Source organism: Microbacterium sp. LRZ72, from assembly GCF_033792225.1.
In the GTDB taxonomy this organism is placed as follows: Bacteria; Actinomycetota; Actinomycetes; order Actinomycetales; family Microbacteriaceae; genus Microbacterium.
Map to the genome: position 1 here is coordinate 115,344 of NZ_JANGEX010000007.1, position 57,554 is coordinate 172,897.

Here is a 57,554-nt window from a genome sequence, read left to right on the forward strand (position 1 = left end):
GGGGAGGCATCGGCCGCCACTCGCTCTCACGCGCGAGCGCGCGGCCGTCGCGCAGCCCCCGCCACAGGTTGCTGGTTCCGCGCACCGTGCGTTCGACGAAGAACAGCCGGATCAGCTCTTTCGCGAAGGTCAGGACCGTCCCGATCGCGAACCGCACGGGCCGGTACGCGCCGTGGGTGCGGAAGTAGTGCTTCATGTGCCCTCGGTTGCGCATGATGTAGTACCGGTAGGCATTGCTCGAGGCGTTCAGATGCCGCAGGCCGAAGTCCCACTGGCGGATCTCACGCGTGCGCTGCAGGACGAACTCGTCCACGATCACCGACGTTGTCTTGCGTGACGCCAGCCACCCGTAGACCGAGTCGTCCCAGTAGATGAAGAAGCGCGGATCGGGCAGGCCGATCTGCGCCACGACGTCGCGGTGGATGAACATGCCCTCGAAGCATCCGGAGTTCATCTCGCGATAGCCCGACGCGTCGAAACCGGCGGGGGCGAACGGGATCGGGATTCCGAGCGGGATCGAGAGGCGGTACTGCCAGTAGAACTCGCTGCCGTCGTAGTCGTAGCGCCGCCCCTGGATGCTCTTGAAGCGCGGCGCCCAGTCGCCCATCCGCGCCAGTCCGTCCGGAAGCACCTCGACGTCGTCGTCCATGAGCCACATCCACGTGGAGCCGAGGTCGTAGGCGACCCGCATGCCCTCGCTGAAGCCGCCGGATCCGCCCGTGTTGGTCTCGAGCCGCCGGTAGACCAGCTCGCTGCCGAGCCGCTCGCGGAACGACTCCGCCACCGCGGTCGTGTCGTCGGACGACGCGTTGTCGATCACGACCACATGACCGGGCTTGGGGTCCATCCTGGTGATCGACTCGAGCAGGCGCGAGAGCAGATTCGACCGGTTGTACGTGACGATCGCGATGGTGGCGGAGGCGGGGTCGAATCCGGTCGCGACCGCATCGTCGGTGCGAGCCTGAGTCATCCGGCATCCGAGAAACGACGGCGCCACGCCTCCGGCGAGACGAGATCGGGCAGGGCCTTGCGGTAGGAGCGAGCCAGGTCGTCCCACTCGCGCTGCAGGCGCCAGTGCAGACGGACCGAATCGGTGAGCATCCGGCGGAACTGGCGCCGGTCGCGCGTGTAGATGTTCTTGCCCGACCCGTCGGCGGCGTTGACGAGCGCGCTGTCGTAGAAGGGCATGCGCCACCAGTTGGCGTCGCCCTTGCCGAACTCGACCTCGGGTTTGGCGACGTTGTCGGGATCGGGCCGGTGGAACCAGTGTGCGATCAGCACGCGAGCCGTGAAGATTCGCAGGGCGAGGCCGGTCGGGCTGTCGAAGATGTTCGCCTTCATCCGCTTGAAGGTGAGGCGGCCCTTGCGGGAGCGCAGCGGTACACCGGTGTCCTTCTGGGTCTTCGTCTCGGGAAAATCGTTCGCGAGCCGGCGGGCCTCGGGCATCGCGGTGGCGAGGTTGTCCCACATGTGCTGCGGCCCTCGCAACGTGTCGCGCAGCGCGCGGTGCCGCAGCTCGACGGGGTAGTACTGCATCATCATCAGGTGCTTCAGATCGACGCGCCGGCTGTGTCGTGGCAGCGTTCCGCCACGGGCAGTGCGGGAGTGCAGGAGTCCCGCGACCGCCCGGTTGCGGATGTGGTAGTAGGCCTGCCAGTCGATCGAGTCGTCCTTGCCGACCCACGACACGTGCCAGAGCGCGACGCCGGGCACCGACACGGTGGGGTACCCCGCCTCGCGCGCACGCAGGCAGTATTCCGCATCGTCCCACTTGATGAAGGCGGGCAGGGACAGCCCGATCTCACGCAGGATCTCGGTGGGGATCAGGCACATCCACCAGCCGTTGTAGTCGGCGTCCAGCCTCATGTGCAGGATGGGGGACTGCCGCAGGTTCGCGTACGAGAAGTCGTGCGGCATCCGCTCCTGGAAGAGGTTGCGCCACATGAACGGCGCGTCCTCGACGACCTCGGCCCAGGCATGCAGCTTGGGGCGGTCCAGCAGATCGAACATGTGCGCGCCGACGATCGTGGGAATCGTGGCGTAGCGGCCGAAGATAATCGATCGTCGCACCGACTCGGGCTCGATCTTCACGTCGTCGTCGAGCAGCTGCACGAACTCGCTCTGCCCCGCGTCGAGGGTCTCGAGCATCGACCGGGCGAAACCGCCGGAACCGCCCAGGTTGGGCTGGCGGATCACGTTCAGGGTGTCGCCGAGCTGGGCGGCGACCTCGTCGAAGCCGTCCTGCTCCTCGACGAGCTTGGTGCCCTGGTCGATCAGGTAGATGCGGTCGACGAGCTCGAGCACGCCCGGCTCGGCGGCAAGGTCGCCCAGGGTCGAGACGCAGTAGTCGGGCTTGTTGAACGTCGTGATGCCCAGGGAGGCGTTGCCCGTGCGCTTGGGTTCCTGCTCCGTGGTCCATTCCGCTCCGCGGAAGATCACGGTCGACTCGTCGGCGACGATGTCGAACCAGATCCACCCTCCGTCGCTGTAGCGATCGAGCGTCAGGTCGAAGAACGTCTCGGCGTCGTCGGTGACCTCTTCGGTCTCGAGCCGCTGGTGCACCCCGCCGCCGTTCGAGCGGTAGACCAGCACCGTCGCGCGGCCGCTCGTGCGCACCTGCAGTCGCACCTTGCGCACCTCGGTCCAGTGCTGCCAGTACGACGCGGGGAAGGCATTGAAGTAGGTGCCGAACGACACCCGCCTGCCGGCGGGGATGCGAGCGCTGTTGCGATCCAGCACGTTGCCGAGGTGCGCCACGCTCGACACGCGTACGGGCTCTTCGTCGACGACCGACCACGTTTCGGGATCCGCGTACAGCGGCAGCAGATCCGGGTCTCGTTCGATCGGGAAGACGACGTTCTGGAGGACGTGGGTCACGATGGGGGGTCTCCGGTTGTTCGGCGGCGCGCGGCATCGAGCAGCATCGAGCCGAGACGTCAGCCTACCGGTCCGGCGTGGGCGGCCCCTGAGGAAGCGCCGGGGACGGAGCATCCGGCCCCGCCGCGTCCGCGGCGCGCATCCGCTCGCGCCACGACCGGCTCATGCCCGCACGCACGGCGCAGACGACCAGCAGCAGCCAGCCGAAGCCGCCGAGAGTGAAGCTCTCGAACATCGAATCCGCCAGCAGCGTCACGAGCACCAGCGGTGTCCAGGCGTACACGATGGAGCGGCGCGCGCTGGCGACCAGCCACGAGCGCACGAGCGCGATAGCCGACATCGCCGTGAACAGCAGCAGCCCCACCCAGCCGGCCTGCAGCAGCATGTCGAGGTAGGCGTTCAGGGCCGAGGCATGCGGGCCGTCGGTGATGAAGTTGATCGAGACGAACGGGAACTCCTGCTGCGGCCAGGGACCGACCCACCCCCAGCCCGGCACCGGACGCAGACGCACATAGATCAGCAACGTGTCCCACAGCTGCGCGCGCGTCGCGAAGTCGGAGCCGGCGTTGAGCACCGCGATGATCGGATGCCGCAGCAGATACGCCGCGATGGCTCCCACGACCACGATGCCCGCTATCGAGAACTGCAGGGCCCGCCTGCCCGCGGCGGGGGTACGCCGCACCAGCATGAGCGCGCCGGTCGCGCCCGCCACGGCGAGCGCGAGCACGAGCACCGTCGGCGATGCCGAGAACAGGGCCAGGATGCCGGCGAGCGCCACCGAGAACACGCCCGCTCCGCGTCGGATCGAGCTGGTGCGCCACTCGATCGCGAAGGTGATCAGCGCGATCACCGCGACGAAGCCCAGCATGTTGCGCGTGCCGAAGATCCCCTGCACGGGTCCGCCGGCGGCGATGTTGCCCTCGATCGAGAGGAAGCGGATCGGCACATCGAGCAGGATCCCCGAGAGGATCTCGAGTCCGAGCGACACCGAGAGCAGGACCCGCAGTACATCGCCCAGGGCCCGCGCGGTCTGCAGCGTGTCGCGGATGTGGCCGATCACGACCGCGATGAACGCCAGGGCGGCGACGCCGAGCCAGCCTGAGACGGTGTCGCCGGCGTCCACGCTCCAGACGAGGGTCGCAAGCAGCCAGGCCAGCAGCAGCACCAGAGTGGAGGGCACGAGACGCACCAGGTTCAGCTCGTGGCGGCGTCGCACGAGCACGGCCGCCCCGACCACGCACAGACCGCCGAGCACCGTCGCGTACGTGACGACGCCCGCCATCCGCACGATCGCGAACGCCGACAGCACGGCGCCGAAGGCCGTCACCGTGTAGGCGCGGGCGAAGGCCGCCGAATCCAGCGCGTCGCTGGCCCACACCGCCACCGGATGGCGGGGGACGCCGGCGGCATCCGTCATCCGCGGACCCGCCGCAGGCCCTCGCCGCGCTCGAGCGCGAGCGTGCGCTCGGCCGGCCCCTCGCCCACGAGCGGGGCCTGGCCCATCTTGTGCGTGAACAGCACGACCAGCAGCCATCCCCACTCCGACAGCGGGCGGGATTCGGCGAGCGACTGCACGAGCAGCACCGTCATCACGAGTGTCGGCAGCAGCGTCTCGGCCTGGAAGGGCCGGTCGGCCCGCAGATCCCACCGTGGGCGGTCGATGGCGAAGAACCAGCCGCGCCAGATGACGCCGAGATAGGTGGCGGCGAACAGCGCCGTGCCGATCACCCCGAGCTGGAAGAACACGTCGAGCCATGCGCTGTGGGCATGGAAGACCGTGAGGTCGTTGATGATGATCCAGCCGTCGAACTCGGGCACCCACGGCAGCCACGGGGTGGAGTACCCCCACCCGAGCACCGGATGCTCGGCGGCGCGTGCGGCGACGGCATCCCAGATGCCCACCCGGCCGGTGAGATCGCCGCTCTTTCCGAGGATGTCGAGCCAGATGTCGCGGCCGAACCAGGCCACGGCGAGGCCGGCCGCGCCGAGGCCGGCGTAGGCGACGTAGTACTTGGTGCGCTCGCCGGGACGCGACGTGGTGCGCATCAGCAGCGCGGTGCCCAGGACCGCCCCGGCGGCGAGGGCCGCCACCCACACGCTCGCGGACGTGGCCCGCCACATCAAGAAGGCGGCGACCACGATCCAGCCGATCTGCCACGCCCGTCCCGGGGCACCGGCTGCCAGGCGGATCGCGAACACGATGATCGCCAGCAGCGACACGATCGCGAGGAGGTGCGAGTTACCCACGATGCCCTGGATCTGCCCGCCGTCGAACAGGTTGTCGCGCGACCAGTACAGCTCGGTGACGACCGCGCCGTCCCAGAGCACGAAATTGGGCAGCACGGGACGGTGGAGGACGAGTGAGACCCATAGTTCGAACGCGACGGACAGACCCAGCACCCACATGAGCGCCGACGCCAGGGCGCGCACGATCTCGCGCCAGGTGAGGATGCTGCCGACGAAGATCGCCTGCGCGGTCGTCACGACCAGTGCGCTCCAGGTGATCAGCGTGGCCTGCGGCCAGGTGGACCACAGCACCGAGACGCCCGCCCACACCACGTACGCGAGCGGTATCCACGGCAGCTGCCGCAGCGCGACCGTCGGTCGCACGCGCACCCAGACCGCCGCACTCACGATCACCGAGGCGCCCAGCAGCAAGGCCAGGCCCACGGCACCCAGCAGGTTGAACCAGAACGTCGTGGCGAGCGCGCCGAACAGTACGAAACCCGCCCAGGCGCGCAGGAGAAGGTGACCCGTGGTCTCGCGGGCCGGGGCGCTCGGCGGGGCGCTGACGGGATGTCGCGTGTGGACGGCCATGGTGCCCTCAGGCTACCGGGTGAGCGGCTCGCCGACAGGAGCCGTGTGGGGGTCGTGACGGCTTCTAGACTGGCGGGGATGCTGCTGCCCTTGACCAACGCGCCGCGCGAGTACGCGTGGGGTTCCCTCGACGCGATCGCCCTGCTGCAGGGCCGCGACCCGTCGGGCCGACCCGAGGCCGAGGTCTGGTTCGGCGACCACGCCGGCGACCCCTCCGACGTGGAAGGCCAGAACGTCACGCTCGACCAGTGGCTGGCGCAGCACGGCGCCGCCCACGGCACGCCCGATCGGCTGCCCTTCCTGCTCAAGCTGCTCGCCGCGGCGTCGCCGCTGTCGATCCAGGCCCACCCGTCCCGAGCGCAGGCCGCGGCCGGCTTCGCGCGGGAGGATGCCGCCGGCATCCCGCGCGAGGCGGGGCACCGCACCTACCGGGACGACAACCACAAGCCCGAGGTCATCGTCGCGCTGAGCCCCGTCTTCGAGGCGCTCGCCGGATTCCGGCCGGTCGACGAGGTCTCGGCGCTGCTCGCCGCGATCGCGGGGGAGCGGAGCGCCGGGCTGCGGGCGCGGCTCGACGCCGAAGCGGCATCCGCCGTGCTGCGCGAGACCGTCCACGACGTGCTGACGGGGCGCGCGGACGCGCTCGTCGAGGCCGTGCGGGCGGGGCTCGACGACCACGCGCTCCCCGCCGCCGGCGCGAGCGGCGGGGATGTGGCAGCCGACCTCGCCGCGCTGCGCGCCATCCATGCTGCCTATCCCGGCGACCCGGGCGTGGTCGTCGCCCTGCTGCTGAACCGCGTGCGCCTGCGGCAGGGCGAGGCCCTCTTCGTGCCGGCCGGGATGCCGCACGCCTACCTCTCGGGTCTGGGCGTGGAGGTGATGGCCGCCAGCGACAACGTCGTGCGCGGCGGGCTGACGCCGAAGCACATCGACGTCGCCGAGCTGATGGACACGCTCGATGTCGAACCCGGAGCGCCGCCGCGACTCGCCCCGCGCGCCGGCGGGCCGGGGGTGGAGGTCTTCGCGCCGCCGATCGAGGACTTCTCGCTCGTGCGGGTGACCCGCGACTCGGTGCTCGCCCCCAGCGTCACGGCCCCCCTGGCCGGCGCGGCGATCGTGCTGGCCACCCGCGGCGCGCCGATCGTCGCCGACGGCGAGGGCGATGTAGTGCTGCCCCCGGGGCGCGCGGTGCTCGTGACCGCGGACCAGCCGAGCGTGCGCATCGGGGGGCGCGGCGAGGTGTTCGTGGCCCGGCGCGGCGGTCTGCCCGAATCGTGACCATCGCACCGGCGCGTCGCGAACGTTCATCCCGATATTGAGGGTTTACGATTCCGCACTTGACCTGAGGGGAATGACACCGGTGTAATTAAGGCACTGCGCGGCACGCGTGGGGGCTATAGGTGGGAGACGAAATGGCGGGCTCGGAATTCCGTTCCGGCGTACCCGACAATTGGTTCGTCGACCCGGTGAGTCTGGGGGTCCCGGGGGTTCGACGGCCGATTGACGGCGACGATCCTTTGTCATGGCAGACGGATGCGCTCTGTGCGCAGACGGATCCGGAAGCATTTTTTCCGGAGAAGGGCGGCTCGACACGCGATGCGAAACGCATCTGCACGTCGTGCGAGGTGCGGGGGAAGTGCCTCGATTACGCCCTGCAGAACGATGAGCGCTTCGGCATCTGGGGGGGAATGTCCGAGCGAGAGAGGCGCAAGCTGAAGCGTCGAGCGGTCTGAGGCTCGCGCGGCGCGTACGCCCGGGTTTGCGGGCGAGGCGGGCCTAGGCTGTCACAGTCATGCCAGCCCGAGTCCACGCCCTGCTCGTCGCGCGAGCCGACGGTGCGGGCGATCCCGATCTGGGGCACCTCGCACGCACCGTCGAGGCTCTGCGCGATCAGACCCGCGCCGTCGACGCGCTGACGATCGTCGTGGTCGGCGAGGCGACGCCCCGGCTGCACGAGCTGGCGGGGCGCGCGGCCGCGGAAGCGGTGATCGAGGCGCCGCGGGCCACCGGTCACGCCAACGCCCTTCGCATCGCCAGCGCCCGCCTCGGCGCCGCCGATGTCGTGTGGCTGCTCGCTCAGGACACCGCGCCCGACCCCGACGCGCTGCGGCTGCTCGCCGGCGCGCTCGAGACCCAGCCCTCCGTCTCTGTCGTCGGCCCGAAGGTGGTCGACTGGGACGACCCCGACCGCCTCGTCTCGCTGGGTGTCAGCATGACCCGGCTCGGCCGCACCGTCGGTCTGGTCGACGGTCAGCTCGACCAGGGCCAGCATGACCATCGACAGGATGCGCTGGCCGCCGACATCCGCGGGCTGCTCGTGCGGCGTGCCGTGTGGGACGCACTGCGCGGCGCCGACCCCGCCCTGCTCGGCGCCGACGAGGGTCTCGACATCGGTGTGCGTTCCCGCCTGAGCGGTGGGCGGGTCGTGCTCGTCCCGGGCGCCCGTGTGGCCGTGGCCGGCGACGGCGTCGCCGCACTGCCGGCGCCGATCGACGGCCGACGGCGACGGCGACGGCGCTTCGCCGCGCGCACCGCCCAGCTGCATCGCCGCCTCGCCTACGCCCCGCCCCTGGTGGCGCCGCTGGTCTGGCTCGCGCTGCTGCCGCTGGCACTGGCACGCACGGTCATGCATCTGGCGCGCAAGATGCCCTCGATGGTGCTGCCCGAGTGGGCCGCAACGCTCACGGTGGCCGCGCGGCTCGGGGCCATCGCCCGCTCGCGGCGGCGCATCCGCGAAGCCCCTCGGATGCTGGGAACCCGTGCCTCATGGTCGGCGCTCGCCCCGCTGCGCGTGCGGCGCGGGCAGCTCAAGAGGCGCTTCGACGAGACCGACGACGAGGGCGACGACATCGACCGGCGGGGCGAGCTGCACTTCTTCACGGGCGGTGGAGCGTGGGCGGTGCTGGGCTCGCTCGTGGTCGGCGCGGTCGCGTTCTTCTCACTGCTGGCCTGGCCCACCCTCGGCGGCGGCGGCCTGCTTCCCCTGCATGCCGCCCTCGGCGAGATCTGGAACGATGCCGCCTACGGTGCGCGCGCCCTCGGCCTGAACGACGTCGGCGCGGCCGACCCCTTCGCCGCCGTGGTCGCGGTCATCGGCTCGCTGACGTTCTGGCAGCCGTCGCAGGCGTTCGTGGTGCTCTGGGTGCTCGCCCTGCCCCTGGCCACCCTGGGCGGTTGGTTCGCCGCGGCACGGCTGACGCCGCGCGCGGGAGTGCGCATCGTCGGCGCCGTCGTCTGGACGCTCGCCCCGACCTTCCTCACGGCGCTCGCCGAGGGACGTTCCGCCGCTGTGCTCGTGCACCTGCTGCTGCCGTGGCTGTTCTTCGCGGGCAGCGTGGCCCGTCACTCGTGGGGTGCGGCCGGCGCGGCCTCGCTGCTGTTCGCGGCCGTCGCCGCGTGCGCGCCCTCCCTGATCCCCGCGCTGGTCGTCCTCTGGCTCGGCGTGTTCCTCGCCGCAGGGCGCGGCTCCGGCCGCGTCGCATGGCTGCCGGTCCCCGCGCTCGTGATGTTCGCCCCGCTCATCTGGGAGCGCGGCATCCGCGGCGGCGACTGGCTCGGCCTGTTCGCCGACCCGGGCGTCGTCTTCGCCTCGCCGCAGGCGGATGCGGACGCGGCGGGACGGATGCTGCTCGCGCTCGGATTCCCGACCCCCGACCTGGCCGGATGGGCCACCTTCGTCGAGGGCGCCGCGCTGTGGCCCGCGCTGCTCCTGGCGCCGCTCGGGGTGCTCGCCGCGGCGGCGCTCGCGACCGCGCGCTGGCGGGCGGCGGCGGTGCTCGTCGGCACCGCGCTGCTCGGCGTGGCGACCGCCTTCGTCGCCGTCGGCATCGAGGTGCAGTTCGCCGCCGACACGCCGGTTCCGCTCTGGCCCGGCGCCGCGCTCAGCCTGGCGTGGATCGGTCTCACCGGCGCGGCCGTGCTGACCCTGGACGCGCCGCTGCCGCGCACCCTGCGGGCCCTGCGGCCGTGGGCGGCAGGCATCGCCGTGACGGGGATCATCGTGCTGGCGATCCCCGGTCTGACGGCGATGCTGCGGGAGGAGGCGGTGCTGACCAACGGGCCCGACAGCACGCTGCCCGCCTATGTCGCCGCCGTGGGGCGCGAGGACCCGGATGTCGCGACCATCGTTCTCACACCCCTCGAGGACGGCGGGGTGCGGGCACGCGTCGTGTGGGGCACGGGGGAGACGCTGACCTCGCAGAGCACCGCCTTGACCACGCGTGCCGAGCCGACCGCCGAGGATCGCGACGTGGCCGCGCTGGCCGCCGACCTGGTCTCGCCGAGCGCGGCCGACATCGAGTCGGCCCTGTCGTCGGAGTCGATCGGGTTCGTGCTGCTCGCCGACGGCGCCGACACCGACGCTGCCGAGGCGCTCGCACTGCAGGCCGAAGCGTCGCTGGATGCCCGCGCCGGGCTCGAGGCGGTCGGAGACACCACGCGCGGAGAGCTGTGGCGCGTCGCCGGCGAACTCGACCCGCGGGACGAGCTGGCCCGCGACGAGCTTGCGATCCAGCGCACGATCACCCTGGTCCAGCTCGGGATCGTCGCCGTCGCGGTGCTGCTCGCCGTGCCCACCGTCGCCTCGCGGCGTGCAGCACGCACCCGGTCGCGGCTCGTGGGGGCGGCGCCGGCGGCCCGGCAGCGCCCCGGTGCCGCGGCGCGCGCGGACCGCCGCGAGATGCGTCGGCGGGCGGGTGCGGAGCGGTGGAGCCTGCTGCGGCGCACGCCGATCACGCCCGAGGCCGCGGCGACGGAGTCGGAGGCCGACCACGTGGCCGCCGACCGCGAGGCGGAGCTGGACGATCGCGACGTGGAGCCGGAGGACCGCGAGGTGGAGTCGGAGGGCCACGAGGTGGAGCCGGAAGACCACGGGGTGGAGCCGGAAGACCACGAGGCGGCGCCGGAAGATCACGGGGTGGAGCCGGACGACCGGGACGGCGACGAGCCCGCCGTCGGAGAGCCCGAGGCCGACGAGCCCGCCGCCGGAGAGCCCGAGGCCGACGAGCCCGCCGCCGGAGAGCCCGAGGCCGACGAGCCCGCCGCCGGAGAGAGCGCCGCTGCGGAGCCCGGCATCCACGACGAGGAGGGCCGGGACCGATGAGACGTGAGAATGTGCTGCGCGCGCTGACGACGAGCACCCGTGTCGTGCTCGCGGCCGTGGCCGTCGTCGTGATCGTCACGGCGGTGGTGATCGGCATCTCCGTTCCCTGGCCGAGCGTCGAGCGCGCGCCGCTCAGCCTGCAGCAGGCGCCGACGCCGTCCGAGACCGTCGCGGTCTGCCCGGGCGCGGTGCTCGCCGCCGGGCGCGTCGCCGGCGACGCGGGCGCGCTCAGCGTCGCGGCATCCGAACGCGTCGTCGCCGGAACCATCGACGCGGAGCACGACTCGGACACCCTCACCTCCGTCGCCGCGCCGGATGCCGACGGGCCGACCATACATCGGGTCACCCCGACCGACAGCGAGCCGGTCGCGCTGGCGGCCGCGCAGTCGGCACGGGTCACCGACGACGACCTCGCGGGCTTCGCCGCGGCGGCGTGCACGGCACCGCAGTTCGAATCCTGGCTCGTCGCGGGATCGACCTCGACCGGAGCGGCCGACATCATCCTCCTCGCCAATGCCGACGACGTCGCCGCCACGGTGGATGTGACCGTCTACACCCAGGACGGCGCGACCCTGCCGCCCGGCGGAGAAGACGTCGTCGTGCCCGCGCAGTCTCAGATCGCGCTGCCGCTGTCGGGAATCGCCCGCGGCGAGCTCGCTCCGGTGGTGCGGGTGCAGGCGGAGGGCGCCCCGATCGCCGCGTCGCTGCAGTCCACGCGCACCGTCACGCTCGAGGCGGTCGGCGTCGACGTGTCGGGCCCGAGCGAGCCGCCCGCGACCGAACAGGTGATCCCCGGGCTGCAGACGGTGGCGGATGCCGACCCCGACGTCGCCGGTTCCATCACCGCCCGTGCGCGGCTGCTCGCCCCGAGCGACGACACGACCGCGACGGTGACGGTGCGCGAGGTCGGACCCGACGGCGCCGAGGCCACGCCGCTGTCCGTGCCGCTCGAGGCCGGCATCCCCCTCGAACTCGATCTGCCGGGTTTGGCCGCAGGGCAGTACAGCATCCACGTCGAGGCATCGGCACCGGTGGTCTCCTCGGCCTGGGCGACGACCGCGGTGGCGGGGGAACGCGACTTCGCCTGGATGCCGTCCGCCCCACTCATCGACGACGACACCGTGCTCGCCGTCGCCCGGGCGTCGTCCGGCGTGGACGTGTCGATGCGCGTGGTCGCGGCCGATGCCGACGCCGAGGTCGTGCTCACGCCCACGGACGGAGGCTCGCCCGTCACCCTCGACGTCCCCGCCGGCGCGAGCGTCGCGGCCGACCTCCCGACCGGTGGCACGTGGACGTTCGAGACAACGGCGCCGGTGTATGCGGCCGTCTCGTACGCCTCCGACGAACAGCTCGGGGGCTACCCGGTGCAGCCGGGCCCGGTCGGCGCGAGCGCCGTGCGCGTCGTCCCCTGACGTGCGGGGTCAGAAGCGGAAGCGATCCGGCCCGAGGTCCCACGGGTCGCGGTCGAGGTATTCGGCGGCGGCGCGGAACACGATGCCCTCGACGATCATGCGGCGGTGCAGATCGTCCTCCTGATGGGGTCGACTGAGGCGCTCCACCGGCATCCGGTAGATGACGATGCGCTGCGCGGCGCGGTCCACGTGCCAGCGCGGGATGCCGTCGGGCCCTGCCTCCGCCGGCATCCCCGCGATCTCGAACCGCACGTCCTGAAGATCGGGCCAGGCCGAGCGCAGGAATTCCGAGGCCGCGCCGACGGCGATGTCGAACCGTTCGAACCGCGTGTCGACGGGCCCGATCGGCGGGCGGACGACGGAGCTGCGGCCCTGCCGGCCGTGCCGGCCGTGCCGGTCGGGTCGTGCGACGAGCGCGGAGCGGCGGGATGTCCTGCCGCGGCGTGAGACCATGCCTCGATCCTACCGACGGGGCGCGGTGCGGGTCCGCCGGGAGGGGCGGCGCGGCGCCGGGCGGTCGGCGACCCGGGGGATAGGCTGACGACGATGTACGGACGACTTTGCTCCAAGGTGGGTTGCGCCCGGGAGGCCGTGGCCACCCTCACCTACGACTACGGCGACCAGATGGCCGCGCTCGGCCCCCTCGGCGCCGCGGACGACCCTCACGCGCACGACCTGTGCGCCATCCACACCGACCGCATGTCGGTTCCCAAGGGGTGGGTCGTCGTCCGGCACGAGACCATGCGGGCCTGACGGGTCCGGCTGAGGCCGTCCGACCTGGCGGCCACCCCCGTGGGAGAATGGGCGGATGCCGCAGACCACCGCACCCGCCCCCGCCGATCGTCACACCACGGCCCCTGACTTCGACGTGCGCGTCCTGACGCTCGCCGCGGCCGGCCGGCACCAGATCCGTCTGGCCGAGAACGAGATGCCCGGTCTGATGGCGCTGCGGGAGGAGTTCGGCCCGTCGCAGCCGCTGCGCGGCGCCCGCATCGCAGGGTCGCTGCACATGACGGTGCAGACCGCCGTGCTGATCGAGACGCTGGTCGCGCTCGGGGCTCAGGTGCGCTGGGCCAGCTGCAACATCTACTCCACCCAGGACGAGGCCGCTGCGGCCGTCGTCGTCGGACCCGCCGGCACCCCCGACGACCCCCGGGGTGTGCCCGTGTTCGCCTGGAAGGGCGAGACGCTCGAGGAGTACTGGGCCTGCACCGACCGCATCTTCGACTGGTCGCGCGAGGGCTTCGAAGGACCGAACCTGATCCTCGACGACGGCGGCGACGCCACCCTGCTCGTGCACAAGGGCGTGGAGTTCGAGAAGGCCGGGCGCGTGCCCGAGGCCGCGGCATCCGACCCGCACGAGTACGCCGTCATCCTCGACACGCTGCGCGCGAGCATCGCCGCCGATCCGCAGCGGTGGACGCGCCTGGCGCAGGGCCTGCTCGGCGTGACCGAGGAGACGACCACCGGGGTGCACCGGCTGTACGAGCTGGCGGCATCCGGCGAGCTGCTCTTTGCCGCGATCAACGTCAACGACTCGGTCACCAAGAGCAAGTTCGACAACAAGTACGGCATCCGGCACTCGCTTCCGGACGGGCTGAACCGCGCCACCGATGTGCTGATGGGCGGCAAGACGGCCTTCGTCGTCGGCTACGGCGACGTCGGCAAGGGCGCCGCCGAAGCGCTGCGCGGCCAGGGCGCCCGCGTGATCGTGGGCGAGATCGACCCGATCTGCGCGCTGCAGGCGGCGATGGACGGGTTCCAGGTGGCGCGACTCGAGGCCGTCGCCGACACCGTCGACATCGTCGTGTCGGGCACCGGGAACGCGAACGTCGTGCGCACCGAGCACCTGCTGGCTCTGAAGCACCTGGCGATCGTCGCCAACGTCGGGCATTTCGACAACGAGATCGACATGGCCGGACTCGCCGCCATCGACGGGGTCGAGAAGGTCGAGATCAAGCCCCAGGTGCACGAATGGCGCCTGCCGAATGGACGCAGTGTTCTCGTGCTCAGCGAGGGACGCCTCATGAACCTGGGCAACGCCACGGGTCATCCCTCGTTCGTGATGAGCGCGTCGTTCACCAACCAGGTGCTCGCCCAGCTCGAGCTGTACATGCGCCGCGAGGAGTACCCGATCGGCGTGTACACCCTGCCGAAGGTGCTCGACGAGAAGGTCGCGCGCCTGCACCTGGCGGCGCTCGGGGTCGAGCTCACCGAGCTGACGCCGGCCCAGGCGGCCTACATCGGCGTGCCGGTCGAGGGTCCGTACAAGCTCGACCACTACCGGTACTGAGACGCCGCGCCGCCGGCTGTCGCTAGAGCGGCGGCTGCTCGGCTCGGGCGGCCGGGGCGAGGGCCTCGACCCGCGCCTGCCGGTTCTGCAGCGCACGGTACTCACGGTCGCGCCGCACGGCCGCCACGGCGAAGAGCGCGGTCACGGCATCCGCGGGCGGCGGGGGAGAGACGTACCCGGATGCCTCGGCCACCAGCTCGTGCGCGATGCGCTCACGGGCCGCGGGAGCCAGACGATCGCTCTGCCGCAGGAACTGCGCGACGCGCCGGGCCAGGCGGTCGGGCAGCCGGGCGACGTCGGCCGTCGCCGCCCACTGCTCCAGTTGCGGCGGCACCGGCGGAAGCGGCGCGGGCAGGGGCGGCACGCGCGTGCGCTGCGCGTAGGTGCCCGCGAGCAGATCGCCCAGGCGCTGGGCGCGCGGGGTGAAGGCCGCCGTGATGACGGCGACGACGCCGAGGGTGAAGTAGATCTCGAACACCCCGACCAGTGCCCGGATGAACGCCTGCCGGAATCCCGAGGCGCCCCCGTCCATCCGCACGATGCGCGAGCCGACGGCCAGCCGGCCCAGGCTGCGCCCGCGGCTGGCGGTCTCGACCGCCGTGGGCAGCACGACCGTGACGCCCACGAGCGCGACGATCGTCGCGATCCCCATCACCGAGGCCGGCAGCACGGCCGACAGCGGCCCGGCGCCGATGACGAAGACGAGCAGCAGCAGCGCGGCGGCGATCAGCAGGTCGATCACCGCGCCGAGCGCGCGCAGAAAGAGCCCCACGGGCTGCACGTCGAGGGCCACCGCCTCGCCCGTCAGCACCTCGTCCTGATGCACGTGGGTCAGCTCGGGGATGCCGGCGCCGCTCATGCGGGTAGTTTAGGCGGCGTGGACCTCGATGCACTCACCGCCGCCCGCTCCGCGGAGTGGGAGCGGCTCGCGCAGCTCGAGCGTCTGCGCCGGCCCTCCGGCGAAGACGTGGACGAGCTCGTCGAGCGTTACCAGTCGGCATCCGCGGATCTGGCCGATCTGAAGACGTCGGCCGGCCGCACGCCCCAGGCCGACGTCGTCTCGACCCTCATCGCGGGCGCACGGCTTCGGCTGACGGGGTCGGGGGAGAACCCCCTGCGTGCCCTGCCGCGCTTCTTCGCGCTGCAGCTGCCCGCCGCTCTCTACCGGCTGCGCTGGACCACGCTGGTGATCGCCGCGGCTTTCGTCGCCATCGTGGCCGTGATCGCGGTGTGGATCTCGCGCGACCCCGCGCTCGTGGCGGCGCTGGGAGAGGAAGCCGATCTGGCGTACTACGCCGAGCGCGAGTTCGTCGACTACTACACCGAGAACCCCGCGGCGGCGTTCGCGGGAACGGTCTGGACCAACAACGCGTGGATCGCCGCGCAGTGCGTGATGTTCGGCATCACCGGCTTCTGGCCCGTCATGGTGCTGATGCAGAACGCGGTGGGCGTGGGCACGGCCGCGGCCGTCATGTTCGCGTTCGACGCGGGCGACGTGTTCGTGCTGTACATCCTGCCGCATGGCCTGCTCGAGCTCACCAGCATCTTCGTGGCCGGGGCGGCGGGACTGCACATCTTCTGGTCGTGGATCGCGCCCGGTCCGCGGTCGCGGGGCCAGGCGCTGGCTGCCGCGGGACGTTCGCTGGGGACCGTGACCATCGGTCTGGTGCTGGCGCTGCTGCTCTCGGGGCTCGTCGAGGGCTTCGTCACCGGCCAGACCTGGCCGTGGCCCGTCAAGATCGGCATCGGCGCCGCGGCGCTCGGTGTGTTCCTGTTCTACATGCTGTGGGTCGGCGGCCGCGCTACTCGCGCAGGGGAGACGGGGGACCTGACGGAGGCGGAACGGGGAACGCCCACGCTGGTGGCGGGCTGAGCGCCCTCACGCCTCGGGCGCGGCCCTCTCGCCGAACAGGGAACGGTGGGCCCAGCCCGCGGCGACCGCACCGACGATCGGGAACACGATGAACACCCACAGCTGCACGAGCGCCTCGGGGCCGCCGTAGAGGGCGGTGGCGAACGAGCGGGCGGGATTCGCCGCCCCGTTGTCGACCGGGATGCTGACGAGGTAGATCAGACCGAACATCAGGCCCACGCCGATGCCGCTGACGCGCGGCGCGGTGCCCGTGCTCGGGCGTGAGGTCGAGAGAACGACGAGCATCAGCAGGAACACGAGGATGACCTCGATGATGATCGCCGCAGCGATCCCGAAGCCGCCAGGCGAGAGGGCGCCCCATCCGCTGCTGGCGAAGCCGCCGTCCTGTGCCGCCGTGAGCCACCCCTCGGGGCCGAACAGGCCCACGAGCACGATCGCCGTCGTGGCGGCGGCCCCACCGACCATCTGCGCCGCGATGTAGCCGCCGACCTCGCGCCAGGCGAAGCGTCCGGCCGCAGCGAGTCCGAGGGTGAGGGCCGGATTGAAGTGTCCGCCCGAGAGGGGACCGAAGGCGTAGGCGGCGACGGCGGCGGCCAGACCGACGGCCGCGGATGCCGCGAGCGAGACCACACCGACCGCAGACACATCGCCCGCGCCGGCCAGGGAAGAGCCGAAGAGCACCGCGCCGACCAGGCCGAAGACGATCAGGAACGTGCCGAACCCCTCGGCGGCGAGTCGTGCACCCGTCGACGGCGGCGTGCCGCGCGGCACGGGGCCGGGTCGTTCGGTGCTGCTCGGTTCGGTCATCGGGTGCTCCCTCGGGCGGGCGGCTCCGTGGCGGGTGCGGCGCGGCGGAGGATGGATGCGGGGCCCGCGACACGGCGGGGCCCCATCCAGCATGATGGCACCGGCATCCGCCCGCCCACCGGGGGCACGCCGATCCGGCGGTGAACGTGCCACCTCGCCCGCAACGCCGCGAGGGGCGGACGGGATGACCCCGTCCGCCCCTCGCGGGAACGGCGTTCGCGCTCGCCTCAGACCGTGACGGGCTCCTGCTCCGGCTCGCCGCTGTAGGGCGCGCCCGGGGAGTCGGCTCCGGCATCCACACCCACGCGGGCGCGGATCTTGTCGGCCGTGGTCTGGTCCACCTGCGTCCAGTACCACAGGAACCGCTCCTTGACCTCGGGGCGCGTGAGCGACTCGTACTGTCCGACGAGGGTGTCGACGAAGCGGGCCCGCTGCTCGTCGTCGAAGACCTCGCGCACGAGCGTGCCGGCCTGACCGAAGTCGTCGTCCTCGGCGCGCGGGATGTAGGCCGAGCGGACGAACTCGCCGTCGGCCTGCCAGCCGCCGCCTTCGGCCGCGGCGGCCGGGTCGGCCTGCGGCCCGCCGAGGGAGTTCGGCGCGTAGACCGGACGCTCGCCGCCGCTGTAGAAGTGGCGCATCGATCCCTCCTTGCCGTAGGAGTTCACCTGCGTCAGCGGACGGTTCACCGGCAGCTCGTTGTAGTTGGTGCCGATGCGGTAGCGGTGGGCGTCGGCGTAGGAGAAGATGCGCGCGAGGAGCATCTTGTCGGGGCTCGCGTCGATGCCGGGCACGAAGTTCGACGGCTCGAAGGCGGCCTGCTCGATCTCGGCGAAGTAGTTGACCGGGTTGCGGTTGAGCTCGAACTCGCCGATCGTGATCAGCGGGTAGTCCTCGTGCGGCCAGATCTTCGTCAGGTCGAACGGGTTGAACCGATACGTCTTGGCGTCCTCGTACGGCATGACCTGCACCTTGACCGTCCACTTCGGGTGGTCGCCGCGCTCGATCGCGTCGTACAGGTCACGCAGGTAGTAGTCGGTGTCCTCGCCGACGATCTGCTGCGCCTGCTCGCCGGTGATGTTCTCGGTGCCGTTCACCGCGTGGAAGTGGTACTTCACCCAGAACCGCTCGCCGTCGGCGTTGGTCCACTGGTACGTGTGCGAACCGTAGCCGTTGACCGTGCGCCAGGATGCCGGCAGGCCCCGGTCGCCCATGAGGTAGGTGACCTGGTGCGCCGACTCGGGAGAGAGGGTCCAGAAGTCCCACTGCATGTCGGCGTCGCGCAGGTGGGTGTGGGGGAGGCGCTTCTGCGAGCGGATGAAGTCGGGGAACTTGATGCCGTCGCGGATGAAGAAGACCGGCGTGTTGTTGCCGACGATGTCGTAGTTGCCCTCGGTCGTGTAGAACTTCAGCGCGAAGCCGCGCACGTCGCGCCACGTGTCGGGCGAGCCGAGCTCACCGGCGACGGAGGAGAAGCGCAGCAGCAGGGGCGTCTCGGCGCCCTTCTGGAACAGCGCGGCGCGCGTGTACTGCGACACGTCCTCCGTGATGGTCATCGTGCCGAAGGCGCCGCCGCCCTTGGCGTGCACGACGCGCTCGGGCACGCGCTCGCGGTTGAACTGCGCGAGCTTCTCGACCAGGTAGTGGTCGTGCAGAACCGGGGGGCCGTCGGGCCCGACCGTGCGCGAGAACTCGTCGGACGCGACGGGTGCCCCGTTGTCCTTCGTGGTGTGGTTCGGTTCGGTCATCTCTGATTCCTTTCGCATTCGGCGCAGATGGCCCGGAAGGTCACGTTCGCCTCGAGGACGCGCATGCCGTGGTCATGGGAGGGGTGCAGGCACGGTGCCTCGCCGACGGCGCAGTCGACGTCTTCGACGCGGGCGCACACGACGCACTGCACGTGGTGGTGGTTGTCGTCCGCGCGGTGCAGCTCGTACAGGGCGCTCGGCGCGGCCGGCAGGCTCACGCGGCGCACCAGGCCGGCATCCGTCAGATCGTTCACCACTCCGTGGACGGTCTGCAGGGCGATGCCCGGCAGGCGATCGCGCACCGCGTGGTGAAGAGCGTCGACGGGGGCGTGCGGCGCCTCGGCGAGCGCCGTCAGCACCGCGGTGCGCTGTGCCGTGACGCGCATGCCGGCGTGGCGCAGAAGCGCGGAGGCATCGGACGCGGTGCTCTCGTGCCTGGCGGCGTTCTCGGGCTGCGTCTCGGTCATCGACCTCAGCCTAGCCAATCCTGAATCATTCGCAAACACGAACCGGTCGCGTCTTGTCGGGGTGTCCGGTCGGGACCCGAGCGCAGGCGTGAACTCGAGCAGAACTGCGGGGGTGCGCGCCGACACGCCGGATGCCGGGGCTGGATGGCGGCGTGCCGCCCGGGCGAACCGCAGTTGTGCACGCACGGTCGTGCGTCGGCGCGGACCGGCGGCAGGGACCGCCGGCAGGGACCGGCTCCGGCGGGCACCGGGTCAGAGCCCGCCGCGGGCCTTCAGCTCGAGGTAGCGGTCCGCGACGAGAGGGGGTAGACGCTCGGGCGTCGCCGTCAGCGCGTCGGCACCGAGCCGCACGAACATCCGGGCCAGTCCCCGCGCGTCGGCGAGCGTGCGCTCGGCCGCGGCCGCGAGCCAGATGTCCTCGCTCGTATGACGCTCCTGCGCCGCGACCTCGATCTCGTCGTCGGTGGCGGCGGCCACCAGCACGCGGGCCTTCGCGGTCCATGCGGGCAGCGCGCCGAGCAGCGACCTGCTGGCGGCGGCGGCATCGGCGGCGGTGAGCGCCACGATCAGGGAGGGCCGCGTGGTGAACCGGGCTGCCTCGCGCGTGGCGGTCTCCCAGTCGGTGTCGATCAGCTGCGGTTCGACGCCGGCGAGCGCGTCGACGAGCGCGGGCAGCAGCGCCGCGCCCCGCGCGCCGGTGACGCGGGCGCGCACGACCCGGTCGACGCACAGCACGTGCACGTGGTCGCCGGCCCGATCGGCCAGGGCGGCCAGCAGCAGGGTCGCCTCGATGTCGGCGTCCAGCCGGGTGCCGTCACCGACCCGCGCCGCCGAGGTGCGCCCGGTGTCGACCACGATCACGACGTGGCGGTCGCGCTCGGGACGCCACGTGCGCAGCATGGTCGTGCGCGAGCGCGCCGTGGCCCGCCAGTCGATCGAGCGCACATCGTCGCCGCGCACGTACTCGCGCAGCGAGTCGAACTCGGTGCCCCGCCCGCGCACGAGCACACTGGTGCTGCCATCGAGTTCCCGCAGGCGCTGCAGCCGGGAGGGCAGGTGCCGTCGCGAGGCGAACGGGGGCAGCACGCGCACGGATGCGGGCTGCGCGAGCACGGCCTGGCGCCCGGCCAGACCGAGCGGGCCCCGGGAGCGCACCGCGACGAACGCGGCTCGTCGCTCGCCCCGGCGCCGCGGCCGCAGCCCGATCGTCACGTCGCGCGCCTCGCCCGCGGGCACGTCGAGCGCGGCGCGGTCGGGCTCGGCTCCGGCCGTGGGCTCCCACCCGTCGCGCAGCATGCCTGCCAGCCGGCGGCGGCCCGTGTTGACGACGCGCACCCGCACCGCCACGGGCTCGCCGAGCCGCACGCGCGCGGGAAGCTCGCGGTCGACGCGCACCCGGCGGGGGTCGGCGGCCAGCAGCGCGTCGACGACGGCCGCACCTTCGGCCCCGACCAGCCAGGCGAGTGCGACGGCCCACGCGATCGGAGCGGAACCGCCGCCGGCCGCCGAGAGCAACGCGACGGGCACCACACCGATCCCGATCAGCAGCGCGAGTCGACCCGTGACGAACATGCGGACCGCCTAGATGGGAACGCGGGTCTGCTGCTGCACCGAGCGCAGCACGGCGTCGGGGGAGACCCCCTCGATCTCGGCCTCGGGCCGCAGCCGCAGCCGGTGCCGCCACACGGGCACGAGCATCGTCTGCACGTGATCCGGCGTGATGGCCGGGTATCCGCCGAGCCAGGCCCATGCCTTCGCGGCGGCCAGCAGCGCCGTGGTGGCGCGCGGGCTGACGCCGAGGAGCACGGACGGGGCTGAGCGCGTGGCCCGTGCAAGGTCGACGACGTACGCCAGCACGTCGTCATCCACCGTCACCGCTGCGGCGGCACTCTGGGCGGCGTGCACGTCTTCGATGGCGACCGCGGTCTGCACACCGGCGGCATCCAGGTCGCGGGGCGAGAATCCGTCGGCGTGCCGGCGCAGCAGCATCACCTCGGCGTCCCGGTCGGGCACGTCGACGACGAGCTTCAGCAGAAAGCGGTCGAGCTGGGCCTCGGGGAGCGAATAGGTGCCCTCGTGCTCGATCGGGTTCTGCGTCGCGGCCACGAGGAACGGGTCGGGCAGGGGACGGGTGACGCCGTCGGCCGAGACCTGCCGCTCCTCCATCGCCTCGAGCAGCGCGGCCTGCGTCTTGGGCGGGGTGCGGTTGATCTCGTCGGCGAGCAGAACGTGGGTGAACACGGGTCCCTCACGGAACTCGAACTCGCCCGACCGGGCGTCGTACACGAGCGAGCCCGATACGTCGCCGGGCATCAGGTCGGGGGTGAATTGGATGCGGGTCGTCGACAGGTCGAGTGCGCGGCTGAACGCGCGCACGAGGAGCGTCTTGGCCACACCGGGAACGCCCTCGAGCAGCACATGCCCGCGCGCGAGCAGGGCGACCAGCATCCCCGTCACGGCGCGATCCTGCCCCACCACGGCCTTGCCGACCTCGGTGCGCACGCGGCTCATCGCCTCGCGCAGCGCGTCGTCTGTCATCCGGTTCTCCCTTCGCCATTGACGGCGGCGTGCACCGCCGTCTCGATCTCGCGCAACCCGTCGCTGAGCGCGAGCAGGTCGCGGTCGGTGCGGGGGACGTCGTCGACCAGGATGCCGCGCACGGCCTCACGGGGGCGGTCGAGCAGCGCCGCGGCGCTGTCGGCGACATCCTCGTCGGACGCCGCTGCGCCCACCCCGACCAGTCCCGCGATGCGGCCGAGCGTGCCGACGCGCAGCGCGCGAGCGGCATGCGCGTGGTCGCGTCCACGGGCATACAGCCGTGCCCGGCCCTGCATCGTCTCGGACGCGCGCACCGTCACGGGCAGTCGCTCGTGCACGAGCGGTCCGAACCGCCGGCCGCGCCACATCGCGGCGGCTGCGGCAGCCCCCGCGAGCAGGACGATCGCGGGCGTGACCCATCCCGGCGTGAGCTCGCCCAGCGTCGGGGGCGCGGTGAACTCCGCGTCGTCGACCGAGGGCACGTACCAGACCAGATGCTCGCGGCGGCCCATCAGCCCGAGTGCGAGGGCAGCGTTGCCCTCATCCGCCAACCGGTCGTTCGCGACCACCTCGTGCCCGTCCACGACGACGGCGCGGCCGCCGTCATGGGGCGCCACGAGCAGACCGAAGCCGTCGGCGGCCGGATAGCAGGCGCTCACGTCGGTCGCGTCGTCGGGGACGAACACCCGGCCGGGGACGATGGTGCCGGCGCGGGCGGCATCCGGCTGATCGCAGTGCGGTGCGACGGCGGTGGCGGGAGCGACGGTGCCCGCCGTGGCGCCGGGGATCAGCGCCGCCACGCCGCGGGCGCGGGGATCGATGAGCACGACGTCGGTTGCCGCGGCGAAGAGCCCGCGCAGGGATTCATCGCTCAACAGGGGCGAGTCGACCGTGACCAGGGTGGCATCGGGCTGGCGCGCCAGGGCGTCGAGGGCATCATCGCGGTCGCGCGCGACCTCGACGTCGACGCCGCCCGAACGCAGCAGTTCGGCGACGGCTCGGGCGCCGTCCGGTCCCGCGCTCTCGGGATCGAGCGCGCCGCGGTCCGACCATTCGCCGATGCCCGACAGCGCCGCCGCCGCGGAACCGACGACGACCAGGAACGCGGCGATCGCGACCCACGACCAGGCCGCGCGGCGCCGGCCGGGGCGCGTGGGCGGTGCGGACGGGGCGCGCTCGTCGCGAGCTGCGGGAGAGACCGCAGTCACCGCGCCACCGCTTCCGTCGCGGGCCGTTCGCGCAGCAGCGCCTCGTCGAGACGGGCGAGCAGAGCGTAGGAATCGGGTGTGGCGGGGCGGCGCAGGTACCGCACGTCGTCGAAGATGTCGGCCGCGGCATCCACGTCCGCGGCGTGGGCGGGGAACACCGCGCCCGCACGTCGGGCGAACGCCTGCACGGTGGCGCCGGGGCCCAGATCGACGGCGCCACGTTCGAGCGCGCTGCGGGCGAGCGCCCGGAAGCGCAGGGCGATGGCCTCGTCCCACGCGCCCGCCGTCGCGGCGCGCTCCGCATCCGTGCGCAGCGCCGCCGCGTCGCGTTCGTCTCGGTCGCCGAACAGCAGTGCGGGCGCCGCCTGCGAGCGGGCGACGGCGCGGGGCCGCCCCCAGATCACGAACGCGATGACGATGAGCCCGACGATCGCGAGCACCGCCGCCACGAGCAGCACCGCGCCCAGCCCCGAGGGGGCCTGCACGCCGAACAGCGCGTCGATCGCATCACCGATCGCCTGCGCCAGAAGGTCGATCGGCGTCGGCTGGGCGATGTCGTACTCGGCGCGCTGCAGTTCCTGCTCCGCGAGCCGCCGCGCCTCGTCCCGGTCGGGTTCCAGCGGTGGCGGAGGGAGGGGATCGAGCCGGCTCAGCCCCATCCGCTCACGCCCCTCGGCTCGGCGGGGGCGGTGCGTCGTCGTCACCGGGTGCCGCCCACTCCGTCGAAGCGGGGCGGCCCCCTTGCGGCGGCTGTGGCGGTGACGTGGCGTCCCGGGGCGCGTCGACGTCGCGGTCCGGAGCGACGGCCGCACCGCCGCCCGCGGCATCCGCTTCACCATCGCCGGGCAGACGGCGTGCGGGGGTCGCCGGCGATCCGGGAGCCGGGGCGCCGGGCACAGGCGCGGGCGGCGACGCCGGGTGCGTGGCCGGCGCCGCGCGCCCGATGCCCATCGTCCACGGGTCCGCGAGATCGGGGACGCCGGCGTCCCGCCGCTCGACGTACGAGAGCAGATCGATGTCGAGTCCCTCGTGCCGCATGCGGCAGTCCACGTAGATGAGCGTGGACGCCGTCGCCTGGACGACGATCGCGACGGCCTGCACGAGCAGGGTGATGATGTAGGTCAGCCCCAGGGTCACGATCAGCGCGATGACGGCACCGGAGGTCGGCTCACCGGTGGGGGAGAAGATCGTGGTCAGCCCGCTGCCCGCGAACGACAGCGGCAGGCTGACGAACTGCGACACCGTGCCGAACAGCAGCGAGATGAGCACGATGACGCCGAGCGCGGGCCAGAAGCGGCCGCGGATGAGCCGCCACGAGCGGCCGATGGCCGCGAAGAGGCCTGCCCGCTCGAGGATGAGCGCACCCGGCACGAGCAGCAGCTTGGTCGACAGCCAGAGATAGAGAGGGATCGCCCCGAGGACCGCGAGCACCGAGAACGGGATCGCCAGCAGCGGCGACGTGGTGACCGCGATGAGCACCACCACCCCGACGACGACCGCGACGAACACCGCGATCGCCACGAAGACGAGCAGGCTGTAGCCGAGCAGCCGCCAGATGGCCGGCCTGACGCGGCGCCACAGGGCGCCGACCGTCAGCTTCTCTGCGACGGCGGCGTGGGCGACCTCGCCGACGACGACGGCCTGCACGATGATCTGCATCGCCATCGCGAGCAGGCCGAGCACGAACGCGGTGAGCCCGGTGATCAGTGTGGAACCCGCGGTGATCGCGTCCCAGTCGTCGGTTCCGGGTGTGACGGTGTCGAGCCGCGAGTACGACAGCCACGCGACGCCGCCGATGCCGGCGATCAGCAGCAGATAGACCAGCCCGATGGTGCCGAGGGCGAAGCCGAGCAGCACCCGGGGGTTGTGCCGCAGGGCCGAGAATGAGCGGCCGAGGATCATTCCGAACGTCAGCGGATGCAGCGGGATGATGCCCGGGCGCGGGGCCGGGGTCCAGGCGGGGTAGGCGGTCATGTGCTCTCCAGCGGCGGGCGGGCGACGGATGCCGGCTGCGAGGTCAACGCGCCTCGCGACCATCGTGGCACCGTGACCATCGTGGCACCCCGACCATCGTGTCACAGGGGCGCGACACTCCCGGCCCCGGCGGTGCACGGCGAGTACCCGACCGGTGTCGACTACTGTGTGGGTATCGGCGCGGGGGCGCCGCGCCCCGGAACCTGGTCGCAGAAGGACGAAACGCCGTTCCATGACATCACGCATCCTGGTGGTCGACGACGACACCGCGCTCGCCGAGATGATCGGCATCGTGCTGCGCGCCGAGGGTTTCGAGCCCCTCTTCTGCGTCGACGGGGCGGCCGCCGTCGAGGCGTTCCGCGCGGAGCAGCCCGACCTGATCCTGCTCGATCTGATGCTGCCCGGCATGGACGGCATCGAGGTCTGCACGCGCGTGCGCGCCGAGTCCGGCGTGCCCATCATCATGCTCACCGCGCGCACCGACACGGCCGACGTCGTGAAGGGCCTCGAATCCGGTGCCGACGACTACATCGTCAAGCCGTTCAACCCCAAAGAACTCGTCGCCCGCATCCGCACCCGGCTGCGCCCGGCCCCCGAGGCGTCGCAGACGGTGCTGCACATCGGCGATCTCAGCGTCGACGTCGACGCGCACGAAGTGCGCCGCGACGATGAGCCCATCGCGCTGACGCCGCTCGAGTTCGAACTGCTCGTCGCTCTCGCCGAGAAACCGCAGCAGGTCTTCTCGCGCGAGATGCTGCTGGAACAGGTATGGGGCTACCACTACAAGGCCGACACCCGCCTGGTCAACGTGCACGTGCAGCGCCTGCGCGCCAAGGTCGAGCTCGACCCCGACAACCCCAAGATCGTCACGACGGTGCGCGGCGTGGGTTATCGCGCCGGCGCCGCGGTCTGAGCCGATGTCGCGGCGAGCGGCCGACAGCGGGGGCCAGCCCGTCGCCCCGACCACCCGCACGTCGGTCACGTTCGACTGGCGGCATCCGGCCACGTGGCCCGAGGGATCGTCGGCGCTGTGGCGCACCTCGCTGCGCTTTCGCACCCTGCTGATCACGCTCGCCTGCACGGCGCTGGCGATCGCCATCGCGTGCGTGTGGATGGCGCTGGCCATCCAGAACGACCTCTTCCAGTCGCGCCTCGAGCAGGTGCAGGGTGACTCGAGCCGCGCGGCGGTGGCCGCGCAGCGCACGCTGGACTCGGCCGAACCGCAGGGCGACCGAGTGCGCCTGCAGAACCTCATGGCCGCCGTGAGTATCGAGATCGCCCGCCAGTCCGCCACCGACCGCATCGCGCTGTTCCGGGTGGACACCGAGCCGTCGTCGATCGCGCCGCCGAACATCGGAGCCGGCGGGCTGACGGAGGATCTGATCTCGGACGGGCTCCGCGAACGCGTGCAGACGCAGCCGTCGACGCAGTGGTGGCAGTCCATCGCGCTGACGGATGCCGGAGGCGCCGAGATCCCCGGCATCGTCGTCGGCCAGCAGCTCGCCGTCCCCGACGTGGGGGCGTACGAGCTGTACCTCGCGTACGACCTCGAGGCGGCGTCGCAGACCCTCGGGTTCGTGCAGGTGACCCTGTGGATCGTCGGCGTGGCCCTGCTCGTGCTGATCGGCGCGATCTCGTGGTTCGTGCTGCGCTCCGTCGCCACGCCGATCTCCGAGGCCGCCGACACCAGCGCACAGCTCGCGTCCGGCCACCTCGAGGTGCGCCTGCCGGTGCGCGGCGAGGACGAGCTCGCCACGCTCGGCCGTTCCTTCAACGCCATGGCCGACAGCATCCAGACGCAGATCAAGGAGCTGGCGGAGCTCTCCCTCGTGCAGCAGAGGTTCGTCTCGGACGTCTCGCACGAACTGCGCACCCCGCTGACGACGATCCGCCTCGCCGCCGACATGATCAACGACCAGCGTGAGAGCTTCGATCCTGCGACGGCCCGCGCCGCCGAGCTGCTCTACGCCCAGGTCGAACGGTTCGAGATCCTGCTGACCGACCTGCTCGAGATCAGCAGGTACGATGCCGGATCCGTGCTGCTGGAGCTCGAGCCGACGAGCCTGGCGCACCTGGCCGAGGACGTGATCGAATCGATGGACCAGCTCGCCCAGCAGCACGGCAGCGACGTGCGCCTCGTCGCCCCCGGCGGATATTCTCCCGTCGACATGGATGCCCGACGCGTGCGGCGCATCGTGCGCAATCTGCTGGGCAATGCGATCGAGCACGGAGAGGGGCGACCCATCGTGGTGACTGTCGACAGCAATGCCTCCGCCGTCGCGATCGGTGTGCGCGACTACGGTCTCGGCATGCGGCCCGGCGACGCGGAGCGCGTCTTCGACAGGTTCTGGCGTGCCGACCCCTCCCGCAAGCGTTCCATCGGCGGCTCGGGGCTGGGGCTGTCCATCGCGCTCGGCGACGCACGTCTGCACGGCGGATCGCTGGCGGTCTGGAGCGAAGCCGGACGCGGGTCGAACTTCGTGCTCACGCTGCCTCGCCAGCCCGGTGTGCCGATCGACGCCTCGCCCCTGCGGCTCGAGGCCGACAACGACGACCACGCCCCGCTCGAGGACCTGGGCGTGCTGCAGCCCGAGCCGGACGGCGCGGGTGACGACGGCGGCATCCCGCGCGGGCGGGGGAGCAGCTCGTGAGGGCTCGGACGGTCGCCGCACTCACGGCACTGGTGCTCGTACTGGCGGGCTGCGCGGGCCTTCCGCGCAGCGGACCGGTCAACCCAGGCCCGGAGCTGGGGTCGGAACCCGTCGTGCCCGATTTCTCGTTCTTCCCGGACGGCCCCCAACCGGGCGCCACCCCGCGCCAGATCGTGGAGGGGTTCGTCTCGGCCGCGACGAACCCCGAGGACGGGTGGGCGACCGCGCGACTGTTCCTGGCACCGGACGTGCGCGAGGAGTGGGACCCGCTGAGCGGCGTGACGATCGACGAGCTCGGGGAGCGCGAGATCGCCGAGCTCGATGACGACACGGTCGAGATCGAGGCCGAGCCCATCGCGGACCTCGACGCCGCCGGCGCATACAGCGCCGTCGCGGACGGTGGCGCGAGCTTCACGTACGAGCTCGCCGAGCAGGAGGACGGGGAGTGGCGCATCAGCGTCGCACCGACCGGGCTGCTCCTGGATGCCGAGTCCTTCGACACCGTGTTCCGCTCTGCGTCGATCATGTACTTCGATCCCGCATGGCGGTTCCTCGTTCCGGACGTGCGCTGGTATCCGGAGCGCACGAACCTTGCCACCCACATCGCTCAGGCGATCGTCGAGGGCGTCCCGAGTCCCTGGCTGGCGGAGTCCGTCGTCTCGGCGGTGCCCGAGGATGTCGCGCTCTCACAGCAGGCCGTCACCGTCGAGGCGGGCGTCGCGCAGGTCGAGTTGAGCTCGTCCGCGCTCGAAGCCGATCCCGTCGCGCTCGGACGGATGCTGCGGCAGCTGCAGGGGAGCCTCGGCGGCACCGGCATCACGGGAGTGGAACTGCTCGTCGACGGGGCCGCGCTGTCGGTTCAGCCGGCGCGCGTGGAAAGCACCTCGATCGATGCGCAGCCGCTCGTGCTCGCCGCCGACGGCTTCGGCTACCTGTCGGGAGACGAGGTCACCCCGATCGAGGGGCTGAGCGAGGCCGTGGAGGGCCTCGGCATCGTCTCGGCCGCGCTCGGGCGTGGAGCAGAGGCGGTGGCCGTGCGCACCGAGGGGGGAGCGTTCCGGGTCGACGCCGAGAGCGGAGTCACGCCCGTCGACGCCCGCGCCGGGATGATCGATCCCGCGATCGACCCGGACGGTGCCATCTGGAGCGTGCCGGCCGGTTCCCCCGGTCGGCTGCAGGCCACGACCGCGGACGGGGAGCCGATCGCGATCGAGGGGGCCTGGTCGGGTTTCGACGGCATCGAGGCGATGCAGGTCTCGCGGGACGGGACAAGGATGGCCGCGATCGTCCGGTCGGGCGCGACCTCGTGGCTCACCGTCTCCGGCATCATCCGCGATGCGGACCTGCGCCCGGTGGGGCTGGGAGAGCCCGTGCGCCTGAACGCCCTCGCGGGCGAGTCGGGCGATGTCGCGTGGCTCGACGACCAGACGCTCGCCGCCGTCGTCGAGGGGACCGACGCCGCTCTCGTACGGGAGCAGACGGTCGGCGGGCTCTCGGTGCAGGAAGACGCACCGGGGCCGGAGATCGCGGCGCTGGCGGCAGGAGCGACATCCGCCTCCGTGCGGGCGCTCGTCCCCGAGGGTGATCTGTACCAGCGCCGCGGGATCGCCTGGACGCTCGCGGCCGAGGGCGTCGCCGTTCTCGGCTCGCAGCTCGGCTCCGGCTGACGCGGCCGCCGCGCGCGCCACCCGCCCTCCCCGCGACACGCCGGGCGGCGTTCTCCCCGACGGGCGTCTCCCGCCGCCTCGCCGCGCGCCGGGCGGCGCACGCTCGTGAGGTGGCCGATCCGAGACGCGCAGCCGCCGCGCTCGCCCGTGCGATACGCGAGGCCGGCGACCTCGTCATCCCGGTCGACTGCGTCGTGTGCCGGCGTGCGCCCGGGCCCGTCTGTGCGCGGTGCGCGCGCGATCTCGTGCCGGCTCCGGCATCCATCGCGCGTCTTGCCGGAGGCGCCCCCATCGTGGTCGGAGCGATGCACACCGGGGCCGTGGCCGCCGTGCTGCGGGCGATCAAGGACGAGGCGCGGCCGGGGCTGGTGCGTCATCTGGGCCCGCTGCTCGCCGCGGCGCTGGCCACCCTCGCGCGCGACGTGGATGCCGCGGCATCCACCCTCACCCCGGTGACGGTTCCCGGCACGCGCAGGTCCGATCGCGCCCGCGGTTTCCGCGTGACCGACAGGTGCTGCCGTGTCATCGGGGTGGCGCCCCACCGGGCGCTGGCCCTCGTGCGGCAGCCGGGTGATCAGCGGGGTCTCGACCGCGACGAACGGGTGGCGAATGTCGCAGCCAGCATGCGGGCGAGGGACGTGGCGGGACGACGGATCGTGATCGTCGACGACGTCGTCACGACCGGGGCGACCCTCGCCGAGGCCGCTCGGGCCGTGACCGCGGCGGGTGGCCTCGTGGTCGGCGCCGCCGCCGTCTCGGCGACCCCGCGCCACGGCGGACCCCGTGGCGGGCACGGGGGACGCGGGTGAGATCCATGCGTGACACCTTCGGGGGCGGGGGCTACGGTGGAGGGCACAAAGGCGACCGCGGTCCGCCCTTGTGGGGGCGGACCGTCCCGAACAAGGAGGTCACAGATGGAAACCAGCATCGTCGGCGTGGGCGTGAGCGTCACCGACAGGTTCCGTTCGGTTGTCGAGGAGAAGGTGGTGCGCATCGAGCAACTCGCTTCGCGCGCGCAACGCATCGATATCAAGGTCACCCATCGGGCCTACCGCAACGGACGCGTGCCGGATGACATCGTCGAGCTGACGCTGGTGGGCAAGGGTCCACTCGTTCGGGCGGAAGCCACGGACGGCGACAAGTTCGCCGCGCTCGACTTCGCGGTCGACAAGATGTGCGAGCAGCTGCGGCGGCTGAAGGGCAAGCGAGTCGATGCCCGCAACCACCCGCGCGGCGCCCACTTCGAGAAGGGCAGCGGGGAGCTCGAGGGCATCGACGTCGAACCCGCGTCGATCGAGACGATCCGGGCCGTCGAGAACGGCGAGACGCCCCCCTCTCAGAAGGAGGAAGAGGAGTACACGCCCGTCGTCATCCGGGTCAAGAGCTTCGACGCGGAGTGGATGACGGCGGAGGAGGCCGTCGACCGCATGGAGCTGGTTGGGCACGACTTCTTCCTGTTCGTCGATGCGCGCACCGACCACCCCAGTGTGGTGTATCGCCGCAAGGGCTGGGACTACGGCGTGATCTCGCTCGAGACGCAGGCGCCGCCCGAGGCGGCCCTCGCCTCATAGCGCGATCAGGCAAGGAGGGGTGCGACCGACCGGTCGCGCCCCTCCTCGCCTGTCTGGGGCCTCCGGCGCCGGTTGGCACGCTGCCCCTGGCCTTGCGGCTGCACTTTTCGGCCGCGGCGCCAGCGATCGCCGGCGCCGGCGCCGAAAAGTGCAGCCGCAATGGGGGTGAGGGCCGCGAGCGGTCGCGTGCGATCAGGGCGCGGACTACGGGGCCGGCGTGCGTGTGGATGCCGCGTGCGTGTGGATGCCGCGTGTGTTTGGATGCCGCGTGCGTGTGGATGCCGGTGCGTCCGGATGCCGCGGCCGGCCTCAATCGAAGATGTCGCCGAGCAGGCCGCCGATGACCATGCTGCCGAGCAGGCCGCCCATTCCACCCATGCCGCCGCCCCCGCGACCGCCCCAGCCGCCACCGCCGCCACCGCCGCCCCAGCCCTCGTCGGGACGGGACGAGTCGATGTCGCGCTGCGCCAGGTGAAGAGCCTCGCTGGCCAGAGCGCCCGAGCGGCGGGCCAGCTGCAGCGCCTGCTCCCGGGACTCATCGGCGTCGGGCAGCCGCTCGATGTCGGTGCGCGCCCGCTCGGCCTCGGCGAGCCGGGTGCGGGCATCGGCGCCGATCCAGCCGCGGTGGCCCGCGATCACGCTGCGCGCCATGTGCAGCTGCCGCTCGGCGTCGTCGATCGCGTGGCGAACGTGCGCGATGTCGGGCAGCGGTCTGGCTGCGCGCTCGCGCGCCTTGTCGATCGCGGCATCCAAGGCGCCGTTCGCCTCCCGCAGGCGGGAGAGATCCTCGAACGGATCGGAGCGCGCGCCCGGCGACGGCAGCGCGCCGAGTGCCCGCTCGAGTGCGGTGACGGCGGCGACGACCTCGGGCGTCTGCGGCTCATCGCGCACGGCGACGAGATCGCCGCGCGAATCCTCGACGACATCGGCGAGCGTCGTCTCGGCGCGCAGCGCCTCGATCTCCCAGCCGTCCACGGCATCGAGCAGCGTCACGGCTCGCCGCACCGCCTCGGTGGCCGCCTCGAGCGCCACGTGCGCCTGTTCGCGCTGGCCCGCCTCGCGCCGCCGGGTCGAGACATCGGCGCTGTGATCGGCGAAGGCCAGAAGCTGCTCGGCCTCGTCGGGGTTGGCGGCGATCTGGTGCAGGGCGGCGTCGCTGTAGCGGGCCGACAGGCGCGCGACCACCTCGTGGGCGGGGTCGATCCGGGCTCGCAGGCGCTGGGCGTCCGCGCGCACGCGGGCCAGGATCTCGGGTGCGCGCCGCACGCGTTCGATCGCCTCTTCGAGCGCCGCGGTGCGCTCCTCCAGCAGATCTTCCGCCCAGCCGCCCAGCTGGATGATGCGGGCATTCCGGGTGCGCAGCTCGTCGGGGGTGTCGGGGATCTCGTCGTGGTTCAGCTGGTGCAGGTGGAACGCCTCGCCCATGTGGGCGCGAACGGCTTCGAGCGCTTCCCGCAGGTCCTTCGTGGGAGCGGTGCCCAGCTCGGCCTCGGCGAAGTCGAGCTCGTCGACCGTCAGACGCATGCGCTCGTCGGCCGCGACCAGCGCGGCTCCCGCGCGGCGGGCGAGGTCTGCGTCCTGCGCATCCTGCTCCGCCTGTTTTTCGCGCTTGCGCTTGCCCCAGAACCCGGCCATGCCTTCGATCCTAGATCGGCGCGGCGCGCACTCCGCACCGGCGCACCGCCACTGATTCGGTGGTGCGCGCACACACAGCCGTGCGTCAGGCCGGATGCGGGGGAATGGCCTGCAGGTCGGTCAGGTCGATCGGCTGGGTCGGGGGCAGGGCCGAATCGTTCGTCGTCGAGGGCGGTCCGGATGCCGGAACGTGCGCAATCATGTGATGCCTTTCGCTCGTGGCTCCATCATGCGCCGGACGCCCCGTTCGGCCGGAAGCGGGCCCGCGTGTCCGCGGAATGGCCGGCGGGGCCGCGGGCGCTCAGCCGCGCAGCGCTTCTCGCGCAGCGTTCTTCGGCGGGCGCCCCCGCCGCGGCGTCCGCGCCTCGATCTCGAGCCCCGTCGTCGGGGCGCCCGCCAGCTGCGCATCGACGTCATCGAGCCAGTCGAGCTCGGCCTGGGTGCGCCGCAGGAGCGCCGAGACGACGATGCGCGCGGCCAGGCCCGCGGCTGCGGAGCCCGTCGCGCTCCGCTCGGCGGCGCGTACCCGCAGCTCTCGCAGGGCGGCGGCCGATGCCGCCCTCTGCCGGCGCACGACCGCCCTCGCATCGATGCCGGGCAAGGTCGAGGCGAGCGCGAGCTTGGCGGGCAGGTCGTCGCCACCGGGTGGCAGGGGAGTGTCGAACCAGGTGCGCGCCTCGTCGCGGCCGGCGTCCGTGACCTCGTAGAAGACGTGGCCGCGCTCGTCGGAGGCGCCCCGTGCGACGAGCCCGTCGCGTTCGAGACGGTCGAGGGTGTTGTACACCTGGCCGACGTTGAGCGTGCGCGCATCACCCGTGCGGCGCGCGAACTCCCCGCGCAGCTGATAGCCGTAGCACGACCCCTGCGCGAGGATCGCGAGCAGGCTCTGGCGCACGGACATGCGGTCCTCTCGAGTTCGTGGTGCATACCGAGTATATGCATTCCGGGAAAAATGCACGGACCCGGAAATCCCGGCAGCGTTCACGTGTTGTTCTCCGGTTGGACGAAACACGCCGGTAACATGCGGGGTATGGCGAGGGCGGACACACCGACGCGATTCTCCGAGTACGGGCGCCCCAGCCACCACCTGGTGCACCTGAGCGACACGCATCTGCGGGCGGGCGGTGACCGTCTCTATGGCGTCATCGACGCGGCCGAGCGGCTGGAGCGTGGGCTGGCGCAGCTGGAGGCGTCCGGGGCGCGGCCCGACGCGCTCGTGTTCACCGGCGACCTCGCCGACCACGGCGAGGCCGGCGCCTACGCACAGCTGCGCGACCTGGTCGAGCCCGTGGCGCAGCGCATGTCGGCCCGCGTCATCTGGGTCATGGGCAATCATGACGACCGCGGGGCCTACACCGCCGGGCTCTTCGACGACGACGACGGCGGCGGCGTGGTGCGCGCCACCCAGGCTCCGCTCGCTCCGCGGGATGCGGTCCACGACATCGACGGGCTGCGTGTGATCAGCCTCGACACCTCCGTGCCCGGTCACCATCACGGCGAGGTGACCCCGGCGCAGCTCGACGCGCTCGCCCTCGAACTCGCAACGCCCGCTCCCTACGGCACGATCCTCGCGATGCACCACCCGCCGGTGCCGAGCGTGCTCGACCTGGCCGCGACCGTCGAACTGCGCGACCAGCGCGCTCTGGCCGCCGTGCTGCGCGGAACCGACGTGCGCGCGATCCTCGCGGGCCACCTGCACTACTCCACCTCGGCCACATTCGCCGGCATCCCCGTCTCTGTCGCGTCGGCCACCTGCTACACCCAGGATCTCGGGGTGCCCGTCGGCGGGACGCGGCCGCAGGATGCCGCCCAGGGGTACAACCTCGTGCACGTCTACGACGAGACGATCGTGCACTCCGTGGTCGCGGTCGGGGACGCCGCCCCGCTCGAGCACGTCGACGCGGACGAGTCGCGGCGACGGCTGGCCGAGCAGGGCGTCGTCATCACCGCGGCCGGTGCAGCGGCCTGGGAGGATGCCGCGGCTACGACGCGTCTGCCGATGACAGCGGGTGCCGCCATCCGGGCCTGACCTCTCGGTCGTCGGTCTCCCAGGGGGAGCGGACGGGGAAGTAGGCGTCGAGCGTCGCGCGCAGCACACGCGAACGGACCTCCTCGGGCACCTCCGGCCGGCTGCCGTCGTTGAGGCAGAACATATCGGCGTCACGGCGCGCGAGCAGACGCTCCATCGCCGGCAGCGACGGACGCAGCGTCGTCTGGATGTAACGCGTCTGCGGCTCTGTGGTGGCGATGGCGCGTCCCGTCATCAGCGCGTAGTAGTGATAGAGCGAGTTGGTCACCGAGATGTCGCTCGCCGAGCGGAAGGTCGCGGCGGCCGTGCGGGCGAACTCCTCCGGGAACGCCGCCTCGAGCTCGTAGGCGACGCTGCGGCGAAGCGGCGCCGCGCAGTGCTCCAGGTCCCGCGTGATGACGCGGCCGAAGCGCTGCTCGAGCAGGTCCCGGTTGACGCGTGCCGCATTGTCGTGACCGGAGCGGTGCGGCGCGGTGCCTCCCGTGCCGATCCGCACCTTCGACTCGACGAAGCGCGAGATCCCGCCGGGGGTGAAGAACAGCTCCGGACGCACCGGACGGCCGAAGAACATGTCGTCGTTGGCGTACAGGAAGTGCTCGGCGAGCCCGTCGATGCGGTGCAGCTGCGCCTCGACCGCGTGCGAGTTGTGCGTGGGCAGTGCGGCCGCTTCGGCGAAGAACTCCTCGCTGCGCACGATCGTCACCTTCGGATGCCGCAGCAGCCACCACGGCGCGGGGGAGTCGGTCGCGATGAAGATCCGCCGGATCCACGGCGCGAACATGTGCACGCTGCGCAGGGCGTAGCGGATCTCGTCCAGGTGCCGGTAGCGCGCCGCGTGCTCGTCGCCGTCCCCGACGACGTAGCGCCGCATCCGCCGCGCCCGCTCGCGCTGGAAGTCGTCGCCCGAGCCGTCCACCCAGGAGAAGACGATGTCGACGTCGTCGGTGAACTCTGCGGGTCCGGGCACGAACATGCGCTCCAGTGTGCGCCAGCTGCGCCCGTACCGCTCCACCCGCGCGATGCGCAGGTCGTCGACGGCGATGATCCGCCGCGTGAGGGCGTTCTGGTGCGGCGCGCGCACCACGGTCCCGTCGCCGTGCCAGAACTCGAGCCGGATGCCGCGCTCGACGCCCAGGTGCAGGCTTCCCCCCGGGTGCACGCGCGGGCGGAACAGGGTGGCGGCATCCGCCTTGCCGAACGCGCGTCGCCCCTCGACGGCGAGCACGCGGGCGCGACCCCCACGCCGCTGGATGATCCACGGCTCCGCGGCGGCGTCCTCCGTGAGGGCGGCGAGAGCCGCGCCACGCGCCTCGGATCGCACCGCCAGTGCCGGGCGGCCGCTCGCGCGCCGGATCAGGAGGGGTTCGATGCCGGCGCGCTCGAGTGTGTCGGCGATCCGCAGCAGGTCGTCCCGCTCGGCCTCGGCCGGGGTGGCTTCGGCCACCAGATGCGGCAGCCCCCCGTCGACCACCACATCCTGTCTGCGCAGCAGTCGCGCCCAGCCGGGTTCGTTCTCGGCGGACACGGCACCCCATGGCGTCATCGATCACCTCTCTCGCTCGCGCGACCGGAGAGGCCGCGATCGAGTCTAAGGCGCGGGGCGGGTCCGCGCGCCCAGGGAATGAAGGTGTGCGGATCGGTAACATGAGGGGACGTGCCTGTCGCGCGCGCGTTTCGCCGTGCGATGACCCAACGGATGGAGATCGTCCCGTGGCAAACCCTCTCGAGAGAATCCTTCGCGTCGGCGAGGGCCGCGTGCTCAAGCGGCTGCACCAGGCGGTGAAGGCCGTCGGCGCGCTCGAGGAGGACTACGCGCAGCTCACCGACGACGAGCTGCGGGGGGAGACCGCCGAGCTGCGCACACGCCACGCGGCGGGGGAGAGCCTCGACCAGCTGCTGCCCGAGGCGTTCGCGGCCGTGCGCGAGGCCGCCAAGCGCACGCTCGGGATGCGCCCCTACGACGTCCAGGTCATGGGCGGCGCCGCCCTGCACATGGGCAACATCGCCGAGATGAAGACCGGTGAGGGCAAGACCCTGGTGGCGACGCTGCCGGCCTACCTCAACGCGATCGCCGGCAAGGGCGTGCACGTGATCACGGTGAACGACTTCCTCGCCGGCTATCAGTCCGAGCTCATGGGCCGTGTGTTCCGCGCCCTCGGAATGACGACGGGAGTCATCGTGTCGGGGCAGACGCCGGCGCAGCGCCGTGAGCAGTACGCGACCGACATCACGTACGGAACCAACAACGAGTTCGGCTTCGACTACCTGCGCGACAACATGGCGTGGCGCAAGGAGGACCTCGTGCAGCGCGGTCACTTCTTCGCGATCGTCGACGAGGTCGACTCGATCCTCATCGACGAGGCGCGCACGCCGCTGATCATCTCGGGGCCGGCCTCAGGCGAGGCCAACCGCTGGTTCACCGAGTTCGCGAAGATCGCCCGCACCCTCGAGGTCGAGGTGGACTTCGAGGTCGATGAGAAGAAGCGCACGATCGGCGTGCTCGAGCCGGGCATCGAGAAGGTCGAGGACTACCTCGGCATCGACAACCTCTACGAGTCCGCCAACACTCCGCTCATCTCGTTCCTCAACAACTCGATCAAGGCGCGGGCGCTGTTCAAACGCGACACGGACTACGTCGTGATCAACGACGAGGTGATGATCGTCGACGAGCACACCGGCCGCATCCTCGCGGGACGGCGTTACAACGAGGGCATCCATCAGGCGATCGAGGCGAAGGAGGGCGTCCCGGTCAAGGCCGAGAACCAGACGCTCGCCACCGTCACGCTGCAGAACTACTTCCGCCTCTACGAGAAGCTGTCGGGGATGACGGGAACGGCTGAGACCGAGGCCGCCGAATTCATGTCGACGTACAAGCTCGGCGTGGTGCCCATCCCCACCAACAAGCCGATGATCCGCAAGGACCAGCCGGACCTCGTCTACAAGAACGAGCAGGCGAAGTTCGCGCAGGTCGTCGAGGACATCGTGCGCCGCAACGCGGAGGGTCAGCCCGTCCTCGTCGGCACCGTCAGCGTCGAGAAGAGCGAGTACCTCTCGCGCCTGCTGTCCAAGAAGGGCATCAAGCACGAGGTGCTCAACGCCAAGAACCATGCGCGTGAGGCCGAGATCGTCGCACGCGCCGGGCGACTCGGCTCGGTGACCGTTGCGACCAACATGGCCGGTCGCGGGACGGACGTGATGCTCGGCGGCAACGCGGAGTTCCTGGCCGTGCAGGAGATGAAGGCGAAGGGCCTCGACCCCGTCGAGACGCCGGAGGAGTACGAGACCGCGTGGGAAGAGGTCTTCGAAGCCACCCGTGCGACCGTCGCCGAAGAGGCCGAGAAGGTCGTCGCCGTAGGCGGGCTGTACGTGCTCGGCACGGAGCGCCACGAGTCGCGACGCATCGACAACCAGCTGCGCGGCCGCTCAGGCCGTCAGGGCGACCCGGGCGAGAGCCGCTTCTACCTCTCGCTCACCGACGACCTCATGCGCCTGTTCCAGTCCGGTGCCGCCGAGGCGATCCTCTCGCGCGCGAACTTCCCCGACGACGTCGCCATCGAATCGTCCATGGTCTCGCGGGCCATCAAGAGCGCCCAGTCTCAGGTCGAATCGCGCAACGCCGAGACCCGCAAGAACGTGCTGAAGTACGACGATGTGCTCAACCGTCAACGCGAGGCGATCTACTCCGACCGCCGTCACATCCTCCAGGGCGACGACCTCGGCGATCGTGTGCAGCACTTCATCGAGGATGCGGTGTCGGATGTCGTGACCGAGCACACCGGTTCGGGGCACAGCGAGGGATGGGACTTCGACGCCCTCTGGACCGAGCTGAAGACGATGTACCCCGTCTCGGTCACGATCGACGAGGTGGTCGCCGAAGCCGGCACCAAGGGACGCGTGACGGCCGAGGGCCTCAAGCGCGAACTGGTCTCGGACGCGAAGATCGCCTACCGCAATCGCGAGGAGACGCTCGGCGCCGAGGCGATGCGCGAACTCGAACGCCGCGTCGTGCTGCAGGTGCTCGACCGCCGCTGGCGCGAGCACCTGTACGAGATGGACTATCTCAAGGACGGCATCGGGCTGCGCGCCATGGCGCAGCGCGATCCGCTGATCGAATACCAGCGCGAGGGCTTCCAGATGTTCCAGGCCATGATGGGCCAGATCAAGGAGGAGTCCGTCGGCTACCTGTTCAACCTCGAGGTCGAGGTGCGGCGCGGCCAGGGTGACGACGCGCATGCCGAGGTCGAGGCGAAGGGCCTGACAGAGGGACCGGCCGAGCAGAAGCTCGAATTCTCCGCCGCGAACGACGCGGGGGAGGTCGAGGTGCGCAACGAGCGCGGCCAGGTGCAGCAGGCGGCGACCGCCAAGCTGCAGCGGGCGGCGGCACGCGCGGCGGCGCAGCCGGCGACGGACGGCGAGCCGCCGGCGGCGCGGGGCGCATTCGGACAGCCCACCGAGGACGTCGGCGACGAGGCTGCGGGCAACCGCGCCCAGCGCCGTGCGGCCGCCAAGAAGAAGTAGGCGGGAGCGGCTCGGGCGCGGCTCGGGGATATCCTGAGCCGATGAGCACTCTCCGCCCCCTCGACCAGTCATCGAAGCTGAAGAACGTCCTCTACGAGATCCGTGGCAGCGCGCTCGTCGAGGCGGCTCGGCTCGAGGCCGAGGGGCACACGGTGCTCAAGCTCAACACGGGCAACCCCGCCACGTTCGGCTTCGAGGCGCCGTATCAGATCGTCCGCGACATGATCGCGGCCGTGCCCACCGCTCACGGCTACAGCGAGAGTCGCGGCATCCTCTCGGCGCGACGCGCCGTGGTCTATCGGTACGAGGAGATCGAAGGCTTCCCCCGCATCGACCCGGACGACGTCTTTCTCGGCAACGGCGTGTCCGAGCTGATCACGATGACGATGCAGGCGCTGCTGGACGAGGGCGACGAGGTGCTGATCCCCGCCCCCGACTACCCGCTCTGGACGGCGATGACGAGCCTTTCGGGCGGCACGCCCGTGCACTACGTGTGCGATGAGGAGAACGGCTGGCAGCCCGACCTCGAGGACATCCGCTCCAAGGTCTCGCCGCGCACCAAGGCGATCGTCGTCATCAACCCCAACAACCCGACGGGCGCCGTCTACTCTCGCGAGGTCCTCGAGGGACTCGCCGACATCGCGCGGGAGCATTCGCTCCTGCTGCTGGCCGACGAGATCTACGACCGCATCCTCTTCGACGACGCCGTGCACATCCCGATGGCGAGCATCGCACCCGACCTGCTGTGCCTGACATTCAACGGGCTGTCCAAGACCTACCGCGTCGCGGGATACCGCTCGGGCTGGCTGGTGATCACGGGACCGACCCGCCACGCGGCGGGCTTTCTCGAGGGGATCAACCTGCTCGCCTCCACGCGGCTGTGTCCCAACGTCCCCGCACAGCACGCCGTGCAGGCGGCCCTGAGCGGCGTGCAGTCGATCGATGCGCTGATCGCCCCGGCCGGGCGACTGCACGAGCAGCGCGACGTCGCCTGGGAGGGGCTCGAAGCGATCCCCGGGGTGTCCTGCGTCAAACCCCGAGGCGCGTTGTACGCGTTCCCCCGGCTCGACCCGGAGGTGTACGAGATCCCCGACGATGCCAAGTTCGTCTACGACTTCCTCGTCGCAGAGAGGGTGCTGCTGGTGCAGGGGACCGGCTTCAACTGGCCGACGCCGGATCATCTGCGCATCGTGACGCTGCCAGAGGCTCGCGTACTCGCGGATGCCGTCGAGCGCCTCGGGAACTTCCTGTCGTCCTACCGCCCCTGAGCGCCGGCGCGGGCGCATCCGGGGCGGGCCCGTTCAGAGCAGGGCGAGGGAGGTGGCGCGCCAGCGCCCGTCGGTGCCCTCGAGGCGCATCGCGATGGCTCGGGTTCGGTGCGGACCGGCGACGACCACCACCGACTCGACGACGCCGTCGGCCGGACTCATGTGCCGAGAGGAGAGCACGCGGTGGTGCGGCCTCGTCGCGGGTACGCCGCGGGCGCTGCGGGCGCGCGCCGCGAGGTTGCTGCGGATGACGAGCTTGCGGTAGGCGTCCTCGGCGAGCCAGCGTGCCAGCTGGTCCACCTCGCGCACGCCCGAGAGGACTTCCATCACGCCGCGTGCGAGATTCGCCACGAGCGGTTCGGGGTCCGGCAGCTGAGTGGTCGGGGTGCGCTGGCGCGAGAAGTACTCGTCGGTCACCTCGGCGGCGGACCCCGCGCGGCTGGGGGAGGCGCGGGCGCCTCGTCTCTCGGCGGATGCGACCATGGCGACCTTCTTTCGAGCGGCTGTGCTGCGAGCGGCGGTGCGTCTCACCGCCGTGCTTTCGAACGGACCAGGGTGAGATCGAGTAGACCATACGGCTCGCGCCGGCGCCGTTCGTATGCGCGGGCTGTGGATAACCCGGGTGCCGGCCGGGAGGATGCCCTATCGTCGGGCCGTGCGCTGGGAACGGCTGTTCGAGGATCTCGAGGATCAACTCGCGTGCGAGTGGGAGGCCGAGCGCGCGGGGCTCGCCGAGGAGACGGAGCGCCTTCGCCTGGCACGCCTCCCGCTGCGCGAGCGTCTGAGCGCGCTGTCATCCAGCGAGGGCGACGCGGCCGTGAGCATGCTGCTGCCGGGCGGGGCGGCGGTGCGCGGAACGGTGACGGGAGTGGGCGCGGATGTCGTCGTGATGGATGCCGAGGGCCTCAGCGACGCGGCGATCGTGCGCTTGGAGGCCATCATCGGCGTGGTTGCGGACCCGGCGGCGCTGGCCGCGAGCTCGCGCGGGGCAGACATCGTCCCCGACCCGCTCGCGGGGCGGTTGACCTTCGGGTTCGTCCTGCGGGATGCCGCCCGCCGCCGACGGGGGGTGCGGGTGCTGACGACGTGCGGGGAGTGTCTGACCGGCACCGTCGACCGCGTGGGTGCCGACCACCTGGACCTGGCCCTGCACGAGTGGGGCGCGGTGCGTCGGGCCACGGCGGTCACCGGCGTGCGACTCGTGCCCTTCGTCGCCATCACCGCGGTGATGTGGGCCGCACCGGCATCCGCGCAATGGCGCTGATCGAGCTATTCCGGGCGGCCGGGGGCGCCGCGGTTCCACACCTCGGGAAAGCTCGCCGCCTGCGACTGCTCCCACAAATGCATCTGGCGCGCCTCTTCGACCTGGTCCGCGATGTAGCCGCGCAGGCTCTCCTCTTCGATGCGCCACTTGGCCGGCGAGCCCAGGCGCGCACCGCGCAGGCGGCCGTCGTGCACCAGCTCCATCACCTCGTCCACGGAGACGCTGAGCAGCTCCGCGACCTGGGATGGGGCAAGGTAGCGCACGCCGAAGGGGGGACTTTCGGACATGTGAACATTATGGACCCGGGAACCGACGTCGGCGCGCGAGATGCTGTGGATAACGAACGCCACGTTGTCGCCGCATCCGACACGATGGTCGGCGAGGGCGCGACCGCGCCGCATTCTGGGGGATGCAATGACGACGACCGAACCCGCCGCCCGCGCGCGCCGCTTCTGGACCGATGCGCGCTTCGTCATCGGGATCGTGCTGGTGGCCGCCTCGATCGGCGGTGTATGGGCGACCGTAGCTGCCGTGACGACGACCGTCCCGGCGCTCGCGGCGACGCGCACGCTCGTGCCCGGCGAGATCGTCGCCTCCGCCGATGTGCGGGCCGTGGACGTCTCCCTGGGTGCGGCGCAGGGCAACTACCTCGCTCCCGGCGAGCTCGAGGAGGGTGCGGTCATCGAGCGCACGGTCGGCGCGGGAGAGCTCCTGCCCGCCGCGGCCCTGGCCGACGGGGACTCGCCCCACGTCACGACCGTCGTGGTCACGACTGCTTCCGCCGTCCCGGCGCGCGTGGTCGAGGGCAGCGTCGTGGAGCTGTGGGAAGCGCCCGTGGGCGAGGACGGTGGCTATCAGACGCCCGCGATCGTCGTGGCGGATGCCGTGGTGGCCTCGGTCGGCTCACAGGACGGGCTGCTGGCCGCCGAGACCGCGACGGTCGAGCTGATCATCCCGCGCGCCGACGTCGCCGCCGTGCTGGCCGGGGTGGCGGCGGGCTCCGCGCTGTCGGTCGTGCCGGCGGACGCCGGCCGATGAGCGGTGTCGCGATCGCCCTCGGCGCCTCGGACTCGGCCGCACTCGCGGCGGAGCTCGCCCGTCGAGGGGTCGAGGTCTGCGCCCTCGTCGACTCCGGTTCCCTCGCGGCCACGGCACGCGGGCCGAAGCAGGCAGATCCGCTCTGGAATGGACTTGCCGGGGCTGACGTGCTGCTGGTGCCCCCTGAGCGGTGGGTGCTGTGCGAGGCGGTGGTGCACGAGTGCGATCGGCGCGGCATCCGCATCGTCGTCTGCGGGGGCGGCGGCGACGGCGGGGCGACGCGGCTCGCCGCCGCCTTCGGACTGATGCACGTGCCCGGAACCGACCCGGACGCGGTGGCCGCGGCTGTGCGCGGAGCGGCGGTGTGGGACGCCGCGGCGTCGCGCCCGAGCGCGGCGGGGCGGGTCATCGCGGTCTGGGGGCCGGAGGGAGCGCCCGGCCGCAGCACGCTGGCGATGCTGGCGGCCTTCGAGCTCGCCCGCGGCGGCGGACGCACGGCGCTGGTCGACGCCGACAGCCATGCGCCGTCGCTCGCGCTCGCCCTGGGCCTTCCCGACGAGGGTCCGGGCTTCGCCGCCGCCTGCCGCCACGCGGGGCGCGGCACGCTCGACGCGCGTGAACTGAGCCGGATAGCGATTCCCGTCGATGCCCCCGGCGGCGGCGTGGAGGTGCTGTGCGGCGTCAACCGCCCAGAGCGCTGGCCGGAGCTGCGACGCGATCACGTGATGGGGGCGCTGTCGGCCTGCCGGGACTGGGCGGATCACACCGTGGTGGACGTCGCCGGTCCACTCGAGCGCGACGAGGAGGCGATGAGCGACCTCGAGGGCCCGCGCCGCAACGAGGCGACGCTCGCGGCGCTGCGCGCGGCCGACGTCGTCGTCGCGGTGTGCGCAGCGGATCCCCTCGGGGTCGCTCGCTTTCTGCGCGCGCACGCCGAGCTCGCGGGCATCGCGGAGCGCACTCCCGTCGTCGCGGTGGCCAACCGCCTGCGTCCCGGCGGTCTCGGCCTCGACGGTCGCAGCCAGGTGCGCCGCGCACTCCAGCGCTTCGCGGGCGTCGACGACGTGTGGTTCGTTCCCGAGGATCGGCGTGCCACCGACGCGGCCATGTTGCGGGCCCACCCCGTGTCGCGGGTCGCGCCTCGCTCACCGTTGGTCACCGGCATGCGGCGGCTCGTCGGCGACGCGCTGCGCAGCCCCGTCGCGCGGCAGCGGATGCACTGACCACCGACGTCCTGACGCACCGCTTAGGCTGGGTGCGTGTCGACACTCAGCGATCTGGTCTATGCGCAGGAGCGTTCGAGCGATGCGGACGTGGAATGGCTGCACCGCCTGGCGGGCGATGGTCAGCTGCTGGCCGATCTGGCCTTCGCCGACATCGTCATCTGGGTCCCCACGCCCGACGATTCGTTCGTGGCCGTCGCGCACACGCGCCCGTCGGGCGCGGCGACCCTGTTCTATCGCGACATCGTGGGGGAGCGCGTGCGACCGCAGTGGCGCACCCAGGTGCGTGAGACGTTCCACTCGGCCACCATCGTGGACTCCGCATCTCCCGACTGGTTCGAAGAGACGCCCACGCGGGTGCGCGCCGTGCCGATCGTGCGCGGGCCCTGGCGGGAGGGCACTGCTCCCACCGTCGTCGGCGTGCTCACGCGACACACCAACCTCGGCGAGGCGCGCACGCCGAGCCGCCAGCAGATCACCTTCAACGACTGCGCCGATGAGCTGTTCGGGATGATCGCCTGGGGCGATTTCCCCGATCTGTCGGCGCCCACGGGACCACGCCGCGGCGCCCCGCGTGCCTCGGACGGTCTGATCCGCCTCGATGTCGACGGCATCACGACGTTCGCATCACCGAACGCGCTGTCGGCCTGGGGACGGCTCGGCTTCGACGACGAGCTCGAGGGCGAGTCGCTGAGCGAGGTGACGACCCAGATCCTTCCGAGTCAGCCCTCGGCCGACGAGTCCCTGCCGCTCGTGGTGACCGGACGGGCCCCGTGGCGGGCGGACATCGAGGCACGCGGAGTGACCGTGTCGCTGCGCGCGATACCGCTGCGTCAGCGCGGGGAGCGCACCGGCGCCGTGGTGCTCTGCCGCGACGTGACCGAGCTGCGTCACCAGGAGCAGGAGCTGCTGACCAAGGACGCCACCATCCGCGAGATCCATCACCGGGTCAAGAACAACCTGCAGACGGTCGCGTCGCTGCTGCGCATCCAGGCCCGCCGCACCCATTCCGAGGAGGCGCGCAACGCGCTGACCCAGGCGATGCGCCGCGTGTCCGCGATCGCGGTCGTGCACGACACGCTCTCGGAGGGGCTGACGCAGAACGTCGACTTCGACGAGGTGTTCGCGCGCGTGCTCAAGCTGATCGCCGAGGTGGCCGCCGGTGCGGGCACCCGCGCACAGACGAGGGCGTACGGCACGTTCGGCGTGCTTCCGAGCGCCTACGCGACCCCGCTGGCCCTGGCGTTGACCGAGCTGGTGACCAACGCTGTCGAGCACGGTCTCGCCGGTCGCGAGGGGCAGGTCGAGATCGAGGCGACGCGCAACGGGACGCGACTCGCCGTGAGCGTCCGCGATACCGGCGCCGGGCTGCCCGAGGGTCAGGTGGGGCGCGGGCTCGGCACGCAGATCGTCCGCACGCTGATCCAGGGAGAGCTCGGCGGCACGATCGACTGGCAGACGGTGATGGGAAGCGGCACCGAGGTCACGATCGACATCCCGCTGCGGTGGATCGACAGGGCCGCCGACACGAGGCCGACGCCCGTCTCGAGATGAGCTCGTGCCGTCTGCGCCGGCGGACCGGCGCAGACGCAGACCTCACGACGCGCGGCGGGCGCGCGCAGCGCGACGCTTGAGAGCGCGGCGCTCGTCTTCGGAGAGGCCGCCCCACACGCCCGAGTCCTGGCCGGACTCGAGGGCGTACTGCAGGCAGATCTCGGTGACGGTGCAGCGCGCGCAGACGGCCTTCGCCTTTTCGATCTGATCGACGGCGGGACCGGTGTTCCCGACGGGGAAGAACAGTTCTGGGTCGACCGTGAGGCATGCGGCTTTGTCGCGCCAATCCATGCGGTGCTCCTTGTTGCGATGAGGGGGACGAGCGGGTGCTCAGGGGTCGGTCGGGTTCGGTACCCTGATGAGGTGCGAGCATCGGCTCGCCCCACGGCGCTGTGGGAGCACACGGCTTTTGATATCGTCCCACAGCATCCCCGGCGTGATCAAGGGTCAGTTGTTGTTGCGTTGGAGGAAACAGCACATGTGCAGCCGATGAATTGTTGATGACCTCCAGAGTGGACCGCACGGAATGGGAATTGATGCCGAAATGAGCCGGGACCCGTACGCGCTGACCGCCGCGGCCCTCGTGGCCCTCGAGGGCATCGGTCTCGCCGCCGTGTCGCTGTGGATGACGGCCGCCTTCCTGGGCGGGGACATCGCGGACCCGGCCAGCGGCACCGCGCTGGCGCTGATGGGAGGGCTCGCCACCGTCGCCACGCTGGCGTTCGCGGTCGCCATCGTGCGCGAACGCACCTGGGGACGCTCGGGAGCCTTCGTGCTGCAGCTGCTGATCCTCGCGGTCGCCGGCGGCGCGGTGACGGGCGCCTACGCCCTCCCGATGACGGCGCTCGCTCTCGCCGTGCCCGCCGTGGTCACAGCGGTGCTGATCGTCATCGCGGCACGGCGGTCGGCAGCAGCCGGCGACGCGCGCTCGGCAGCCGACGAGGGGGACTGACGGCGCAGGTCAGGTCAGTCCAGACCGAGCTGCTCGCGGAGACGGGCCACGTGCCCGGTCGCCTTGACGTTGTACAGCGCGTGCTCCACGATGCCGTCGGCATCGATCACGATCGTCGAGCGCAGGGGACCCACCGTCGTCTTGCCGTAGTTCGTCTTCTCGCCCCATGCGCCGTACGCCTCGTGCACCGAATGGTCGGGGTCGCTCAGCAGATCGAAGGTGAGCGCATCGCGCTCGCGGAACTCGCGCAGGGTGCCCGTGTTGTCGCGCGAGACGCCGAGCACCGTGTATCCCGCGCCCTGGAGCGAGGCGAGGTTGTCGCGGAAGTCGCATGCCTGAGTCGTGCACCCCGGCGTCATCGCCGCAGGGTAGAAGTAGAGGATGACCTTGCGGCCTCTGAGGTCGGAGAGGGAGACGGGCTCGCCGTCCTGGTTCTCCAGGCGGAAGTCGGGGGCAGCGGATCCGGTGTCGAGTCGAGTGGTCACGGCTCCACGATAGCGGCTCGGTACCCGGGCTGCGGCGGGCCCGCGGTCAGCGGAACGTCGTCAGCAGACGCTGGAGGGAATCCAGTCGCGCCGGCCCCGACGCGCCCAGCCGCCCCTCGGCGACGGCGTCGGCGATCGCGCAATCCGGGGCATCGGGAAGGTGCGTGCATCCGCGCGGGCATTCGGCCGCGACATCCGCGAGATCACCGTAGGCGCGCAGGATGTTGTCGGGATCGACGTGGCCCAGCCCGAACGAGCGGATGCCGGGGGTGTCGATCACCCAGCCCGTGCCCTCGGGCGACTCGTAGCGCAGCGAGATGGTGGAGGAGGAGGTGTGGCGCCCTCGGCCGGTCACCTCGTTGACGTGGCCGGTGGCGCGGTGCGCGGCGGGGACGAGGGCGTTGACGAGCGTGGACTTGCCCACCCCGGAGTGACCGACGAACACCGTGGTGTGCCCGACGAGCGCCCGCCCGATGCTCTCCAGGGGAATCTGCGTCTGCGCGCTGCGGAAGACGTCGAGCCCGACGCCCTCGAAGTGCGAGAGGAAGGCGGTGGGGTCGGCCAGGTCTGTCTTCGTGACCACCATCAGGGGGCGGATGCCGGCGTCCAGAGCCGCGATGAGGTAGCGGTCCACGAGGCGGGGGCGGGGCTCCGGGTCGGCCGCGGCGACGACGAGGAGCATCTGGTCGGCGTTGGCGACGATCACCCGCTCGACCTGGTCGGTGTCGTCGGCCGAGCGCCGCAGCAGGGTCGTGCGCTCCTCGATTCCGACGATCCGGGCGAGGGAGCCGGGGTCGCCGGTGGTGTCGCCGACGACGCGCGCCCGGTCGCCGGTGACGATCGGATCGCGCCGCAGCTCGCGCGCCCTGGTGGTGAGCACCTCGCGCTCGTCGGGGGTGCCTTCTCCGAGCATCACGGTGTACCGGCCGCGATCCACGCCCAGCACGCGGCCGATCACGGCGTCGGTGTGCGCGGGCCGGCGCTTGGTGCGCGGCCTGTTCGCCTTGGGATTCGGCCGCACGCGGATGTCGGTCTCGTCCCAGTCGTCGTCGTCGAGCTCGTCGTCGACGTCGTCATCGTTCCACCAGGTCACGCCGCCATCCCGCCGTGTCAGAGTCGCTCGCCGGTGCCCTCGAGCATCTCGTTCCAGAGCTGCTCGAACTGCGGCAGCGTCTTGGCCGTGACGCCGAGGTCGTCGATCTGCACGCCGGGCACCGCCAGTCCGATCAGCGCGCCCGTGGTCGCCATCCGGTGGTCGTGGTGCGAGCGCCAGAGACCGCCCGACAGGGGGCGCGGCACGACGCGGATGCCGTCGGGCAGCTCCCGCGCGTCGCCGCCGAGCGCGTTGATGCCGTCGACCAGCGCGCGGATGCGGTCGGTCTCGTGCAGCCGGATGTGCCCGATGCCCGTGACCGTGGAGGGGCCGTCGGCGAGGGCGGCGAGACCGACGAGCGTGGGGGCGAGTTCGCCCGCCGCCGAGAGATCGATGTCGAACGCGCGCACGCCGTCGCCGGTGAGGGTGAGGGCCTCCGGCGTGCGGGACAGGCGCGCCCCCGCGCGATGCAGGATGTCGGTGAGCAGTGCGCCGGGCTGGGTGGAATGCGCGGGCCACCCCGTCACAGAGACGGAGCCGCCGGCGACCATGGCCGCCGCGAGGAACGGCGCGGCGTTGGACAGGTCCGGCTCGATCGCGATGTCTTTCGCCCTCAGCGGACCCGGCGCGAGCACCCACTCGTTGGGCGCCGGCTTCTCGACGTGCGCGCCACGATGGGCCAGGCACTCGATCGTCATGTCGATGTGGGGGATGCTCGGCAGGCGGTCGCCCGTGTGCATGAGGTGGATGCCGACATCGAAGCGGGCCGCGGCGAGCAGCAGGCCCGAGACGAACTGGCTCGAGCGGGATGCGTCGATGTGCACCTCGCCGCCGCGAACGTGGCCGCGCCCGCGCACGGTGAACGGCAGCGCCCATCGCCCGCCGTCGTCGACGTCGACGCCGACCTCGCGCAGGGCGTGGACCATCTCGCCCATCGGACGGTGCAGGGCGCTGGCGTGCGCGGTGAACTCCACGTCTCCGCGTGCGAACCCCGCGAGCGGGGTGACGAACCGCATCACGGTGCCGGCCTGCCCGCAGTCGATCGTCGTGGACCCGGCGAGCGTCGTGGGTGGGGTCACCACCAGATCGCCCCCGTACCGGCCCGTCCCTTCGACCTCGTCGACGCGCACGCCGAGCGCGGTCAGGGCCTCGATCATGCGCGCCGAGTCCTGGGAGTGGAGCGGGGCCGTGAGGCGGCTCGGGCCTTCGGCGAGCGCGGCGAGCACCAGCTCGCGTCCCGTCAGGGACTTGGAGCCGGGCAGTGCGAGGGTCGCATGCAGCGGCCCGGCGGCCGGCGGCGCCGACCAGGGGGACGGCGAATGCTCCGCGGCTGCCGCGGCGGGGGAATAACCGTGCGACGTCATGGGTTCTCAGCTTATCGAGAGCGTGGAAGGAGAAGCGTGATCACCACGATCGAGCGGACGCGCGTCGCGCGCGTCGACGAGTCGGGCGAGCCTGAGGGTTCGCGCCCACCGGCGGTCGCCCTCGCCCGCATAGACTGGGCGATCATGGACGACGAGGCGGGCGCGACCGGCGCCCCGGAAGAGCAGGATCCGAGTTCACAGTTCGAGCAGCAGGCGCTGCCGTTCATGGATCAGCTGTACGGGGCGGCCATGCGGATGACGCGGAACCCGTCCGATGCGGCCGACCTGGTGCAGGAGACGTTCGTGAAGGCCTTCGCGTCGTGGTCGAGCTTCCGGCAGGGAACCAACCTCAAGGCCTGGCTCTACCGCATCCTGACCAACACCTACATCAACACGTATCGCAAGCGGCAGCGCGAGCCCTTCCAGGGCACGATCGACGAGCTCGAGGACTGGCAGCTCGGTGGCGCCGAGTCGACCACGGCATCCTCGAGCCGTTCCGCGGAGGCCGAGGCGATCGATCACATGCCGGCATCCGCCGTGAAGGACGCCCTGCAGGAGCTCCCCGAGGACTTCCGCCTCGCGGTGTACCTCGCCGACGTCGAGGGATTCGCCTACCAGGAGATCGCCGACATCATGAAGACCCCCATCGGCACGGTCATGAGCCGTCTGCATCGTGGCAGGCGCATGCTGCGTGAGCGACTCGCCGATTACGCGAAAGAGCGGGGCATCACCCCCGCACCATCCAGGAGCACGACATGACTGATTGCGGCTGTGAACAAGCGCGTCGCGACCTCGAGGAGTATCTGCGCCACGAGGTCTGCAAGACCCAGCACACGGACATCACCGAGCATCTGGAGCGCTGCCCGGCGTGCCGCGATGAGGCCCTCGTCGCGAAGACCCTGACCGACGTCGTCGCTCGAGCGTGCCGCGAGAGCGCACCCGAGGAGCTGCGCGACCAGGTGCTCCAGCAGTTGCGCTCTGCGCAGGCGACCCATCACTGAGGTCGCCGCCGGATAACGTGGGGGCATGTCCACCAACGAGGCGAAGCACCACCCGCTGGACCCCACGTCCACCCAGACGCTGGCCGAGCGCGGCTTGGAGTACCGCGCGATCGACACATCCGATGTACGCGTCTTCGCTGCCTTCGCGCAGTCGGAGGCGCGGGGTTTCCTTGAGGCGGAGCAATCACCGGAACGCACGCGGGAATTCGTGGATGCCGTCGCCTACCGCCGCCTCACGGGAGTGTACGACCCGGCATCCGCCGCGCCGGACTCGCCCGTCGGCACGATCGATTCCTGGGTGGCGCAGCTCTCGCTCCCCGGACGGCGCACCACGCCGATGTGGGCGATCAGCGGCGTCACCGTCGCGGCCACGCATCGCCGCCGGGGCATCGCCCGTGCCATGCTCGAGGGCGAGCTTCGCGCGGCCGTCAGTGCCGGTCTGCCTCTCGCGGGCCTGACGGCGACCGAGGCGACGATCTACGGTCGATTCGGTTTCGCGCCCGCGGCCTTCGCCACGCACTGGTCGATCGACGTCCACCGCGTGCGGTGGGCGGGGCCGGCGACCACGGGAAGACTCGATTTCGTGGATCGCCCTCGTGCCGCGGACGAGCTCGCCGCGCTGCACGAGCGGGTGCGGCTGCACCACCCTGGACAGATCGATGCCTGGCCGGGGCGCTGGCGCGAGCTCACCGGAACCGCCGGTGGGGCGGAGGGCGGCCAGAAGATCCGGGCGGTTCGCAGCGCGAACGCCGACGGCGTCACCGAGGGAGTGGCCCTCTACCGCCTGGTGGAGGACTCCCGGGACTACAGCCGGCACACCCTGGAGCTGATCTGCATGATCACCGCGACTCGGGCCGCCTACGCAACGCTCTGGCGCTTCGTCCTCGAGCACGATCTGGTCTCGCGCGTGGAGGCGCCGCTGTGGGCCATCGACGAGCCCGTGCGCTGGATGATCGCCGACCAGCGCGCGGCCACGGTGACCACCCTCGACCACGAGTGGCTGCGGGTGCTCGACGTGCCGGCCGTGCTGACCGCCCGGGCGTACGCCGCGCCCGTCGCGGTCGTCATCGAGGTGTCCGACGAGTTCGGCTTCGCCGCCGGTCGGTGGCGTCTCGAGACCGACGCCGCCGGGCATGCCGAGGTGACCGCCACCGCCGCGGAGCCCGACGTCGTGCTGCCCGTGTCGTCCCTCAGCTCGCTCGTGCTCGGCGGCGTCCGGGCGGCGACCCTGCGCGATGCCGGACGCCTGCACGCGGAGCGCCACGTGGCGAGCATGATCGACGCCGCCTTCGTGGCACCCGACGTGCCCTACCTCGCCATCTGGTACTGACGCCGGGGGCGCCCGCCCCGCCGGTCAATCGACGGGGGCGAGCGCCTCACGCAGCAGTTCGGCATGCTCGGCCGCGTGCACCTTGGGCGAACCTGTCGCCGGCGACGCGGCCTCGGTGCGCGAGATGCGGCGGATCGTGCGTCCGTCCAGGTGCTTGACGACCTCGAGGGCGATGAACGGCCAGGCTCCCTGGTTCTCGGGCTCGTCCTGCACCCAGTACAGGGTCGCGTTCGGGTACCGGTCAAGCACGGCTCGCAGCTGCTCGACCGGGGCGGGGTAGTACTGCTCGAGACGCACGAGGGCGATCGATTCGTCCGGTCGCTTGTCGAGTTCGCCCTTCAGGTCCCAGTGCAGCTTTCCCGCGTGAAGCAGAACCTTCTTCACACCCTTCGGGTCGAGCTCGCGCGTGTCGTCGAGGACGGGTTCGAAGGACCCGGTCGTGAAGTCCTCGACGCTGCTCGTCGCGCCTCGCAGGCGGAGCATCGCCTTCGGCGTGAACACCACCAGCGGACGGCGCGGGCGCTGATAGGCCTGCCGACGCAGCAGGTGGAAGTACGATGCGGGGGTCGAGGGGCGCGCCACCGTCATGTTGTCTTGCGCGCACATCTGCAGGTACCGCTCGATGCGCGCCGACGAGTGGTCGGGACCCTGGCCCTCATAGCCGTGCGGCAGCAGCAGCACGACGCTCGACTGCTGACCCCACTTCTGATCGGCGGACGAGATGAACTCGTCGATGATCGATTGGGCTCCGTTGCCGAAGTCGCCGAACTGCGCCTCCCACAGCACGAGCGCATCGGCGCGTTCCACCGAGTAGCCGTACTCGAATCCCATCGCCGCATACTCGCTCAGCAGGGAGTCGTAGACCCAGAATCGGCCCTGACGCTCGCTCAGATTGGTCAGCGGCAGCCACTCCTGCCCGTTGGCGCGATCGTGCACCACCGAATGCCGCTGCACGAAGGTGCCCCGGCGCGAGTCCTGGCCGGCGAGGCGCACGTTCGTGCCCTCGAGCAGCAGCGAACCGAACGCCAGCAGCTCCCCGAAGGCCCAGTCGATGGCGCCCTTGCGGCTCATGTCGTGGCGCTTCTCGAGCAGCTGCTGCAGCTTGTTGTGCACCGTGAAGCCCTCGGGCTTGTTCACGAACGCGTCGCCGATCATCGCAACGACATCCTGTGACACTCCGGTCGAAGCGAGAGGCTCGCCCGGGGTGTCCTCGACGTCGTCGTCCTTGATGCCCGTGACGTCGTGCGCGCCGGTCTCGGCGGCGTGCGTCTCGGCGAAGGCGACCTCGAGGCGGTCCTGGAAGTCGCGCTTGGCCTCTTCGTACTCCTCCTCGGTGATGTCGCCGCGACCGACCAGGGCCTCGGTGTACAGGCGGCGCACCGACCGCTTCGCCTCGATCAGGTTCGTCATCAGCGGCTGGGTCATCGAGGGGTCATCGCCCTCGTTGTGGCCCCGGCGGCGGTAGCAGATGAGGTCGATGACGACGTCGCGGTGGAACTTCTCGCGGTAGGCGAACGCGAGCTCCGAGACGCGGACGACGGCCTCCGGGTCGTCGCCGTTGACATGGAAGATCGGCGCCTGGATCGACTTCGCGACATCCGTGGCGTAGTGCGAGCTGCGCGCGTCCTGCGGCAGGGTCGTGAAGCCGACCTGGTTGTTGACCACCACGTGGATGGTGCCGCCCGTGCGGTATCCGCGCAGCTGCGACATCTGCAGCGTCTCGACGACGACGCCCTGGCCCGCGAACGCGGCGTCGCCGTGCACGAGGATCGGAAGCCACGAGAACGAGCCGATGTCATGGCGGTCCTGCTTGGCCCGCACGATGCCTTCGAGCACACCGTCGACTGTCTCGAGGTGGGACGGGTTCGCCGCGAGATAGACCGGCAGCTCCGAGCCGTCGCCCTTGAAGGTGCCCTCGGTTCCGAGGTGGTATTTCACATCGCCCGAGCCGCGCTTGTTGCCGGGCAGGCTGGTTCCCTCGAATTCGCGGAACACCTGCCCGTAGGTCTTGCCGGCGATGTTGGTCAGCACGTTCAGACGCCCGCGATGGGCCATACCGATGGCGGCGCCGTCGAGGCCGGCCTCGGCCGCCCCGCGCAGGATCTCGTCGAGGAGGGGGATGAGGGACTCACCGCCCTCGAGGCTGAACCGCTTCTGCCCGACGTACTTCGTCTGCAGGAACGTCTCGAACGCCTCGGCCTGGTTGAGCTTCTCGAGGATGCGCAGCTGCTCGTCGTGGCCGGGCTTCGAATACGCCATCTCGACCTGCTGCTGGAACCAGCGACGCTGTTCCGGGTCCTGGATGTGCATGTACTCGAGGCCGATGGTGCGGCAGTACGAGTCGCGCAGCACGCCGAGGATGTCGCGCAGCTTCATCAGCCGCCGGCCACCGAAGCCGCCCGTGACGAACTCGCGGTCGAGGTCCCAGAACGTCAGGCCGTGGCTCTCGATCTCGAGGTCGTGGTGCTCGCGCTGCACGTACTCGAGCGGATCGATGTCGGCCATCAGGTGTCCGCGCACGCGGTAGGCGTTGATCAGCTCCTGCACACGTGCGGTCTTGTCGACGCGCTCGGCGATGTCGACGTTGATGTCGTTGGCCCAGTGGATGGGGGCGTACGGGATGCGCAGCGCGGCGAAGATGTCCTCGTAGAAGCGGCGCTTGCCGGCGAGCATCTCGTGGATCGTCTTCAGGAACTCGCCCGAACCGGCCCCCTGGATCACCCGGTGGTCGTACGTGCTCGTGAGCGTGATCGTCTTGCCGATTCCGAGCTCGACGAGGGTCTTCTCGCTCGAGCCCTGGAACTCGGCGGGATACTCCAGCGCACCGGCGCCGACGATGCAGCCCTGGCCCTTCATCAGGCGGGGCACCGAGTGCACGGTTCCGATGCCGCCCGGGTTGGTGAGCGAGATCGTCGTGCCCTGGAAGTCCGCGGCGGTGAGCTTGTTCTTGCGGGCGCGGCTGACGAGGTCCTCGTACGCGGCGAGGTACTCGCCGAAGGTCATCGTGTCGGCGCGCTTGATGCTCGGCACCAGCAGACTGCGGGTGCCGTCGGGGCGGGGAAGATCGATCGCGATGCCGAGGTTCACGTGGGCGGGCGAGACGACGGCGGGCTTGCCGTCCATCTCGGCGTAGAACACGTTCTGGCTCGGGAACGCCTTGAGGCTCTGGATGATGGCCCACCCGATCAGGTGGGTGAAGCTGATCTTGCCGCCCCGGGTGCGCGCCATGTGGTTGTTGATGACGATGCGGTTGTCGATCATCAGCTTGGCCGGGATCGTGCGCACGCTGGTGGCCGTCGGCACGGTGAGCGACTCGTCCATGTTCGCCGCGAGTGCCTTGGGCATGCCCTTGAGTACCGTGACCGCGTCCTCTTCGACGGCATCTTCGGAGGCGGCGGCGGAGTTCTCCGGCGCCTCGGCCGGGATCGGCTGGGGCGCGGCGGGCTTCGCCGTGGTCCGCGCGACAGGCACGGGCGCGGTCGCCGGACGTGCGTCGTTCTTCGCATGCGCCTTGGCCCCGTTGCCGGCGGTGTCGACGGGCTCGGCCTTCGACGGCGCAGCCGCCGGGGGAGCCGGCGCCTTCTGCTCCGGCGCAGGCGCCGCGGGTGCGGCATCCTGAGCGTCATCCGACACGTCGACGGGGTGGTAGGCCTCGAGAATCGGCCACCATGCCTTGTCGACGGCGTTCTTGTCCGCCTTGAACTGCTCGTAGAGTTCGTCGACGAGCCATTCGTTGGCCCCGAACTCACCTTCGTTCGAAGTCCCGACGCCCGTCACCTGGCTCGACACGCTGGATCGCCCTCTTTCATCGATGAAGTGTGGTTCCGCGCGCCGCGCTGACGCCGCGCGCGCCGGTATCAAGGGTATCCCAGTCGGAGCCGCCCACAGGCCGGGCGCGCCCTCTGCGACGGGTGTCCAGCCGCCGGTCCTGCACAACCAATGGTGAAGCGGATAGCGTGGGTCGATGGAGTTCTCCGGTGAGCGTCCCCAGGTCGACCTGACGTACTCGGACGTGTTCCTCGTGCCGCGGCGCTCCGACGTGCCGAGTCGGCTGCAGGTGGACCTCTCGCCGCGCGACGGAACGCCCGCGACCCTGCCGCTCGTCTCGGCGAACATGAACTCGGTGACGGGGGCGCGCCTTGCGGCGACCCTCGCTCGGCGAGGCGGCCTGGGCGTGCTTCCGCAGGACATGCCGTTGCAGGAGATGGATGCCGCCATCCGCTGGATCAAACGCCAGCCCGTGGGGTGGGATGCCGCTCTGGTGCTGCCGCCCGAGGCCACGGTCGCCGACGCCCTGCGGCTGCTGCCGCCGGCCGAGGGGCACGGCATCGTCGTCGCCGAACCCGGTGAACGCGTCGCCGCCGCCGACGTGCGCGGCATCGTCCCGGCATCCCGGCTGGCGACGGCCCTCGCCGACGCCCGGCTCGGCGACCTGGCGCGGCGGGACACCCCCTCGATCGAGGCCGAGGACCTGACCGACGCGCGTTCGGCATTCGACGTGCTCACGGCCGCCGGCGTCGACGTCATGTGCGTCGTCGAGCACGGGCGGCTCGCCGGCACCGTGAGCCGCCGCGGGGCGCTGCGCCAGACGCTGTACCGCCCCGCCGTGGACGGCGCGGGCCGGCTGGCGGTCGCCGCGGCGGTGGGGATCAACGGCGACGTCGCGGCGAAGGCGAAGGCGCTCGTCGCGGCGGGTGTCGACGTCATCGTCGTCGACACCGCCCACGGTCACCAGGAGGGGATGCTGCGCGCGCTGCAGGAGGTCGCCGAGCTGGGCCTGTCGGTCCCCATCGCCGCCGGCAACGTCGTCACGGCCGAGGGGGTGCACGATCTCGTCACATCCGGCGCCTCCATCGTCAAGGTGGGGGTGGGGCCCGGAGCGATGTGCACGACGCGGATGATGACGGCGGTCGGCCGCCCCCAGTTCTCCGCGGTGCTCGAGTCCGCTGAGGCCGCGCGCCTCATGGGGGCCCACGTCTGGGCCGACGGCGGCGTGCGATACCCCCGCGATGTGGCGCTGGCGCTGGCTGCGGGCGCGGCATCCGTCATGGTGGGGTCGTGGTTCGCGGGCACGATCGAGGCACCCGGCGATCTTCTGCTGGATGCCGATGGCCGGGCCTACAAGGAATCGTGGGGGATGGCCTCGACCAAGGCTGTGCACGCGCGCTTCGGGAGGCTCGATCCGTACGAGCTCGCCCGCAAGGAGCTGTTCGCCGAGGGGATCTCGTCGTCGAGGATCTACCTGGATCCGCATCGACCGGGCATCGAGGACCTGCTCGACATGATCACCTCGGGTGTGCGGTCCTCCTTCACCTACGCGGGGGCGGCGAGCGTGCCCGCCTTCCACGAGCGGGCGCGGGTCGGCCTGCAGTCCGCGGCCGGGTACGACGAGGGCAAGGCGCTGCCCGTCAGCTGGTGAGCGCCCGCGCGTCGTCTGTCGGTTGCGGCGGCACTTTCCGGCGCGGGCGGCACGAATCTCCGCAGCCGACGCCGATTCCTGCAGCCCCAATCGAGAGGAGGCCCCGGCGCCCGCGCTCGCTCGGTGCCGGGTCAGCGGCCGGGGCGTGGACGGCGAGAGGGCACCCCGGCGCGAGTGAGGATGTCCCACAGCAGCGACGGGCGGTCCAGTTCGCGCGTGCCCCAGCGCGACAGGCCCCGCACCTGACGCCGCAGCCGGTCCTCGCGGTCCTTCTCCGCGAGCACCACCTGCTCGGGTGTCCGGCTGCGCAGCAAGGCCGGGTCGATGTACTTGCCGAGGCCATCGAACTCACCGATGTGGTCGACACCCTCAAAGTAGAA

At 71.6% G+C, this 57,554-nt stretch carries 49 protein-coding genes (2 of these 49 cut by a window edge); 24 read left to right on the plus strand and 25 right to left on the minus strand.

The window, feature by feature from the left end:
- From M4I32_RS09510 to M4I32_RS09525, 4 genes are all read right to left on the minus strand, one after another.
- Positions 1–970, minus strand: partial view of a glycosyltransferase gene (locus tag M4I32_RS09510; protein WP_319034246.1) — the 5' portion only. The gene continues 23 nt to the left of window position 1, outside the view; 970 of the gene's 993 nt are visible here — the first part of the coding sequence; the start codon lies at positions 968–970; its stop codon lies off the left edge, out of view.
- Positions 967–2,877: a glycosyltransferase gene (locus M4I32_RS09515; RefSeq protein WP_319034247.1), complete on the minus strand. Its 1,911-nt coding sequence runs from the start codon at positions 2,875–2,877 to the stop codon at positions 967–969. The genes M4I32_RS09510 and M4I32_RS09515 overlap by 4 nt, the downstream gene beginning before the upstream one ends.
- A gap of 64 nt (positions 2,878–2,941) precedes the next feature.
- On the minus strand, positions 2,942–4,294 hold the full coding sequence (locus M4I32_RS09520) for an O-antigen ligase family protein (RefSeq protein ID WP_319034248.1): 1,353 nt from the start codon (positions 4,292–4,294) through the stop codon (positions 2,942–2,944).
- Positions 4,291–5,694, minus strand: coding sequence for an O-antigen ligase family protein (locus tag M4I32_RS09525; RefSeq protein WP_319034249.1), 1,404 nt, complete (start codon positions 5,692–5,694; stop codon positions 4,291–4,293). Before M4I32_RS09525 ends, M4I32_RS09520 begins: the two co-directional genes overlap by 4 nt.
- 78 nt (positions 5,695–5,772) lie before the next feature.
- Here M4I32_RS09525 and manA point away from each other — a divergent pair, with 78 nt between their 5' ends.
- From manA to M4I32_RS09545, 4 genes are all read left to right on the plus strand, one after another.
- Positions 5,773–6,972 carry a mannose-6-phosphate isomerase, class I gene (gene manA, locus M4I32_RS09530; protein WP_319034250.1) on the plus strand — a complete coding sequence of 400 codons (1,200 nt, stop codon included), beginning with the start codon at positions 5,773–5,775 and terminating at the stop codon, positions 6,970–6,972.
- A 134-nt stretch (positions 6,973–7,106) separates the two neighbouring features.
- Positions 7,107–7,427 carry a WhiB family transcriptional regulator gene (locus M4I32_RS09535; RefSeq protein ID WP_319034251.1) on the plus strand — a complete coding sequence of 107 codons (321 nt, stop codon included), beginning with the start codon at positions 7,107–7,109 and terminating at the stop codon, positions 7,425–7,427.
- 59 nt (positions 7,428–7,486) lie between these two features.
- Entirely contained in the window at positions 7,487–10,795 is a 3,309-nt protein-coding gene (locus M4I32_RS09540; RefSeq protein WP_319034252.1) for a glycosyltransferase, read from the plus strand.
- Positions 10,792–12,207, plus strand: coding sequence for a DUF5719 family protein (locus M4I32_RS09545; RefSeq protein ID WP_319034253.1), 1,416 nt, complete (start codon positions 10,792–10,794; stop codon positions 12,205–12,207). The genes M4I32_RS09540 and M4I32_RS09545 overlap by 4 nt, the downstream gene beginning before the upstream one ends.
- Before the next feature lie 9 nt (positions 12,208–12,216).
- Here the strand turns inward: M4I32_RS09545 and M4I32_RS09550 are convergent, their stop codons facing one another.
- Positions 12,217–12,660, minus strand: a complete 444-nt coding sequence (locus M4I32_RS09550) for a metallopeptidase family protein (RefSeq protein WP_319034254.1) — start codon at positions 12,658–12,660, stop codon at positions 12,217–12,219.
- Between the two features lie 93 nt (positions 12,661–12,753).
- Between M4I32_RS09550 and M4I32_RS09555 the strand changes: the two genes are divergently transcribed.
- Complete coding sequence (locus M4I32_RS09555; protein WP_319034255.1) at positions 12,754–12,960, plus strand: DUF3499 family protein; 207 nt, start codon at positions 12,754–12,756, stop codon at positions 12,958–12,960.
- Between the two features lie 55 nt (positions 12,961–13,015).
- On the plus strand, positions 13,016–14,500 hold the full coding sequence (gene ahcY / locus M4I32_RS09560) for an adenosylhomocysteinase (RefSeq protein WP_319034256.1): 1,485 nt from the start codon (positions 13,016–13,018) through the stop codon (positions 14,498–14,500).
- A 22-nt stretch (positions 14,501–14,522) separates the two neighbouring features.
- Here ahcY and M4I32_RS09565 read toward each other — a convergent pair whose 3' ends face one another.
- A complete protein-coding gene (locus M4I32_RS09565) occupies positions 14,523–15,359 on the minus strand; it encodes an RDD family protein (RefSeq protein WP_319034257.1) in 837 nt (278 codons plus the stop codon).
- An 18-nt stretch (positions 15,360–15,377) separates the two neighbouring features.
- On the opposite strand from M4I32_RS09565, the gene M4I32_RS09570 reads away from it, so the two are divergent.
- Positions 15,378–16,373: a stage II sporulation protein M gene (locus tag M4I32_RS09570; protein ID WP_319034258.1), complete on the plus strand. Its 996-nt coding sequence runs from the start codon at positions 15,378–15,380 to the stop codon at positions 16,371–16,373.
- Between the two features lie 6 nt (positions 16,374–16,379).
- Here M4I32_RS09570 and M4I32_RS09575 read toward each other — a convergent pair whose 3' ends face one another.
- The 8 genes from M4I32_RS09575 to M4I32_RS09610 form a co-directional block, all read right to left on the minus strand.
- Complete coding sequence (locus tag M4I32_RS09575) at positions 16,380–17,180, minus strand: aquaporin (protein ID WP_319034259.1); 801 nt, start codon at positions 17,178–17,180, stop codon at positions 16,380–16,382.
- Between the two features lie 227 nt (positions 17,181–17,407).
- Positions 17,408–18,925, minus strand: a complete 1,518-nt coding sequence (locus tag M4I32_RS09580; RefSeq protein ID WP_319034260.1) for a catalase — start codon at positions 18,923–18,925, stop codon at positions 17,408–17,410.
- Positions 18,922–19,392: a Fur family transcriptional regulator gene (locus M4I32_RS09585; protein ID WP_319034261.1), complete on the minus strand. Its 471-nt coding sequence runs from the start codon at positions 19,390–19,392 to the stop codon at positions 18,922–18,924. Before M4I32_RS09585 ends, M4I32_RS09580 begins: the two co-directional genes overlap by 4 nt.
- 252 nt (positions 19,393–19,644) lie before the next feature.
- A complete protein-coding gene (locus tag M4I32_RS09590) occupies positions 19,645–20,964 on the minus strand; it encodes a DUF58 domain-containing protein (protein ID WP_319034262.1) in 1,320 nt (439 codons plus the stop codon).
- A gap of 9 nt (positions 20,965–20,973) precedes the next feature.
- On the minus strand, positions 20,974–21,930 hold the full coding sequence (locus tag M4I32_RS09595; RefSeq protein ID WP_319034263.1) for a MoxR family ATPase: 957 nt from the start codon (positions 21,928–21,930) through the stop codon (positions 20,974–20,976).
- On the minus strand, positions 21,927–23,138 hold the full coding sequence (locus M4I32_RS09600) for a DUF4350 domain-containing protein (RefSeq protein WP_319034264.1): 1,212 nt from the start codon (positions 23,136–23,138) through the stop codon (positions 21,927–21,929). Before M4I32_RS09600 ends, M4I32_RS09595 begins: the two co-directional genes overlap by 4 nt.
- A complete protein-coding gene (locus M4I32_RS09605; RefSeq protein ID WP_319034265.1) occupies positions 23,135–23,842 on the minus strand; it encodes a DUF4129 domain-containing protein in 708 nt (235 codons plus the stop codon). The genes M4I32_RS09600 and M4I32_RS09605 overlap by 4 nt, the downstream gene beginning before the upstream one ends.
- Positions 23,802–25,112 (minus strand): glycerophosphoryl diester phosphodiesterase membrane domain-containing protein, encoded by a 1,311-nt coding sequence (locus M4I32_RS09610; protein ID WP_319034266.1) that lies wholly within the window; start codon positions 25,110–25,112, stop codon positions 23,802–23,804. Before M4I32_RS09610 ends, M4I32_RS09605 begins: the two co-directional genes overlap by 41 nt.
- A 232-nt stretch (positions 25,113–25,344) precedes the next feature.
- Between M4I32_RS09610 and mtrA the strand changes: the two genes are divergently transcribed.
- From mtrA to hpf, 5 genes are all read left to right on the plus strand, one after another.
- Positions 25,345–26,025 (plus strand): MtrAB system response regulator MtrA, encoded by a 681-nt coding sequence (gene mtrA, locus M4I32_RS09615; RefSeq protein ID WP_319034267.1) that lies wholly within the window; start codon positions 25,345–25,347, stop codon positions 26,023–26,025.
- A gap of 4 nt (positions 26,026–26,029) precedes the next feature.
- Entirely contained in the window at positions 26,030–27,763 is a 1,734-nt protein-coding gene (mtrB, locus tag M4I32_RS09620; protein WP_319034268.1) for an MtrAB system histidine kinase MtrB, read from the plus strand.
- Complete coding sequence (locus M4I32_RS09625) at positions 27,760–29,430, plus strand: LpqB family beta-propeller domain-containing protein (RefSeq protein WP_319034269.1); 1,671 nt, start codon at positions 27,760–27,762, stop codon at positions 29,428–29,430. Before mtrB ends, M4I32_RS09625 begins: the two co-directional genes overlap by 4 nt.
- Before the next feature lie 110 nt (positions 29,431–29,540).
- Positions 29,541–30,239, plus strand: a complete 699-nt coding sequence (locus tag M4I32_RS09630; protein ID WP_319034270.1) for a ComF family protein — start codon at positions 29,541–29,543, stop codon at positions 30,237–30,239.
- Between the two features lie 105 nt (positions 30,240–30,344).
- A complete protein-coding gene (gene hpf, locus M4I32_RS09635) occupies positions 30,345–31,001 on the plus strand; it encodes a ribosome hibernation-promoting factor, HPF/YfiA family (RefSeq protein ID WP_319034271.1) in 657 nt (218 codons plus the stop codon).
- A 309-nt stretch (positions 31,002–31,310) separates the two neighbouring features.
- Here the strand turns inward: hpf and M4I32_RS09640 are convergent, their stop codons facing one another.
- Positions 31,311–32,636, minus strand: coding sequence for a hypothetical protein (locus M4I32_RS09640; protein WP_319034272.1), 1,326 nt, complete (start codon positions 32,634–32,636; stop codon positions 31,311–31,313).
- Between the two features lie 301 nt (positions 32,637–32,937).
- Positions 32,938–33,537 (minus strand): PadR family transcriptional regulator, encoded by a 600-nt coding sequence (locus M4I32_RS09645; RefSeq protein ID WP_319034273.1) that lies wholly within the window; start codon positions 33,535–33,537, stop codon positions 32,938–32,940.
- Positions 33,538–33,666: 129 nt separating this feature from the next.
- Here M4I32_RS09645 and M4I32_RS09650 point away from each other — a divergent pair, with 129 nt between their 5' ends.
- Positions 33,667–34,665, plus strand: coding sequence for a phosphodiesterase (locus tag M4I32_RS09650; RefSeq protein WP_319034274.1), 999 nt, complete (start codon positions 33,667–33,669; stop codon positions 34,663–34,665).
- On the opposite strand, the gene M4I32_RS09655 is transcribed toward M4I32_RS09650, so the two are convergent.
- On the minus strand, positions 34,619–36,208 hold the full coding sequence (locus tag M4I32_RS09655) for a stealth conserved region 3 domain-containing protein (RefSeq protein WP_319034275.1): 1,590 nt from the start codon (positions 36,206–36,208) through the stop codon (positions 34,619–34,621). The genes M4I32_RS09650 and M4I32_RS09655 overlap by 47 nt on opposite strands.
- A gap of 167 nt (positions 36,209–36,375) precedes the next feature.
- Between M4I32_RS09655 and secA the strand changes: the two genes are divergently transcribed.
- Together secA and M4I32_RS09665 are read left to right on the plus strand one after the other, a co-directional pair.
- The gene (secA, locus tag M4I32_RS09660) at positions 36,376–39,183 is read left to right on the plus strand and encodes a preprotein translocase subunit SecA (protein ID WP_319034276.1); all 2,808 of its coding nucleotides are present in this window, start codon (positions 36,376–36,378) and stop codon (positions 39,181–39,183) included.
- Positions 39,184–39,224: 41 nt separating this feature from the next.
- Entirely contained in the window at positions 39,225–40,451 is a 1,227-nt protein-coding gene (locus M4I32_RS09665; RefSeq protein WP_319034277.1) for a pyridoxal phosphate-dependent aminotransferase, read from the plus strand.
- Positions 40,452–40,484: 33 nt separating this feature from the next.
- Here the strand turns inward: M4I32_RS09665 and M4I32_RS09670 are convergent, their stop codons facing one another.
- A complete protein-coding gene (locus tag M4I32_RS09670) occupies positions 40,485–40,934 on the minus strand; it encodes an Rv3235 family protein (protein ID WP_319034278.1) in 450 nt (149 codons plus the stop codon).
- A 172-nt stretch (positions 40,935–41,106) separates the two neighbouring features.
- On the opposite strand from M4I32_RS09670, the gene M4I32_RS09675 reads away from it, so the two are divergent.
- Positions 41,107–41,715: a hypothetical protein gene (locus M4I32_RS09675; protein WP_319034279.1), complete on the plus strand. Its 609-nt coding sequence runs from the start codon at positions 41,107–41,109 to the stop codon at positions 41,713–41,715.
- A gap of 5 nt (positions 41,716–41,720) precedes the next feature.
- Here the strand turns inward: M4I32_RS09675 and M4I32_RS09680 are convergent, their stop codons facing one another.
- Positions 41,721–42,002 (minus strand): helix-turn-helix domain-containing protein, encoded by a 282-nt coding sequence (locus M4I32_RS09680; RefSeq protein ID WP_319034280.1) that lies wholly within the window; start codon positions 42,000–42,002, stop codon positions 41,721–41,723.
- Positions 42,003–42,129: 127 nt separating this feature from the next.
- On the opposite strand from M4I32_RS09680, the gene M4I32_RS09685 reads away from it, so the two are divergent.
- The 3 genes from M4I32_RS09685 to M4I32_RS09695 are packed head-to-tail and all read left to right on the plus strand — an operon-like array spanning position 42,130 to position 45,530.
- On the plus strand, positions 42,130–42,753 hold the full coding sequence (locus M4I32_RS09685; RefSeq protein ID WP_319034281.1) for an SAF domain-containing protein: 624 nt from the start codon (positions 42,130–42,132) through the stop codon (positions 42,751–42,753).
- Positions 42,750–43,976: a hypothetical protein gene (locus M4I32_RS09690; RefSeq protein WP_319034282.1), complete on the plus strand. Its 1,227-nt coding sequence runs from the start codon at positions 42,750–42,752 to the stop codon at positions 43,974–43,976. The genes M4I32_RS09685 and M4I32_RS09690 overlap by 4 nt, the downstream gene beginning before the upstream one ends.
- Positions 43,977–44,012: 36 nt before the next feature.
- Positions 44,013–45,530 (plus strand): sensor histidine kinase, encoded by a 1,518-nt coding sequence (locus M4I32_RS09695; protein ID WP_319034283.1) that lies wholly within the window; start codon positions 44,013–44,015, stop codon positions 45,528–45,530.
- Positions 45,531–45,572: 42 nt separating this feature from the next.
- On the opposite strand, the gene M4I32_RS09700 is transcribed toward M4I32_RS09695, so the two are convergent.
- Positions 45,573–45,821 (minus strand): WhiB family transcriptional regulator, encoded by a 249-nt coding sequence (locus M4I32_RS09700; RefSeq protein WP_036295594.1) that lies wholly within the window; start codon positions 45,819–45,821, stop codon positions 45,573–45,575.
- 253 nt (positions 45,822–46,074) lie between these two features.
- Between M4I32_RS09700 and M4I32_RS09705 the strand changes: the two genes are divergently transcribed.
- Positions 46,075–46,482 carry a histidine kinase gene (locus M4I32_RS09705; RefSeq protein WP_319034284.1) on the plus strand — a complete coding sequence of 136 codons (408 nt, stop codon included), beginning with the start codon at positions 46,075–46,077 and terminating at the stop codon, positions 46,480–46,482.
- 14 nt (positions 46,483–46,496) lie between these two features.
- Here M4I32_RS09705 and bcp read toward each other — a convergent pair whose 3' ends face one another.
- The 3 genes from bcp to aroA are packed head-to-tail and all read right to left on the minus strand — an operon-like array spanning position 46,497 to position 49,424.
- Positions 46,497–46,967 (minus strand): thioredoxin-dependent thiol peroxidase, encoded by a 471-nt coding sequence (gene bcp / locus M4I32_RS09710; protein ID WP_319034285.1) that lies wholly within the window; start codon positions 46,965–46,967, stop codon positions 46,497–46,499.
- Positions 46,968–47,013: 46 nt separating this feature from the next.
- Entirely contained in the window at positions 47,014–48,060 is a 1,047-nt protein-coding gene (rsgA, locus tag M4I32_RS09715; RefSeq protein WP_319034286.1) for a ribosome small subunit-dependent GTPase A, read from the minus strand.
- Positions 48,061–48,077: 17 nt separating this feature from the next.
- Positions 48,078–49,424 carry a 3-phosphoshikimate 1-carboxyvinyltransferase gene (gene aroA, locus M4I32_RS09720; RefSeq protein ID WP_319034287.1) on the minus strand — a complete coding sequence of 449 codons (1,347 nt, stop codon included), beginning with the start codon at positions 49,422–49,424 and terminating at the stop codon, positions 48,078–48,080.
- A gap of 144 nt (positions 49,425–49,568) precedes the next feature.
- Here aroA and M4I32_RS09725 point away from each other — a divergent pair, with 144 nt between their 5' ends.
- The 3 genes from M4I32_RS09725 to M4I32_RS09735 are packed head-to-tail and all read left to right on the plus strand — an operon-like array spanning position 49,569 to position 51,755.
- On the plus strand, positions 49,569–50,183 hold the full coding sequence (locus M4I32_RS09725; RefSeq protein WP_319034307.1) for a sigma-70 family RNA polymerase sigma factor: 615 nt from the start codon (positions 49,569–49,571) through the stop codon (positions 50,181–50,183).
- Entirely contained in the window at positions 50,180–50,425 is a 246-nt protein-coding gene (locus M4I32_RS09730; RefSeq protein WP_319034288.1) for a zf-HC2 domain-containing protein, read from the plus strand. The genes M4I32_RS09725 and M4I32_RS09730 overlap by 4 nt, the downstream gene beginning before the upstream one ends.
- Before the next feature lie 25 nt (positions 50,426–50,450).
- Positions 50,451–51,755 carry a GNAT family N-acetyltransferase gene (locus M4I32_RS09735; RefSeq protein ID WP_319034289.1) on the plus strand — a complete coding sequence of 435 codons (1,305 nt, stop codon included), beginning with the start codon at positions 50,451–50,453 and terminating at the stop codon, positions 51,753–51,755.
- Positions 51,756–51,779: 24 nt separating this feature from the next.
- Here the strand turns inward: M4I32_RS09735 and M4I32_RS09740 are convergent, their stop codons facing one another.
- Positions 51,780–55,544, minus strand: coding sequence for a multifunctional oxoglutarate decarboxylase/oxoglutarate dehydrogenase thiamine pyrophosphate-binding subunit/dihydrolipoyllysine-residue succinyltransferase subunit (locus M4I32_RS09740; RefSeq protein WP_319034290.1), 3,765 nt, complete (start codon positions 55,542–55,544; stop codon positions 51,780–51,782).
- A gap of 175 nt (positions 55,545–55,719) precedes the next feature.
- Between M4I32_RS09740 and M4I32_RS09745 the strand changes: the two genes are divergently transcribed.
- On the plus strand, positions 55,720–57,174 hold the full coding sequence (locus M4I32_RS09745; RefSeq protein WP_319034291.1) for a GuaB1 family IMP dehydrogenase-related protein: 1,455 nt from the start codon (positions 55,720–55,722) through the stop codon (positions 57,172–57,174).
- A 131-nt stretch (positions 57,175–57,305) separates the two neighbouring features.
- Here M4I32_RS09745 and M4I32_RS09750 read toward each other — a convergent pair whose 3' ends face one another.
- Positions 57,306–57,554, minus strand: the end of a protein-coding gene (locus M4I32_RS09750) for a hypothetical protein (RefSeq protein WP_319034292.1). It continues 711 nt past the right edge of the window; 249 of the gene's 960 nt are visible here — the last part of the coding sequence; its start codon lies beyond the right edge, outside the window; it ends in the stop codon at positions 57,306–57,308.

Coding starts and splice junctions, on each gene's coding strand:
- M4I32_RS09520 (WP_319034248.1), bottom strand. CDS start 4,294: ATGACGGATGCCGCCGGCGTCCCCCGCCATCCGGTGGCGGTGTGGGCC.
- M4I32_RS09525 (WP_319034249.1), bottom strand. CDS start 5,694: ATGGCCGTCCACACGCGACATCCCGTCAGCGCCCCGCCGAGCGCCCCG.
- manA (WP_319034250.1), top strand. CDS start 5,773: ATGCTGCTGCCCTTGACCAACGCGCCGCGCGAGTACGCGTGGGGTTCC.
- M4I32_RS09535 (WP_319034251.1), top strand. CDS start 7,107: ATGGCGGGCTCGGAATTCCGTTCCGGCGTACCCGACAATTGGTTCGTC.
- M4I32_RS09540 (WP_319034252.1), top strand. CDS start 7,487: ATGCCAGCCCGAGTCCACGCCCTGCTCGTCGCGCGAGCCGACGGTGCG.
- M4I32_RS09545 (WP_319034253.1), top strand. CDS start 10,792: ATGAGACGTGAGAATGTGCTGCGCGCGCTGACGACGAGCACCCGTGTC.
- M4I32_RS09550 (WP_319034254.1), bottom strand. CDS start 12,660: ATGGTCTCACGCCGCGGCAGGACATCCCGCCGCTCCGCGCTCGTCGCA.
- M4I32_RS09555 (WP_319034255.1), top strand. CDS start 12,754: ATGTACGGACGACTTTGCTCCAAGGTGGGTTGCGCCCGGGAGGCCGTG.
- ahcY (WP_319034256.1), top strand. CDS start 13,016: ATGCCGCAGACCACCGCACCCGCCCCCGCCGATCGTCACACCACGGCC.
- M4I32_RS09565 (WP_319034257.1), bottom strand. CDS start 15,359: ATGAGCGGCGCCGGCATCCCCGAGCTGACCCACGTGCATCAGGACGAG.
- M4I32_RS09575 (WP_319034259.1), bottom strand. CDS start 17,180: ATGACCGAACCGAGCAGCACCGAACGACCCGGCCCCGTGCCGCGCGGC.
- M4I32_RS09580 (WP_319034260.1), bottom strand. CDS start 18,925: ATGACCGAACCGAACCACACCACGAAGGACAACGGGGCACCCGTCGCG.
- M4I32_RS09585 (WP_319034261.1), bottom strand. CDS start 19,392: ATGACCGAGACGCAGCCCGAGAACGCCGCCAGGCACGAGAGCACCGCG.
- M4I32_RS09590 (WP_319034262.1), bottom strand. CDS start 20,964: ATGTTCGTCACGGGTCGACTCGCGCTGCTGATCGGGATCGGTGTGGTG.
- M4I32_RS09595 (WP_319034263.1), bottom strand. CDS start 21,930: ATGACAGACGACGCGCTGCGCGAGGCGATGAGCCGCGTGCGCACCGAG.
- M4I32_RS09610 (WP_319034266.1), bottom strand. CDS start 25,112: ATGACCGCCTACCCCGCCTGGACCCCGGCCCCGCGCCCGGGCATCATC.
- mtrA (WP_319034267.1), top strand. CDS start 25,345: ATGACATCACGCATCCTGGTGGTCGACGACGACACCGCGCTCGCCGAG.
- mtrB (WP_319034268.1), top strand. CDS start 26,030: ATGTCGCGGCGAGCGGCCGACAGCGGGGGCCAGCCCGTCGCCCCGACC.
- hpf (WP_319034271.1), top strand. CDS start 30,345: ATGGAAACCAGCATCGTCGGCGTGGGCGTGAGCGTCACCGACAGGTTC.
- M4I32_RS09640 (WP_319034272.1), bottom strand. CDS start 32,636: ATGGCCGGGTTCTGGGGCAAGCGCAAGCGCGAAAAACAGGCGGAGCAG.
- M4I32_RS09645 (WP_319034273.1), bottom strand. CDS start 33,537: ATGTCCGTGCGCCAGAGCCTGCTCGCGATCCTCGCGCAGGGGTCGTGC.
- M4I32_RS09650 (WP_319034274.1), top strand. CDS start 33,667: ATGGCGAGGGCGGACACACCGACGCGATTCTCCGAGTACGGGCGCCCC.
- M4I32_RS09655 (WP_319034275.1), bottom strand. CDS start 36,208: ATGACGCCATGGGGTGCCGTGTCCGCCGAGAACGAACCCGGCTGGGCG.
- M4I32_RS09665 (WP_319034277.1), top strand. CDS start 39,225: ATGAGCACTCTCCGCCCCCTCGACCAGTCATCGAAGCTGAAGAACGTC.
- M4I32_RS09670 (WP_319034278.1), bottom strand. CDS start 40,934: ATGGTCGCATCCGCCGAGAGACGAGGCGCCCGCGCCTCCCCCAGCCGC.
- M4I32_RS09680 (WP_319034280.1), bottom strand. CDS start 42,002: ATGTCCGAAAGTCCCCCCTTCGGCGTGCGCTACCTTGCCCCATCCCAG.
- M4I32_RS09685 (WP_319034281.1), top strand. CDS start 42,130: ATGACGACGACCGAACCCGCCGCCCGCGCGCGCCGCTTCTGGACCGAT.
- M4I32_RS09690 (WP_319034282.1), top strand. CDS start 42,750: ATGAGCGGTGTCGCGATCGCCCTCGGCGCCTCGGACTCGGCCGCACTC.
- M4I32_RS09700 (WP_036295594.1), bottom strand. CDS start 45,821: ATGGATTGGCGCGACAAAGCCGCATGCCTCACGGTCGACCCAGAACTG.
- M4I32_RS09705 (WP_319034284.1), top strand. CDS start 46,075: ATGAGCCGGGACCCGTACGCGCTGACCGCCGCGGCCCTCGTGGCCCTC.
- aroA (WP_319034287.1), bottom strand. CDS start 49,424: ATGACGTCGCACGGTTATTCCCCCGCCGCGGCAGCCGCGGAGCATTCG.
- M4I32_RS09725 (WP_319034307.1), top strand. CDS start 49,569: ATGGACGACGAGGCGGGCGCGACCGGCGCCCCGGAAGAGCAGGATCCG.
- M4I32_RS09730 (WP_319034288.1), top strand. CDS start 50,180: ATGACTGATTGCGGCTGTGAACAAGCGCGTCGCGACCTCGAGGAGTAT.
- M4I32_RS09735 (WP_319034289.1), top strand. CDS start 50,451: ATGTCCACCAACGAGGCGAAGCACCACCCGCTGGACCCCACGTCCACC.
- M4I32_RS09745 (WP_319034291.1), top strand. CDS start 55,720: ATGGAGTTCTCCGGTGAGCGTCCCCAGGTCGACCTGACGTACTCGGAC.